This window comes from Streptomyces antarcticus (assembly GCF_026627255.1).
Classification (GTDB): Bacteria; Actinomycetota; Actinomycetes; order Streptomycetales; family Streptomycetaceae; genus Streptomyces; species Streptomyces antarcticus.
The window spans coordinates 1-55,767 of sequence record NZ_JAPNLM010000003.1; the positions used below are offsets into that span (position 1 = coordinate 1).

Annotated in this window: 54 protein-coding genes and 3 pseudogenes (1 of these 57 only partly in view); 22 read left to right on the forward strand and 35 right to left on the reverse strand. The window is 70.7% G+C overall.

Annotated elements, in window-relative coordinates; genetic code table 11:
• Window positions 1-116 precede the first annotated feature (116 nt).
• Together OTB16_RS05970 and OTB16_RS05975 are read right to left on the reverse strand one after the other, a co-directional pair.
• A complete protein-coding gene (locus OTB16_RS05970; protein ID WP_267718830.1) occupies window positions 117-326 on the reverse strand; it encodes a hypothetical protein in 210 nt (69 codons plus the stop codon).
• A 5-nt stretch (window positions 327-331) separates the two neighbouring features.
• Window positions 332-652, reverse strand: coding sequence for a hypothetical protein (locus tag OTB16_RS05975; protein WP_267718831.1), 321 nt, complete (start codon window positions 650-652; stop codon window positions 332-334).
• A gap of 203 nt (window positions 653-855) precedes the next feature.
• On the opposite strand from OTB16_RS05975, the gene OTB16_RS05980 reads away from it, so the two are divergent.
• Together OTB16_RS05980 and OTB16_RS05985 are read left to right on the forward strand one after the other, a co-directional pair.
• Window positions 856-2,106, forward strand: coding sequence for a cation:proton antiporter (locus tag OTB16_RS05980; RefSeq protein WP_267718832.1), 1,251 nt, complete (start codon window positions 856-858; stop codon window positions 2,104-2,106).
• Window positions 2,093-2,833, forward strand: a complete 741-nt coding sequence (locus OTB16_RS05985; protein WP_267718833.1) for a hypothetical protein — start codon at window positions 2,093-2,095, stop codon at window positions 2,831-2,833. Before OTB16_RS05980 ends, OTB16_RS05985 begins: the two co-directional genes overlap by 14 nt.
• A 528-nt stretch (window positions 2,834-3,361) precedes the next feature.
• Here OTB16_RS05985 and OTB16_RS05990 read toward each other — a convergent pair.
• From OTB16_RS05990 to OTB16_RS06005, 4 genes are all read right to left on the reverse strand, one after another.
• Window positions 3,362-4,402, reverse strand: a complete 1,041-nt coding sequence (locus OTB16_RS05990; RefSeq protein ID WP_267718834.1) for an SPFH domain-containing protein — start codon at window positions 4,400-4,402, stop codon at window positions 3,362-3,364.
• A 2-nt stretch (window positions 4,403-4,404) separates the two neighbouring features.
• A complete protein-coding gene (locus tag OTB16_RS05995) occupies window positions 4,405-4,836 on the reverse strand; it encodes an NfeD family protein (RefSeq protein ID WP_267718835.1) in 432 nt (143 codons plus the stop codon).
• A gap of 180 nt (window positions 4,837-5,016) precedes the next feature.
• Window positions 5,017-6,540, reverse strand: a complete 1,524-nt coding sequence (locus tag OTB16_RS06000; protein WP_267718836.1) for an ABC transporter permease — start codon at window positions 6,538-6,540, stop codon at window positions 5,017-5,019.
• Window positions 6,541-6,641: 101 nt separating this feature from the next.
• A complete protein-coding gene (locus OTB16_RS06005; RefSeq protein WP_267718837.1) occupies window positions 6,642-7,532 on the reverse strand; it encodes an ABC transporter ATP-binding protein in 891 nt (296 codons plus the stop codon).
• Window positions 7,533-8,884: 1,352 nt separating this feature from the next.
• Here OTB16_RS06005 and OTB16_RS06010 point away from each other — a divergent pair.
• Window positions 8,885-10,021 carry a hypothetical protein gene (locus tag OTB16_RS06010; protein ID WP_267718838.1) on the forward strand — a complete coding sequence of 379 codons (1,137 nt, stop codon included), beginning with the start codon at window positions 8,885-8,887 and terminating at the stop codon, window positions 10,019-10,021.
• Between the two features lie 36 nt (window positions 10,022-10,057).
• On the opposite strand, the gene OTB16_RS06015 is transcribed toward OTB16_RS06010, so the two are convergent.
• Entirely contained in the window at window positions 10,058-10,192 is a 135-nt protein-coding gene (locus OTB16_RS06015) for a hypothetical protein (RefSeq protein WP_267718839.1), read from the reverse strand.
• Between the two features lie 918 nt (window positions 10,193-11,110).
• On the opposite strand from OTB16_RS06015, the pseudogene OTB16_RS06020 reads away from it, so the two are divergent.
• A pseudogene (locus tag OTB16_RS06020) lies at window positions 11,111-11,233 on the forward strand (tRNA (adenosine(37)-N6)-threonylcarbamoyltransferase complex transferase subunit TsaD); the annotation flags it as partial.
• A gap of 56 nt (window positions 11,234-11,289) precedes the next feature.
• Here the strand turns inward: OTB16_RS06020 and OTB16_RS06025 are convergent.
• A complete protein-coding gene (locus OTB16_RS06025) occupies window positions 11,290-12,450 on the reverse strand; it encodes an ImmA/IrrE family metallo-endopeptidase (protein WP_267718840.1) in 1,161 nt (386 codons plus the stop codon).
• Window positions 12,440-13,231: a hypothetical protein gene (locus OTB16_RS06030; RefSeq protein ID WP_267718841.1), complete on the reverse strand. Its 792-nt coding sequence runs from the start codon at window positions 13,229-13,231 to the stop codon at window positions 12,440-12,442. Before OTB16_RS06030 ends, OTB16_RS06025 begins: the two co-directional genes overlap by 11 nt.
• Before the next feature lie 952 nt (window positions 13,232-14,183).
• Here OTB16_RS06030 and OTB16_RS06035 point away from each other — a divergent pair.
• Window positions 14,184-14,387: a cold-shock protein gene (locus OTB16_RS06035; RefSeq protein ID WP_267718842.1), complete on the forward strand. Its 204-nt coding sequence runs from the start codon at window positions 14,184-14,186 to the stop codon at window positions 14,385-14,387.
• A 217-nt stretch (window positions 14,388-14,604) separates the two neighbouring features.
• Here the strand turns inward: OTB16_RS06035 and OTB16_RS06040 are convergent, their stop codons facing one another.
• The 5 genes and pseudogenes from OTB16_RS06040 to OTB16_RS06060 form a co-directional block, all read right to left on the reverse strand.
• A complete protein-coding gene (locus OTB16_RS06040) occupies window positions 14,605-14,766 on the reverse strand; it encodes a hypothetical protein (RefSeq protein ID WP_267718843.1) in 162 nt (53 codons plus the stop codon).
• Between the two features lie 279 nt (window positions 14,767-15,045).
• Window positions 15,046-15,237, reverse strand: coding sequence for an early set domain-containing protein (locus OTB16_RS06045; protein ID WP_324290774.1), 192 nt, complete (start codon window positions 15,235-15,237; stop codon window positions 15,046-15,048).
• Window positions 15,238-15,324: 87 nt separating this feature from the next.
• Window positions 15,325-15,498, reverse strand: coding sequence for a hypothetical protein (locus OTB16_RS06050; protein WP_267718844.1), 174 nt, complete (start codon window positions 15,496-15,498; stop codon window positions 15,325-15,327).
• A gap of 28 nt (window positions 15,499-15,526) precedes the next feature.
• Window positions 15,527-15,814: pseudogene (locus OTB16_RS06055) on the reverse strand (PRC-barrel domain containing protein); the annotation flags it as partial.
• Window positions 15,815-16,146: 332 nt separating this feature from the next.
• On the reverse strand, window positions 16,147-16,347 hold the full coding sequence (locus OTB16_RS06060) for a hypothetical protein (RefSeq protein WP_267718845.1): 201 nt from the start codon (window positions 16,345-16,347) through the stop codon (window positions 16,147-16,149).
• Window positions 16,348-16,550: 203 nt separating this feature from the next.
• Here OTB16_RS06060 and OTB16_RS06065 point away from each other — a divergent pair, with 203 nt between their 5' ends.
• Window positions 16,551-16,892: an isoamylase early set domain-containing protein gene (locus tag OTB16_RS06065; RefSeq protein WP_324290775.1), complete on the forward strand. Its 342-nt coding sequence runs from the start codon at window positions 16,551-16,553 to the stop codon at window positions 16,890-16,892.
• Between the two features lie 105 nt (window positions 16,893-16,997).
• On the opposite strand, the pseudogene OTB16_RS39455 reads toward OTB16_RS06065, so the two are convergent.
• Window positions 16,998-17,210, reverse strand: a pseudogene (locus OTB16_RS39455) (hypothetical protein); the annotation flags it as partial.
• A gap of 529 nt (window positions 17,211-17,739) precedes the next feature.
• On the opposite strand from OTB16_RS39455, the gene OTB16_RS06070 reads away from it, so the two are divergent.
• Window positions 17,740-18,384 (forward strand): carbonic anhydrase, encoded by a 645-nt coding sequence (locus tag OTB16_RS06070; RefSeq protein WP_267718846.1) that lies wholly within the window; start codon window positions 17,740-17,742, stop codon window positions 18,382-18,384.
• A gap of 9 nt (window positions 18,385-18,393) precedes the next feature.
• Here the strand turns inward: OTB16_RS06070 and OTB16_RS06075 are convergent, their stop codons facing one another.
• Complete coding sequence (locus OTB16_RS06075; RefSeq protein ID WP_267718847.1) at window positions 18,394-19,038, reverse strand: L-threonylcarbamoyladenylate synthase; 645 nt, start codon at window positions 19,036-19,038, stop codon at window positions 18,394-18,396.
• Between the two features lie 452 nt (window positions 19,039-19,490).
• Here OTB16_RS06075 and OTB16_RS06080 point away from each other — a divergent pair, with 452 nt between their 5' ends.
• On the forward strand, window positions 19,491-19,781 hold the full coding sequence (locus OTB16_RS06080) for an STAS domain-containing protein (RefSeq protein WP_267718848.1): 291 nt from the start codon (window positions 19,491-19,493) through the stop codon (window positions 19,779-19,781).
• On the opposite strand, the gene OTB16_RS06085 is transcribed toward OTB16_RS06080, so the two are convergent.
• On the reverse strand, window positions 19,778-20,062 hold the full coding sequence (locus OTB16_RS06085; protein ID WP_267718849.1) for a hypothetical protein: 285 nt from the start codon (window positions 20,060-20,062) through the stop codon (window positions 19,778-19,780). The genes OTB16_RS06080 and OTB16_RS06085 overlap by 4 nt on opposite strands.
• Window positions 20,063-20,353: 291 nt before the next feature.
• The gene (locus OTB16_RS06090) at window positions 20,354-21,778 is read right to left on the reverse strand and encodes a pre-peptidase C-terminal domain-containing protein (protein ID WP_267718850.1); all 1,425 of its coding nucleotides are present in this window, start codon (window positions 21,776-21,778) and stop codon (window positions 20,354-20,356) included.
• Window positions 21,779-22,133: 355 nt separating this feature from the next.
• On the opposite strand from OTB16_RS06090, the gene OTB16_RS06095 reads away from it, so the two are divergent.
• The 6 genes from OTB16_RS06095 (at window position 22,134) to OTB16_RS06120 (ending at window position 28,342) form a co-directional block, all read left to right on the forward strand.
• Complete coding sequence (locus OTB16_RS06095; protein WP_267718851.1) at window positions 22,134-23,081, forward strand: ABC transporter substrate-binding protein; 948 nt, start codon at window positions 22,134-22,136, stop codon at window positions 23,079-23,081.
• Window positions 23,082-23,084: 3 nt separating this feature from the next.
• The gene (locus OTB16_RS06100; protein ID WP_267718852.1) at window positions 23,085-24,047 is read left to right on the forward strand and encodes an amino acid ABC transporter permease; all 963 of its coding nucleotides are present in this window, start codon (window positions 23,085-23,087) and stop codon (window positions 24,045-24,047) included.
• Window positions 24,044-24,808 carry an amino acid ABC transporter ATP-binding protein gene (locus OTB16_RS06105; RefSeq protein WP_420717633.1) on the forward strand — a complete coding sequence of 255 codons (765 nt, stop codon included), beginning with the start codon at window positions 24,044-24,046 and terminating at the stop codon, window positions 24,806-24,808. Before OTB16_RS06100 ends, OTB16_RS06105 begins: the two co-directional genes overlap by 4 nt.
• Complete coding sequence (locus OTB16_RS06110; protein WP_267718854.1) at window positions 24,805-26,046, forward strand: M20 family metallopeptidase; 1,242 nt, start codon at window positions 24,805-24,807, stop codon at window positions 26,044-26,046. Before OTB16_RS06105 ends, OTB16_RS06110 begins: the two co-directional genes overlap by 4 nt.
• A gap of 16 nt (window positions 26,047-26,062) precedes the next feature.
• Window positions 26,063-27,358, forward strand: a complete 1,296-nt coding sequence (locus tag OTB16_RS06115) for a cyanophycinase (RefSeq protein ID WP_267718855.1) — start codon at window positions 26,063-26,065, stop codon at window positions 27,356-27,358.
• Window positions 27,359-27,469: 111 nt separating this feature from the next.
• Complete coding sequence (locus OTB16_RS06120) at window positions 27,470-28,342, forward strand: MurR/RpiR family transcriptional regulator (protein ID WP_267718857.1); 873 nt, start codon at window positions 27,470-27,472, stop codon at window positions 28,340-28,342.
• Between the two features lie 146 nt (window positions 28,343-28,488).
• On the opposite strand, the gene OTB16_RS06125 is transcribed toward OTB16_RS06120, so the two are convergent.
• Together OTB16_RS06125 and OTB16_RS06130 are read right to left on the reverse strand one after the other, a co-directional pair.
• The gene (locus OTB16_RS06125) at window positions 28,489-29,232 is read right to left on the reverse strand and encodes a maleate cis-trans isomerase family protein (RefSeq protein WP_267718859.1); all 744 of its coding nucleotides are present in this window, start codon (window positions 29,230-29,232) and stop codon (window positions 28,489-28,491) included.
• A gap of 404 nt (window positions 29,233-29,636) precedes the next feature.
• Complete coding sequence (locus tag OTB16_RS06130) at window positions 29,637-30,983, reverse strand: NAD(P)-binding domain-containing protein (RefSeq protein WP_267718860.1); 1,347 nt, start codon at window positions 30,981-30,983, stop codon at window positions 29,637-29,639.
• Between the two features lie 260 nt (window positions 30,984-31,243).
• Here OTB16_RS06130 and OTB16_RS06135 point away from each other — a divergent pair, with 260 nt between their 5' ends.
• The 7 genes from OTB16_RS06135 (at window position 31,244) to OTB16_RS06165 (ending at window position 39,060) form a co-directional block, all read left to right on the forward strand.
• Window positions 31,244-33,049 (forward strand): FAD-dependent oxidoreductase, encoded by a 1,806-nt coding sequence (locus tag OTB16_RS06135; protein ID WP_267718861.1) that lies wholly within the window; start codon window positions 31,244-31,246, stop codon window positions 33,047-33,049.
• Window positions 33,030-33,671 (forward strand): acetoacetate decarboxylase family protein, encoded by a 642-nt coding sequence (locus tag OTB16_RS06140; RefSeq protein ID WP_267718863.1) that lies wholly within the window; start codon window positions 33,030-33,032, stop codon window positions 33,669-33,671. The genes OTB16_RS06135 and OTB16_RS06140 overlap by 20 nt, the downstream gene beginning before the upstream one ends.
• Before the next feature lie 63 nt (window positions 33,672-33,734).
• Window positions 33,735-35,528, forward strand: a complete 1,794-nt coding sequence (locus tag OTB16_RS06145; RefSeq protein WP_267718864.1) for an AMP-dependent synthetase/ligase — start codon at window positions 33,735-33,737, stop codon at window positions 35,526-35,528.
• Complete coding sequence (locus tag OTB16_RS06150) at window positions 35,525-36,163, forward strand: hypothetical protein (protein ID WP_267718865.1); 639 nt, start codon at window positions 35,525-35,527, stop codon at window positions 36,161-36,163. The genes OTB16_RS06145 and OTB16_RS06150 overlap by 4 nt, the downstream gene beginning before the upstream one ends.
• A 108-nt stretch (window positions 36,164-36,271) precedes the next feature.
• The gene (locus OTB16_RS06155; RefSeq protein WP_267718866.1) at window positions 36,272-37,201 is read left to right on the forward strand and encodes an alpha/beta hydrolase family protein; all 930 of its coding nucleotides are present in this window, start codon (window positions 36,272-36,274) and stop codon (window positions 37,199-37,201) included.
• 87 nt (window positions 37,202-37,288) lie between these two features.
• Window positions 37,289-38,077: an MFS transporter gene (locus OTB16_RS06160; protein WP_267718867.1), complete on the forward strand. Its 789-nt coding sequence runs from the start codon at window positions 37,289-37,291 to the stop codon at window positions 38,075-38,077.
• Entirely contained in the window at window positions 38,074-39,060 is a 987-nt protein-coding gene (locus OTB16_RS06165) for an alpha/beta hydrolase (protein ID WP_267718868.1), read from the forward strand. The genes OTB16_RS06160 and OTB16_RS06165 overlap by 4 nt, the downstream gene beginning before the upstream one ends.
• Window positions 39,061-39,142: 82 nt before the next feature.
• On the opposite strand, the gene OTB16_RS06170 is transcribed toward OTB16_RS06165, so the two are convergent.
• The 10 genes from OTB16_RS06170 to OTB16_RS06215 form a co-directional block, all read right to left on the reverse strand.
• Window positions 39,143-40,537 carry an aldehyde dehydrogenase family protein gene (locus OTB16_RS06170; RefSeq protein WP_267718869.1) on the reverse strand — a complete coding sequence of 465 codons (1,395 nt, stop codon included), beginning with the start codon at window positions 40,535-40,537 and terminating at the stop codon, window positions 39,143-39,145.
• A gap of 91 nt (window positions 40,538-40,628) precedes the next feature.
• Window positions 40,629-41,375 carry a maleate cis-trans isomerase family protein gene (locus OTB16_RS06175; RefSeq protein WP_267718870.1) on the reverse strand — a complete coding sequence of 249 codons (747 nt, stop codon included), beginning with the start codon at window positions 41,373-41,375 and terminating at the stop codon, window positions 40,629-40,631.
• The gene (locus OTB16_RS06180; protein ID WP_267718871.1) at window positions 41,376-42,074 is read right to left on the reverse strand and encodes a hypothetical protein; all 699 of its coding nucleotides are present in this window, start codon (window positions 42,072-42,074) and stop codon (window positions 41,376-41,378) included.
• Window positions 42,071-42,919, reverse strand: coding sequence for an SDR family NAD(P)-dependent oxidoreductase (locus tag OTB16_RS06185; protein ID WP_267718872.1), 849 nt, complete (start codon window positions 42,917-42,919; stop codon window positions 42,071-42,073). Before OTB16_RS06185 ends, OTB16_RS06180 begins: the two co-directional genes overlap by 4 nt.
• Window positions 42,916-43,890, reverse strand: coding sequence for a hypothetical protein (locus tag OTB16_RS06190; protein WP_267718873.1), 975 nt, complete (start codon window positions 43,888-43,890; stop codon window positions 42,916-42,918). Before OTB16_RS06190 ends, OTB16_RS06185 begins: the two co-directional genes overlap by 4 nt.
• Window positions 43,887-44,678, reverse strand: a complete 792-nt coding sequence (locus tag OTB16_RS06195; protein WP_267718875.1) for a hypothetical protein — start codon at window positions 44,676-44,678, stop codon at window positions 43,887-43,889. The genes OTB16_RS06190 and OTB16_RS06195 overlap by 4 nt, the downstream gene beginning before the upstream one ends.
• 4 nt (window positions 44,679-44,682) lie before the next feature.
• Window positions 44,683-45,873, reverse strand: coding sequence for an aromatic ring-hydroxylating dioxygenase subunit alpha (locus OTB16_RS06200; protein WP_267718876.1), 1,191 nt, complete (start codon window positions 45,871-45,873; stop codon window positions 44,683-44,685).
• 54 nt (window positions 45,874-45,927) lie between these two features.
• Window positions 45,928-46,911, reverse strand: a complete 984-nt coding sequence (locus tag OTB16_RS06205; RefSeq protein ID WP_267718877.1) for an alpha/beta hydrolase family protein — start codon at window positions 46,909-46,911, stop codon at window positions 45,928-45,930.
• Complete coding sequence (locus tag OTB16_RS06210; protein ID WP_267718878.1) at window positions 46,908-47,711, reverse strand: hypothetical protein; 804 nt, start codon at window positions 47,709-47,711, stop codon at window positions 46,908-46,910. Before OTB16_RS06210 ends, OTB16_RS06205 begins: the two co-directional genes overlap by 4 nt.
• A 9-nt stretch (window positions 47,712-47,720) precedes the next feature.
• A complete protein-coding gene (locus tag OTB16_RS06215; protein ID WP_267718879.1) occupies window positions 47,721-49,478 on the reverse strand; it encodes a nitrilase-related carbon-nitrogen hydrolase in 1,758 nt (585 codons plus the stop codon).
• A gap of 110 nt (window positions 49,479-49,588) precedes the next feature.
• Here OTB16_RS06215 and OTB16_RS06220 point away from each other — a divergent pair, with 110 nt between their 5' ends.
• On the forward strand, window positions 49,589-49,900 hold the full coding sequence (locus tag OTB16_RS06220; protein WP_267719225.1) for a Dabb family protein: 312 nt from the start codon (window positions 49,589-49,591) through the stop codon (window positions 49,898-49,900).
• Here the strand turns inward: OTB16_RS06220 and OTB16_RS06225 are convergent.
• The 5 genes in view from OTB16_RS06225 to OTB16_RS06245 are tightly spaced (at most 13 nt apart) and all read right to left on the reverse strand, a layout consistent with a single transcriptional unit that may run on beyond the window.
• Complete coding sequence (locus tag OTB16_RS06225; protein WP_267718880.1) at window positions 49,873-51,360, reverse strand: aldehyde dehydrogenase family protein; 1,488 nt, start codon at window positions 51,358-51,360, stop codon at window positions 49,873-49,875. The genes OTB16_RS06220 and OTB16_RS06225 overlap by 28 nt on opposite strands.
• Window positions 51,357-52,559 (reverse strand): FAD-dependent oxidoreductase, encoded by a 1,203-nt coding sequence (locus OTB16_RS06230; RefSeq protein WP_267718881.1) that lies wholly within the window; start codon window positions 52,557-52,559, stop codon window positions 51,357-51,359. Before OTB16_RS06230 ends, OTB16_RS06225 begins: the two co-directional genes overlap by 4 nt.
• On the reverse strand, window positions 52,556-54,085 hold the full coding sequence (locus OTB16_RS06235; RefSeq protein WP_267718882.1) for an aldehyde dehydrogenase family protein: 1,530 nt from the start codon (window positions 54,083-54,085) through the stop codon (window positions 52,556-52,558). Before OTB16_RS06235 ends, OTB16_RS06230 begins: the two co-directional genes overlap by 4 nt.
• On the reverse strand, window positions 54,082-55,365 hold the full coding sequence (locus OTB16_RS06240) for an acyl-CoA dehydrogenase family protein (RefSeq protein ID WP_267718883.1): 1,284 nt from the start codon (window positions 55,363-55,365) through the stop codon (window positions 54,082-54,084). Before OTB16_RS06240 ends, OTB16_RS06235 begins: the two co-directional genes overlap by 4 nt.
• Window positions 55,366-55,378: 13 nt before the next feature.
• Window positions 55,379-55,767: the end of a flavin reductase gene (locus OTB16_RS06245; RefSeq protein WP_267718884.1), read on the reverse strand. 913 nt of this gene lie beyond the right edge of the window; the window shows 389 of its 1,302 coding nt (coding positions 914-1,302); its start codon lies beyond the right edge, outside the window — the gene reads right to left on this strand; its stop codon occupies window positions 55,379-55,381.

The window sequence follows — 55,767 nt, forward strand, 5'->3', positions numbered from 1 at the left end:
CGTCAGACGCTTTCGGCTGCCGCCCGACCTTGAATGCAGGCATACGGAGCGCGGGCGGGGTGCCGAACGGCCCCAGGGGACTTACGGGAGCACACCGAGGGCCTCGCCCTATCTACTCAGCCGGAGCCGGCCCGTGAGCCGAGCATGACCAGGCCCGTGATGAGCGAGGCAAGGCCGATGACCAGCACCGGAAATCCGGGGCCCGGCAGGACGTACAGCAAGGCGCCGGCCAGCGTTACAGGGGCACCGACGATCACGAGGGCGACCGCGATACGGGGTTCCGTGGAGTTGCGCCACACCCGTCCAAGGAGTCTGCCTTCAAGCATCGCGATCAACCCTTCGCTCGCGAGTTCGCGCAGCGGGAGGCCCGTTCGGCGCGCAGGAAGCACCCTGCGGCCACCACCACGGATCCGAAGCCCAAACCCGTGCAGGCCATCACGACGCCCAAAGGTGCGTCGATCATGCGGGGGACGGCGTTCAGTGGCATCACGGCATAGAGGCAGAGGAAGGCCCATGCGTAGGGGCGGACGGCCAGCCGCCGCCCCCGAAGCCCGCGCGGCGTCCAGCCGTTGAGCACCACCAACGCCAGGGGGAGCACCAGCAGTGTGCCTACCGCCAGCGCGATGCCGTGGTACAGCGAATTTCCGTTCATGGACACCTCTCTGATGCGTACGCCCACGATAGACGGCCGATAAGTGACACGTTCATGCCGGAGTCCGGCAATGTGCGAGCGTCCGGACTGCCGTCAGAGGCCCGTCAAGGCGGCGTAAGGGATACGTAAAGTAGCCGGTGGCGTGCCGGGCAGCCTGGTCGGCGAATACGGAACCATCACTTCTCGAATCGGGGGCTCCCGTCATGGTGCTCGTCGCTGTCTTCGGTGTGGCGCTGTTGATCGCCGTGCTGTTCTCCGGGCTCGCCGCCCGAACCGTGCTCTCGACCTCCTTGCTGTTCCTGGTGGGCGGGGCGCTGGTCAGCGATGGGTTCCTCGGATTGATCCACATCACCGCCGACAGCCCGATCGTGGCGGTCACCGCCGACCTGGCCCTGTTCGCGGTGCTGTTCACCGACGGCATGCACGTCTCCTTCCCGAAGCTGCGGGAGAACTGGAAGAACCCCGCCCGCGCGCTGGGGCTCGGAATGCCGCTGGCCATGGCCGGCATGGCACTGATCACCCACTACCTCGTCGGGCTGGACTGGACTACGTCCTTCCTGGTCGGCGCGGTGCTGGCGCCGACGGACCCGGTGTTCGCCTCGGCCATCGTGGGGCGCAAGGAAGTGCCGGCGAAGCTGCGCCAGCTGCTGAACGTGGAGAGCGGCATCAACGACGGTCTGGCCCTTCCGGTGGTCCTGATCCTCATCGCCGTCGCCGGACCGACCTCCGGCCAGATACAGGCGTCCATTCCCATGATCGGGATGGAGCTCGGCCTCGGCCTCGTCTTCGGAATTGTGCTTCCCCTGGTCGTCGCCGGTCTGGTGCGGCTGCGGCTGCTGGGGGCGGAGCCCAAGCTCCAGCCGCTGTTGCCGCTGGCAACGGGGATCATCCTGTACGGGCTGTGCCACCTCACGCACGCCAACCCCTACCTGGCCGCGTTCTCCGCCGGCGCCGTCCTGGCCGCCGTATCCCCGGAGGCCAAGACCGTCTTCGAGCCGCTCGGCGAGGCGCTGGCGGAACTGGCGAAGTTCGCAGCCCTACTCGTTTTCGGCGCACTGCTCACACCGCAGTTGTTCGGCGACCTGTCGTGTGGCGGCTACGTGGCCGTGGTTCTGGCGATCGTGCTGATCCGCCCGGTCTCGTTGCTGCTGTCGCTGCTGGGGACCCGGCTGGACCGGCGGGAGAAGTTGGTCGCCGCCTGGTTCGGACCCAAGGGCTTTGCGTCCGTCGTCTACGGCCTGCTGGTCCTCCAGGCCGGCATCCCCCAGGGCCAAGAGGCGTACACCCTCATCGCGATCTGCATCGCCTTCTCGATCATCGCCCACAGCAGCACCGACGTCCCCATCGCCCGCCTCTTCCACGTCGACGACCTCGCCGGCATCCCCGCCGGGTCGCCCAAGCCCTCCCACCCGCCGGTCACCACGGCCCGGGAGACGAGCCGTGCCCGCCCGTAGGACGAGTCGCAGCGAGCGGACACGTGCCCGGCGCCGGCGGCGCCCGCACGCCAAGGGCGTGCTGGCGCTCCTCGGTGGCCTGAGCAGCGTCGCGCTGGCCGCCGTCCTGTTCGCTCTGCTGCCCGGAACCGTCGAGGACGAGCGCGCCTACGCATCGGCCCTCCTCTGCACCACGCCCTGGGCGCTCCCTGAAGAGGAATGCGTACGGACCGAGCCGTACACCGTGATGAAGATCTACATCCAAGGCGGGCGCGGGGCCAGCTATTGGGCCAAGGTCGAGGACCAGGCCCATGGCAGAAGGCACGTGGACTTCGACGGCGACGAGCCGCTCCTGCGGCGTCTACGCGTCGGCGACCAGGTCAACGCGCACGTCTGGCGCGGTGACATCACGGCCGTTTCCCGCCGGGAACTGATCCAGGCGACCGGCGGCGATCCCCAAGGGGCGCCGCTGTACGACATCGCCGCCGCCCTGGCGTGCACTGTTCTGGGCGGGCTGGGGCTGACCGCGGCCTGGTGGTGGCTGCGCTGTACGGAGGCCTGTCTGGCAGGCCACCCCCGGGGCCTGCGGATGGCCGGATGGATTGCTATGGGCCTGGTCGCGGACGCGTGCGGCCACCCTGTGGATGCTGCTCTGGCTCGACGGGCCCTACTGGCTGCACCCGATCGTCTGGGCCTCAGCTGCCCTTCCCGTGCTCGCTGCTGCCCTTGCCGTCCAGCGTCCCAGTAGGAAGGAAGGGGAGCGGTGAACCGGCATGACACGCGCATCCAAGTCATCTCACTGGCGGCTTGGTGGGCGGTGGTCACAGCGCTCATCTGGGCTATCAGTTCGATAGCGGACCAACCCGCTTCCCTTGCGGCATGCGCGGGCAGCGCCGCTCTGCTGACCGCTCTCGGTGAGATCGGCGACTGGCTGCGGAGGCGCTGGTCCGCAGCCAGGTCGGCAAGGGGACGCCGCGAACCATGACGGTCGGGCCGAGGCACCGGGCCAGGGGCGTCGTGGCTACTTGCCGGTGCGCGGGGGAGCTGCCGGGTGCGCCCACCGAGCGCTTGTTCGGGCAAGGCCCGTTTTGCCGCTACCTGCCGGAGGAGTAGGCCCGACAGCGGTCGCGTCGGCGAGGCCGCCGACCTGTTGGAGCCGTTGTGCTCGCGCATCTCCCGTGAATGAAGCCGGCGCTGGCACATCTCGTGCTGGCCGCGTCGTGATCGACGTGTAGTGGAGTGGCAGGTCGGGCGGCAGTGCCGCCTCGTCACCGCGTCATCCGGCCTCACACCGTGGTGCGAGCGCGCTGGCAGGCCCGTTGTCGGCCTCCGCCGCGTCGGCGAGGGCTTCGGCCGCGGCCTCCGCCGCTTTCGCCGCGTCGTTCGCGGCCTGGACTGCCAGGTCGTCGGAGGACGCCTCGCGGGTGGCGGCGGACTGGGGGAGTGATTCGGTGAAGGCGCGGGTGACGTTCTGTAGGGCGGAGGTGACCTCTCCGGGTATCACCCAGAAGGTGTTGCCCGGGCCTTGCGCGAGCTGGGGGAGCATCTGGAGGTACTGGTAGGCGAGCAGTTTGGGGTCGGGGTCGTTGCGGTGGACGGCCTGGAACACTTCGTCGATGGCCCGGGACTGGCCCTCTGCTTTGAGGATCTCGGCGGTCCGGTTGCCCTCGGCGCGCAGAACTGCGGACTGCTTGTCGCCTTCCGCGGTGAGGATCTGGGACTGGCGCTGGCCCTCGGCGCCGAGGATGGCGGCGCGCTTGTCGCGCTCGGCGCGCATCTGCTTCTCCATGGCGTCCTTGATGGACTGCGGCGGGTCGATGGCCTTGATCTCCACCCGGTTGACTCGCAGGCCCCACTTGCCAGTGGCTTCGTCGAGGACACCGCGCAGCTGGTTGTTGATGGTGTCCCTGGAGGTCAGGGTCTTCTCCAGGTCCATGGATCCGACGACGTTGCGCAGCGTGGTGACGGTCAGCTGTTCCACCGCCTGAAGGAAGTTCGCGATCTCGTAGGCTGCGGCGCGCGGATCGGTGACCTGGAAGTACAGAACCGTGTCGATCTCGACGACCAGGTTGTCTTCCGTGATGACCGGCTGAGGTTTGAAGGAAACCACCTGCTCGCGCAGGTCGATCACGGGATAGACGCGGTCGATGTAGGGGATGACGACGTTGAGTCCGGGCTTCAGGGTGCGGTGGTAGCGGCCGAGGCGTTCGACGTTGCGTGCGCGGGCCTGGGGGACGATGCGTACCGCCCGCACCACGGTGAACACCGCCAGCACCGCGACGAGCAGGCCGACTAGGAGAAACGCGGAAACTTCCATGGTCACTCCCGGGGGTAGACGAGCGCGGTGGTGCCTTTGATCTCGATGACGTCGACGGTCGTGCCGGGAGGGATCACCAGCGTCTCGTCGTAGGCGCGCGCCGTCCATTCCTCACCGCCGATACGGACTCTGCCGGCCAGCTTCGATACCTCTGCAGTGACGTAGGCGGCCCCGCCGACGAGGGCGTCAACACCGAAGCGCTCTTCCGTCCGCGGGGACAGGCGACCGAGGGCGACAGGGCGTACGAACACCAGACCGACCGTCGCCACGACCGCGAACACCAAGAACTGCCAGGGGAGGGGCAGGCCGACGGCTGCGAATGCGGCGGTGACCAGTGCTGCGCCGCCGAGCAACCCGAGTGCGGCGGTGAGAGTGACGATCTCTGCCGCGCCAAGGACCAGTGCGGTGATCAACCAAACCAGCCAAGGGTCCATCGCTTACGCCTCCTGATGAGCGAAGAGCGAATATATTTGACCGTTTGTGACTTTTACCCCATTATGCAGTGTCGTTCCCCGCCGCTGTACCGATGTCCAAGCCTGATTCGCTGCTCGAGGCTGCGCCGCTGCTCGGCAGCGTGGAGAGGCGCAGCGGCGAGGTCCACACCCGACGTGCGGTCAGGTGCGAAGGTCCCGCCGCCGGTAGCCGACGACGCCAGCGGCTGCGGCGAGCGTGGCGACTAGCGTCATCAGGAAGGCCGCGGGCCAGTTGACGGGGACGTCTGGTACGGCGGCCAGATGGGCGAACGGGGACAGTTGGCCGACCCATACCGGCCATCCGGATGTGTCGGCGATGACCTTCAGCAGGAATCCGCCAGCTGCTGGGAGCGATCCGAGGGTGGTGACCGCGCGCGGGGCCCAGCCCAGCGCGAGTACACCGGCGCCGAGGCAAAGGAGCGCGATCGGTAGCACATTCCACGCCCCGGACAGCGCGTCGGGAAGATCGAGGTCGGCACCGACGGCCTTGGTTCCGGTCCATGTGGCGAGGCCGGCGACGGTGGTGATGAGGATGACGCCGCCGAGTGCGGCGGCGATCTCGCCGATGAGCAGCCTCGCCCGGGTGAGGGGCTGGGCGAACAGAAGGGTCAGCCGCCCGCCGGATTCGTCGGCGGCGAGCGTGGCCAGGCGGACCGCGACGAAAGCTCCTGCCGGGACGGCCAGCAGCGCGAACAGTGTGGCGGCGTATCCTTGAACGGTGCCGAGTCCGGCGAAGCCGGCCTGCGCGGCAAGATCAGCGAACCGCGGATTGTCGGCGAGGAAGTCCGTCATGGACACGGCCAGCACCCCGATGAGCAGGTAGTAGGCGCCTACGCCAGCCGACCAGGCGGCCAGTGGCCGCACCAGCCGGCGCACCGCGAACGCCTGGACGGAACCGAGCAGTCTCATCCGCGGTCCCCGGCCGGAGGGATAGCGCAGGTAACCACCGCGGATGTCACGCCGCCCGGCCGCGGCCGCGGCGCCGGCGGAAAGCGCCAGGCAGACGACCACCAGGATCACCAGTGGCCACAGTCGGTTCCCGTCGTACGGGCGTGCCAGCGCCGTCAGGCCGAACGGCGACAGCCAACGCAGCCACCCCAAAGCGGCGACACCGTCCCCGACCATTTTCAGCAGCATGCTGACGCCGAGGACGGCCACCGCTGCGCCGCTGGCCGAGGATCGCGTCGCGAACACCTGGGCGGTCATCGCGCCCGCCGCAGCGAAGAACACGCCGCACAAGGCCAGGCCGGCACTATGCACCGCGGCGCCGCCCGCGGTCGCACCCGCCGCGACCAGGCCGGCGAACGCGCCTGCACCCGCAAGGAGTGACACCGATACCAGGACGACGATGTGGCGCGCCACCATGGTCGTGACCGGAACCCGCCCCGCGAGCAGGACATCCCACCGCCCGGCATCCTCCTCACCCCGGGTGATCCGCGTTGCGGCGAGCAGCGCCCACACCCCTAGCACGACCGCCAAGGCCGTCCCTGTACGCCACACGGCGAACCCGCCGGCGTCATCCAGCGCCACCGGTTCGCCGAACAGGGTACGGATCGCCGGGTTCCCCGCCAGTGCCTCCAGTGCTGCGGCATCCGCCGGATCCTTGACGGTGCTTCGGTGGGCGGCCACCGCCACCGCCGACATCCCAGCCGCAACAGCGGTCACGATGAGCGCTCCGCGCCTGATCTGGCGCAGAGCCAGAGCCGTCACCGCCAAGCGCGCCCCGCGACCGAAGTCGGTGCGCTCGGCCGCCGGCTTGGGGGCCCTCACCGCTGCGTCCCGCCGTAGTAGCCGAGGAAGATTTCCTCCAGGGAGGATTCCCGCACCGCGAGGCTGACCACGTCCGCCGCCGCCAGTTCCTGGAGCGCAGGCCCTGGGGGGCCTGTGAGGGTGAATCGTAGGGAGGTCGCGCCGGTCATCTCGACTGCCTGCACGCCGGGCACGTGGGCCAGGTCCGGTGGCGTGCCGGTGAAACACACCGTCACCTCGGTGCGGTGCAGCCGTCGCAGGTCCGTCACGGCGGCCACGTCGACGAGTCGCCCGGCACGCAGGATCGCCACCTTGTCGCAGACGGCCTCGACCTCGGCGAGCTGGTGGGAGCTGAGGAAGACGCTCTGGCCGTTGTCCCGGGCCTCGCGGACCGCACGACGGAACTCGAGTTCCATCAGCGGATCGAGGCCGCTGGTCGGCTCGTCCAGCACGAGCAGAGGGGCCCGGGTGGCGAACGCGGCGACCAGCGCCACCTTCTGCCGGTTTCCCGTCGAGTACGTCCGGCCCGGTTTGGACAGGTCGAGGTCGAACCGCTCGACCAGGTCGTCCCGGTAGGACCGGTCGGTGCCGGGGCCCGTGCGCGCCAGCAGCTCAAGGATCTCGGCGCCGGTCAGCTGGGGCCACAACGCCACATCGGCCGGCACGTACGCCAGGCGCCGGTGCGTCACAGCGACGTCAGCCGCGTCGGTGCCGAAGATCGACGCCCGGCCGGCGGTGGGGCGGGCCAGTCCCAGCAACAGCCGGATGGTGGTGGACTTGCCGGCGCCGTTGGGGCCGAGGAAGCCGAACACCTCGCCGGCCGGGACGCTCAGATCCAGGCCGTCCAGAGCAAGGACTCGGCCATAGCGTTTGGTCAGGGATTCGGTACGGAAAGCGGGCGAGACCATGCGGGCCTCCAGAGTCGGCACGGCGGGCACACGGCCCCTAACCGCCGACCAGGCTTCCCGGCACACCGCTGGTCAACATACTCGCGGCGTATCACGCTGGACAAGCAGCAGGCACACATATGGTTCGGTGCTCTCGCCTTGGGCGCGGAGATGTCCGGCGACCCGCGTAGCCCGGTGGGGCGGCTATGTCTCTACTCGGCTGGCCCCACGTGGCCGGCACCGGCCTTGTGTGTTCTGCGCGGACTCGTCGTGATGCGGGATCAGGGTCGTTAGTTTGGTGATCGGGTGCCGGTCCTGCCCCACGGAGCGATCCTGCGGCCGGAGCGTGTTGCGAGCGCGATGACCAACTCGGAGGAACCGGCGAAGGCTTCGGCGGTTTCTTCATCGGATTTCACCGGGTCGTTCGCGGCTTGAACGGCCAGGTCGTCGGAGGAAGCCTCGCGAATGGCGGCGGACCGGGGAAGGACTTCGGTGAAGGCGCGCGTGACGTTCTGTTGGTCGGAGGTGACCTGGATTACAGACCGGGGGCGGCGCAGACAACCCGGCCTCCGGTGCCGCGGGACCGTGCTCGTCCCGCACGAAGCCGGTGGCTCCTGCTGCGGCTTTCCAGGTCGGATATGAGCAGCAAACCAGCGTCACGTTCGCGCACACGGCGCCCGAGACGCACATCACTTAAGGTCGCGAAGCCAGGTTGCAAAGTCCTGACCTGCGGTTATCTTCCACCTCTTTCCGTTGGATCTATTTCTGGCGACCCACCACGTGGCGATCCTGGAGCGGGCGACGAAGGACGCCTGACCTGCTGTTTTGCCAGTGGACACGGCGGCGGCGATGCTGGCGGAGCTCGGCGGGGTGCTGGAGGTCCGGATGACGCTGCTGAGGCAGGCGTACCGCGACGAGATCATTGACGCTCGTTCTGACGGGATCTCAGGCGACCTGTTGAGCAGGCCAGGCCCTGTCGGGGTGGCGTAGATCAATGGAGTGCCGGTGGTGGGCGCCTCTGCGCGGAGCTGCTGGTCTCTGATGGCCAGTTGTCCCGGAAGGGGCCAGCGAGCGCAGTGACCTGCCGTGATGGGGCGTGGTGGTGGCCTCTGAGCAGCGCGAACGGACTGCTCCACGCTCGTGTCGGTTGATGGCGTCGGAAGTCTCAGAGGAGTCTCACGGCTGGCGGGTGCCCTTTCGGAACTGCTCGATTGAGGTAGGGCAGCGCGGCATGGGCGCAGCCTGTGTGCTGGGGGTCACCTGGATCGAACGGCGGCACGGCGTCCCGGGCACCCTGTTGTCGACGAGGGCGCTCGAACCTGATGTCAAGTGGCTGGCGTTCGGCCGACGCGATGCGGGATCGTTGGCTCCTGATGATCGACGACGAATCTACGGTCGCCGATGGCGGTGAGCCAACGGAGCCTGCCAAAACTCGGTCGCCCTATAGCGAGCGGCCCATCGCGCGCGCCCAGCAGGTTAAGGCGCAGGAACTGATCGAGCGGCTCGTCGCGGAGGGGCGCGTCCGGATTGCTGATCTCGATGATGACGAGGTCGCTGAGTGGCGGCGCGTCGTCAATTACGCGAAGCGCCACGGCCTGGAGCCGGCGGGCAAGCGCATCGAGAAGGTCCCTTATGGCGGGCCGGGGTTGGAGCAGTTCCTTGCGGAGGGCCCGCATCCTAACGCGCGGAGCCAGGGGCCGCAGGTGGGCGGGGGGCCCGTTCCTGTCCCCGCTCGGCTGGGTCACCTGCATCCAGTAGTGGCTGCGCTCAAAGACGACGAGCGTCGGTTAATGATGCCGCCTGCGCTGCGCCGTAGGTCGCTTCTGCTGTTGCAGGGCCTGGCGGCTGAGGCGGTACGGCGAGGGTATGAGGTGCGGCGGGCAAGGTCATCCTCCTCCCGGCGCGAGGGCGGAGTGGACGTCACTGTCGATGGCTTTGCGTACACCGTCTCCGCCAGGCAGGAGTTCCCGGAGTCCACGAATCCGGAGCGCTCCGCTCGTCTCGTAGTGGAGCTTGCCCATGGTCTGACCGGTCGGCCTGGTCGCTGGCGGGATCGGAAGACCCGGACACTTGAAGAAGCCCTGGGCCTGATTCTTGAAGAGATCGAGGCGCGAGCTGTCGAGGACACTCGCCGCCGGCAGGATGAGCGGCAGGCCAGGGCAGAACGCGAGGTCCGTTGGCAGGCGGCCATGGACGCGGCGAAGGAACAAGCCCTTCGTGAACAACTTGCCCAGGTGCTGCGTGAAGAGGCCGGGGGGTGGCGAGAAGCGGCTGCTCTCAGTGCGTACTGCATGGCTCTGGAACGTCGTATCGGAGAGTCGGACGGCGCCGGGGACGAGGCGGCACTGGACTCGGCCCGACGCTGGTTGGAGTGGGCAAGGGAGTATGTAAAGTCGATAGACCCCTTGAGCGGGCTTCCAGGCATGCCCCACACACGTGAACCCACGCCGGAGGAGCTTAAGCCTCACCTCAGGGAGTGGAACCCCCACGAACCCGAACCGCGTCGCTGAGGGTGGCGGCGCAGTGGGCCCGGGCCAGGCAGGGTCCTACTTCAGGGCCAGCGTGATGCTGACCGTCCCCTCGTAGGCCCCGGACGCGATGGCCTCCGGAGCGGACGGGCAGATTTCCAGCGGCATGGAGATGGACGCACCGGGCAGGGCTCCGTCGAACAGGTCATCCACGGCGAAGACGGTCTCCTTCTCGGACAGGCAGGACCACGGCTTCGCTCAGCATCAGTCGCGGCGCACCCTGACACCGTTCCACTGCGCAGGACTGCGGAAGCGTGTACGACGCGGGCGTGCTGCTGCGGCAAGGATCGCCGGCGTGAAAAATTGTCCTCCAATTTTTTCGGGGTGATCTTAGGTGAGCGGCGGATCAGGGGGCGCCATGCGTTAGCGTGGCAAGCGTTGATGGCGAGCCCCCGTGCTGGTTCGTGCTGACTTTTGAGGCGCAGTAGGGGTAAACGTGCAGGTCAGGGCGATTTCATGAGATTCCTGCACACCTTTTTGACGCATTCCTTATCATGAATGCTCATTCGAGCGCAAACATGCAGGTCAAGCGCTTGGGCCTCGCCTCTCGGTGGGGCCCTCCTGCATCCCCGTGCTGATCTGGTGCTGACCTCTCATCACCCGTCATCACCCCTGGGAACCTCAACCGTGCTGGGTCGGTGCTGACTTAGACAAGCCCGGCCTCGATGCCTTCGGTGGTTACCGGCAAGCTGAGCGACCAAGATCCGACCGGCGAACTCGCGAGATCGGTCTGAGTGGTGACAGTGCATGGACGGTAGATGTAAGTCAGCCACCGCAGACCGATGCGGTTCGATCCCTGCGGGAGCGGAATACCTGGGTGGCACGATTCCGCCCGGCTTCAGGTCGCACATCTTCCGGACTGGAATTGTGTAGTCGGTGAACATGCCCGGGGTGCCGAGGAGCCCGTGTGCGATTGAATCTCGGGCGGCGTAGGGGAGAATTGGTCGTCCCACGCCTTCGGCTCTTCGCATGCCAGTGAGCGGATCTCACGGGGCCTTGCGGCGGGTCAGGTGCAGGTTCGCCGATGCAGTTGGCTGTTGTGGGCGGGCCCTGTCTTGCAAAGCGTAAGCACGCGATCCGATCCTGCACCTCGGGGACACCGTGGACGATGCGGCCGGGGAGTGCTTCGACAAGGTCGCGCGGGTTTTCGGCCTGCCCTATCCGGGCGGACCGGCGATCGACAGGGCGGCGCAAGGCCTGCTGCCGCCTTGCCGCGCGGTGGATTCAGAGGTGTCTCCGACTGGTGGGTGTCAAACGATGCGCAGAACCGGCCTGCTGTCGGGTGAGCCCAGGAGCCGGCGGACATGAGCGGGGTGCCACCCCAACTCATCGGCCAGGCGAGGGATGGTGAGGCCCTTCTCGCGTTCAGCGAGTTCGTATGCCTGTGTCAGCAGAGCGGGCTGTTCACCGGGGAAGCCATCGACCGGCTCCGCGGTGAAGCCGGGCTGGCCGTCGAGCGCGCGCAGCCGCTGATACCCGCGGCTCGCGGTGGCGTCGGAGATCATGCCCAGCTCGCGGCAGCGGTAGATGAGCGAGTCGACGCTGACCCCCCAGACCCGGCGGATCTCGGTGAGCTGAGTCAGGTCGAGGCGCCGGGGGAGTAGCGGTGCGATGCCGGCCGCCGGGGTCAGGAACTCCGCGGCGAAGGCATCGGCCTCGCGTTCCTGCCTGCTGTCGCCCGTGGCGTCACTGTGCAGGACGAGGTGACCCAGCTCGTGTGCTGCGGTGAAGCGGTGGCGGTACACATCGTCGGTGCGGTTGTGCGTGAGGATCGCCACCGGGCGGGCCGAGCGGGAGGAGAAGGCGTCGACGGTGCGAGCCGCCTCGTCCGCGGCCGGCAGGACCACCACGATGCCGTGGGCTTCCATGCGTCTGACCAAATGGGTCACCGGTCCGTCTCCGAGGTTCCAGCGCTTCCGCAACTCGCGCGCGGCCGCTGCCGGATCGCGAGGCAGATCGATCCCGGGGTGGACCTCCCCGCCTGCGAAGCCCGGGAGGTCGACGGGCGGGAGCTGGACCCTCTTCTCCAGTGCGTACGTCAGCTCCCACACCTGCTCGGCGAACGCGAGGGCGCGTTCACGCTGCGCCTTGGGCGTGCTCCGCAAGGACCGGAAGTACGCCATGGAGGCATCGAGCCGGTTGCTGGGCCGGCCGGCGATGAAGAAGGGCAGCGGCACGTCGAGCGTGGCGGCGAGCCGTGGGAGGAGATCCGGGCGGGGCTTGGCCACGCCCGTCTCGTACTGACCCACTGCCGCGGGCGTCACGCCGAGGTGCTCTGCCACGTCCTTCTTCGTCATTCCCGCGAGGCGCCTGGCCTGAGTCAGGCGTACCGGGTCGAAGGCGTCGTAGACGGCGCGCGGACTCACACCGCACTCTGCAATGCCGGGCAGCAGGGGCTGGTCAGTCTTCATCGTCCTCGTGGGCAAGTGGTTCGATCGGGTCCGGCTCGGTCATGGGCGGGACATCCCGCTTTTCCTCCACGTCCGGCCGCGCGAACAGGATCGGCACGGGCTGGTCGCCCGCGTCGAAGCTGACGTGCTCCGGCGCCGCGACCTGCTGTGGAACAGCGCTGAGCCTACGCCGGGTCGGCGTGGCAGGCAGGAGCAGGGGTTCGGGTGCGACGACCCAGTCGAGGCTGCCCTGATCGTCGAGGAGGGAGGCCACGCCCCAGTACGGCTTGAGCAGGCCATGGGGGTTACAGGCGTACGGGACCAGCACCAGACGGGTGCCTTCGGGGAGGGCCGCCAGTTTGGGTCGCACCTCGACAGGGCCGTGGCCGAGATCCGCGTCGTCGAAGAGCGCGGCCTGGCGGGGCTCGGGGGCGAAGGTGAACAGCTCGCGGACGAACGGGCCAACGGAGGGCAGTTTCGCCTGGTGGACGCTGATGTCCTCGGTCGCGAAGCGGAACGGGTAGAGCAGCCCGCGCTCGAGGTGGACGAGGTTGAAGGGGAAGCCGTTCGGCTTGAAGACTGTCGCCCCTTCGACGTCCTCGAACTGACGGGCCACCTGGCGGTACGAACCGGGCCAACGGGTCCAGCCGTAGGGGTGGTTGCTCTCGACATCGCCCTCGTGTTGAGCGGCGCGAGCGTTCTCCTGCATGTCGACGAGCGCTTGGCCGAGACGGTCGCGTACGAGGTCGACCCGGTCCTTGCCGAACAGGTCTACAGCCCAAGGAGGTTGTGCGTGGTTCACGTTCACCGGTCCTTCCCGATGAGGCACTTCCGAATGAAGCGCAAGAACACGCTCGCTACTTTAGTTTGTCTCCACTATTTTGCACAACAACTTCATTCGGGGCTCGCCGTGCTATCGGGCCGGCGGCCGAGCCCGCGTCTGGTGCGGCCTGTCTGAGTGAGTGGTGCCGGATGGCTGGGGCCGCTGCTGCTCGCCCCGGACCTTGTCGCGGACTTTGGGACCTCGCTGGGCATACCTTCGGCCTGGCTGCTCTGACCGGCATCGCACTGTCCGAGGAACCCTGGAATCCGGGGTCGGAGGCGGCCGACGGAATCGAGTTGATCTGGGACCTGCGGCGCCTGTCCGTCGATCAGGTGCGGCACGTCACCGATGCGGCAGCAGCCATGCAGCCGAGGCCGAACAGGCCCTGGGCCTGGGGGCTCCACAACGTGATCCGCCCCTGCGGTGTCCAGGACCACCGCGGCCACGCTCAGAACTCAGCAGACCGCGTTGCTCGGAGGGAACCACTCTCACTGGGCCGGGCTGGGCCCGGAACGCCTCGGACGCGACCATGACCGGACCTCCTTCACCCACTGAGGCGGGACTCCGACCCGGCGCTCCAGCCCCTCACTCGCCCGTGTCGGCGCTCCTCCCATCCTTCTCTCGCCCCGCCCGGGCGGTACCTCCGACAGCGGCTGCCTGGCGGGAAGGCCCCCAGGGCTGCGGCGTGTGGGCCGCCGCCCGGCGGAGGCGGCACGTCGAGAGCGGCTGGGTTCACGGCGCGGGCTGATCTCGTGGTGCGAACAGGACCGTCCGTGTAGCGTCAGCGCTAGCTGTCATGGTTCCGAAGTACCGGTCGCCCGTGAGCGCACGTTCACGGGCGACTTTGCTGTTCACAGTCTCTGAGGACCAGGGCGATCACCTCCGGCTCCCGCACGGTGCGGGACCGATTTCGAGTCCCCTCGGAGGACACATGGCCACCGGAACCGTGAAGTGGTTCAACTCGGAAAAGGGCTTCGGCTTCATCGAGCAGGACGGCGGCGGCCCGGACGCCTTCGCCCACTACTCAAACATCGCCAGCTCCGGCTTCCGCGAACTTCAGGAAGGCCAGAAGGTGAACTTCGACGTCACCCAGGGCCAGAAGGGCCCGCAGGCGGAGAACATCACCCCCGCCTGAGCCTTCGCCTCCTTCACGGAGGCCGCTGTATTTGCGGCGTTCGCCGTGTGAAAGCCCGGCCGGGTCGTAACTGCCGGCCGGGCTCTCTTAAAGACCCCCGGTGCGGCCCCTTCCAGCCGCCCGGAGGAGCCCTCGGGTCAGCGGCGCCCGCGCCCGGGCTGCCGGAGCGGCATCCCGTGGTTGGTTCCGCGCCGTACGGGCAGCCGCGAAAGGCCGGTCAGTCCTCCCGGCCCTCCAGGAGCCGCTTGCGCAGGTACAACAGCGCCGCGGTGTCCGCGACCTCGGCCAGCTCCGTCAGCAGGGCCCGGATCCGGCGGTCATCACCCGCTTCGACCGCTTCAACGATCCGTTCGACCGTCTGCCTGGCCTGCGGGGGCACCGCCCGCCGGATCGCTCCACTCGTGCGTCATCTGCTCCCCCTTTACCCCCGCCACAGGTCACCGCCCCGAGCAGAACACAACCCAGCATCCCGGGCCGAAACCGGTGCCTGCCGACGTCAGCCGCCCCAAGGGCCGTCGGGTAGATACAACAGGGCCCCCTGACGCCGGGTGCGGAATCAGGGGGCCGTCCGCGCCGCCTGCCCGGGGGGTGTGGGCCGTCGGCGCGTGTTGTCGGGTTCAACGACACAGGCGGCGGCCGGTCACGCCGGTCGGGCTGATCAAGTGTGCTGGCGGCTGTTGGGGCCTTCCTGGTCACCGGCGCTCTCGTCGTTGAACCAGTAGTCACCGGCGGCCAGATACCGGAAGGAGTGCGTGCTCTTGCTCGCCAGCGCGACCGTGACGGCCCGTTTTCCGTCCTTGCGCGTGCGCAGGGTGTGGACGCCGGGCTGCCAGTGGTTGAAGTCGCCCACGACGCTGACCGGGCCGGGCGGGCGCTCAGCGGGGAGTCTTCGGCCGCCTGCAGCCGCTGTGACCGACGAGCTTCTCCAACGAGAGAGTCAGCGCAGCGTGCGGTGATGCCGGCCGGAGCGCCGGATGTGCAGGACCGGGTACACCAGGGCGGCGACGAACACCACGATGCCGATGACCAGGAGATAGACCAGCCCTTCGGCGACAGCGCCGATGATGCCCAGCACCATTGCCACGATGATCAGGATCAGGAAGAGCGCCATGGCTCAAGGCACCTCCTTGACGGTCTGGTCAGCGGCGGGCGAGCTGCCGCTCACCGTTCGCGCCGGGTTGGTAGGACAGGCCGTAGTGCGAGAAGACCGCGGCCTCGTCCTCGGCGGGCAGGACGTCGTCCGTGCCGATCGGCGGGGAGTTCTTCACCAGCGACCGGTCGTAGTCGACCTTGAGGTAGCCGGGCCCGACGATCGCAGCGTTCAGCGGGACGAAGACCAGGTGACGCCGGGTGGGCAGCCCAACCTGGACGGTGGCCATGGCCGGCTCATCGGTGCTGGTATCCACGTAGACGGCTTCCCGGTTCCCTTCGCACTGCGGTGTGACCGAGCCGGTGCACTTCTCAGCCTGCCCCGCAATGCCCGCCCACACCAGCCTGGACGCCCCTCCCGCGCCACTTTCGGGCGGTCGGTCCTGAGGGTTCTCCCCGGGTGGGTGACGCGCGACCGGCCGGCACCCTTCTCCAGAGCGAGCTTGATCTCATCATCCGGTAGCAGTTACAGGGCGTGACAATCGAAGACAATGGCCGTTGACAAGCAGGCGGGCCTGCCTGCCGGTCAACGGCGGGCGGGACGTGACAGAGCCCGGCCCGGGTGACTGTGAACCGGCCGGGCTCTGCGTGCGTGGGGTACTGCTCTGCTTTACAGCTCTTCGTCGCGCAGGTCTCGCTCTTCGTGGAGCGAGTATTCCTCGTGGCGCCGCTTGGTCTCCTCGGGGCTCTTGCCGCGGGACGGCTGGCCCGGCTGCTGGGGGTGGACCGGGTCCTGGCCGGGCCGCTGCGGGCGCTCCTGCTCCTCGCGGCCCTTGCCCGGCTCCTGGCGCTTGTCCTGCGTACCGCCCATGACGGCGACTCCTCTGATGCGGGGGTAAAGCCTCATTTCTCACGCTCACACGGACAGTTACCCTTCGCACCATTTCAGCTATGGATCGTGGCGCAGGGGTGATGTCGCGAGACCGGGGCGGCTGCGTCGGAATGCGGACCGTGTCTCCGGTGCCGAGGATGAGCGGGATCCCCCGCCCGCCCTGCTGTCAGGAGTGCACCGCCATGCTGGAGCGCAAACCGCGCAAGGACCGCACCGAGGTCACCTTCGTCCTGCCCGCCGACACCCCGCCCGGCCCGGTCAGCGTGGTGGGCGACTTCAACGACTGGCAGCCCGGCACCCACACGCTCACCCCGCGCAGCAACGGCACCCGGGCGGTCACCATCGCCCTGCCCGGCAAGAGCGAGCACTCCTTCCGCTACCTCGCGGCCGGCGATTACTGGTTCGACGAGGAGAGCGCCGACAGCCACGACGGCCTCAACAGCCGCCTGCCACCTGAAATGGCCCAACCGGCAGGGGCCGTCGTCGTTCCCGGGCCTGCCGCTCTCACGGCATCGGTTCAATGACGGAACGGTCACGCGCCGCCACATCGGCGGTCCCAGTTCGTTGGACCTGGGCATGGAGCAGAAAACCGTTTCGCCTCCGGTGCGAGCCGGCAGCAGGCCGGTGGAATCCATGAACGCGACACCGTGAAGGTCGATCATGAGGACCCGTTCGTGCACGGTGATCTGGTCCAGTGCCCGGGCAAGGATCGCCGCGGCGCCCGCGTCGAGATCCCCGCTGACGCCGATCAAGAGCGTGCTTCCACAGCTCTCGACCTCCGTGGTGATCAACGGGCCTCCCCTTCCTCCGCCCCCCGGACACCGGGTCCGAGAGGCCCTCATACTGACCCCTGTCTCCCGGTAGCTGGTATGAGGCGCGCCAGGCGAAAACGCGGTTCCCCAAGACCACGGTCAGGCTCGCGCCCGAGCCTCGTTCTCCGGCGCGTCGCACAGGTATGTCAGCTCCCACACCTGCTTCTGGTGCACCTCGGAAATCTTCGCCAGCCGAGGCCAGCGAGGTGCCTGGCGCACAGGCAGCGGACGAGGCCGCCACAATGCCGTGACGGCCCAGGCATGCCCGTTCCCCCGTCTGGTGTACGGCGTGTACGAGGCTCGCTTCGTTGTGCGTGGCATGACGGCGGATGGTGAGCAGCGGGTTCGTGATCGTGGTGGCCCTGGGGCCGTGCCGGTCCAGAGTGTGGGCTGGCCGTACGGGGTCGACAAGGTGCGTTGCGCGCTGAGGGCCCAGGCTGAAGAGGCCATCGGCCGGCGGCTGGGGGTGCCGTCTGCTGGTTCCTGACCGCGTGCGACGCCTCGGCAGCGGCCGGCCCTGGCAGCGCCGCGCCCGGAGCAGGGTCGTATTCTGCTCGCCATGGCCAACACCCAGACCCTGACGCCCCGTGAAGCCTTCGAGATGTTGATGGCTGGCAACCAGCGGTTCGTCGCCGGCGCGCCGGAGCACCCGAACCAGGACGCCGCCCGCCGTACCGAGGTCGTCCCGGCCCAGAACCCGTTCGCCGTGGTCTTCGGCTGCTCCGACTCCCGCTTGGCCGCCGAGATCATCTTCGATCGAGGGCTGGGCGATCTGTTCGTGGTCCGCACGGCCGGTCACGTCGCGGGCCCGGAGGTGCTGGGCAGCATCGAATACGGCGTGAGCATGCTCGCCTCCCCGCTGGTCGTGGTGCTCGGCCACGACGCGTGCGGCGCCGTCGCGGCCGCCCGCGCGACCGTCGAGGACGGCACGGCGGCAGGCGGCTACGTGCGGGACGTGATCGAGCGGGTCACCCCCAGCGTGCTGGCTGCCCGCGTCGCCGGTCTTACCGACGACGCGGACTTCATCGCCGGGCACATACGGCACACCGTCGACCTGCTGCTGGATCGCTCCCGCGTCCTCGGGGATGCGGTCGACGCCGGGCGGGTGGCGGTGGTGGGGCTGTCGTACCGGCTGGCGGACGGCACCGCCCGCCTGGTCACCGTCCGCGGCCTTGAGGACGTGCTGGTCGGCTCGGCGCCCTGACGCCGGGTCTCAGCGTTGCTGAAGTCCGGGCGCGACCTTGCGGAGTTCGTCGGCGCTGATCGCCCTGGCGCGCAGTAGGACGGGGGAGGTGGCGGTGATGTCCACGATCGAGGACGGCACGTCGGCGGGTGTCGGGCCGCCGTCCAGGTACACGGCCGCCGTATCACCGAGCATCCTGTGGGCGGCGTCGCAGTCCTGCGGGGAGGGCTGGCCGGTCAGGTTGGCGCTGGAGACGGCGAGCGGCCCGGTCTGGTTGAGCAGGTCCAGGGCGACCGGGTGCGCGGGCATGCGCAGGGCTACCGTGCCGCCGGTTTCGCCCAGGTCCCACTCGAGCGACGGCTTGTGGTGGGCGACCAGCGTCAGCCCGCCAGGCCAGAGCGCGTCCACAAGCCGGTGTGCCTGCTCGGGCAGATTCTCGACCAGGCCGTCCAAGTCGTCGGGGCCACCGACCAGTACGGGCGAGGGCATGTTCCGCCCCCGGCCCTTGGCGTCCAGCAGCCGGCAGACCGCCGCGGGGCTGAAGGCGTCCGCGCCCACCCCGTACACGGTGTCGGTGGGCAGCACGACCAGCTCACCACGCCGCAGCGCCGCGGCAGCCTCACCCAGCCCAACGGCACGCTCGGAAGCGAAGCAGCAGTCGTAACGCTGAGACACGGTCGTCCTCCATCCGATGGCGCTGTTGTCCCGCCAGACAAAAGCGCCTCTCCCTGTGCCCAACGACTCGGACGTCCCCGAGGTTCTCCCCAGCCAGACCCACCGGGCGGGGCCCGGCCGTTCAAGATCATCGCATCGCCCCGGCGGCCTGCCGGCCGCCGACGGCATCCTGCGCCCCCGTCCGGCCCGCACCGCCATCTCCGGCGCCGGGTAACCGCCCCTGCGAGGCCGCGGCGGAGCCACCCGCGTCCGCCTGCCGCACTGACTCACCGTGGCGAACCGGCCGCACGCCGCATCCCGGCCCCGGCCGAGGGCGGACAGGGCCCTGGCAGGGAGTCTGCTTGAAGCACGGCCCACCCACGGACGCGGCATCGCAGTCGAAAGGGGGCGCCGGTGCACGACACGATCCACGTGAGCGTCCAGGCCACCGGTCCCGGCAGCTGCCGGGACCGGTGGCCGGAGAACTCGACGGGTGCAGCGCCCGCGCCGTCCGGGACACCCTCTGCGATGCCCTGAGCCGTCATGAGCGTGTCGATGTGGACTGCTCCCGCCTGTCGTTCTGCGACTGCACCAGGCTCGGCGCGTTGCTGGACGCCGCCCGCGCGGCCAAGACCGCCGGCCCTGAGTTGCGGTTGTGTGCGGTCCCGCACGCGCTGGCCCGGCTGCTGCGGCTCTTCTACCACACCGACGGCGCCTTCACCATCGAGCCCGAACTGGCGGACCGGACACCCCACCGTCGCTAGTCGCGCAGGTTCGCCGTGGAATCGGCTTTGATCTGCTTCGAGGTCCGCGCGGCGCCGAGCACCGCGGCGGGGAGCTCGTCCGGCCACTCCTCGGGCTCGACCATGGTCTGGCGGCCGACGGTGAGCACGGACATCAGCAGCCCCTTGGCGACCTGCTGCTGGAGCGCCGCACGTATCCCGCCCTCGCGCGCGTTGATGCCGGCTGCCTCCCGTACGGCCCGCTCGCAGTCCCTGGCCAGGTACGGGTGGGCGGGAGCGGACAGCGCCGTCATCAGGTTCATCGCCTCGTGTGCGAGCCCGTCGCAGATCCGGTTCCACGTCTGGCGGTCGTAGCCGCCCTCCTTTTAGTAGTCGATCGCGAGGGTGCCCCCCCATCAGCTCCTTCACTTCGGGGCGACCTCGCCCGGGGAACGTCAGGTTGGGCCATGGCACGCGCGGGCGGGTGCCATGGGTTGTGGCAGCAGCGATGATCGACAGCGCCGAGAGCAGTGCGAACAGGGCGGGGTAGCTGCCGATCGGCTCGGCCATGTGAGTGCGGTTGTGCCGGTCGGTTGTCCGGCACCGGCTGATGGTCAGGCGGTGCTCACGACGCAGTTGTAGGTCGAGGTGCCCGAGCCGTTGTAGGCCTCGACGTCGAGGTAGTAGGTGCCGCTGGCGGTTGTGATGAAGGTGAGGGCTTCGTCGGTGCCGGCGCCGTCGTGGACCGACCGTACGAGGGTGCTGCCGGTGGAGCCGAGCAGGTAGAGGTCGGCGTCGTAAGCGTCGGGGACCGCGCATTGGACGCTGAGCTTCTGGTTCGAGGCGAGAGAGATCCGGAAGTAGTCCCGGTCGGTGGTGGACTGCATGCTGCCGGTGAGGGTGGCGGGGGGAGTGAGAGCGGTGGCGTCATTGGCGGTGGTGCGGGTGTCGTTCGCTTCGGTTTCGGCGAAGGTGGTGCCGCTGGGCGGTGTGCCGCAGTCGGTTTGCGCCGTTCCGTTGTAGAGGTTGGTGTCGGCGACGCCGTTGGTGACGCTGCGGAGGTAGTAGCCGCAGGTGGGGCGGTTCTTGAAGTCGTATGTCTGGCCGGTGTTCAGGTGCCAGATCTTGTAGTTCGAGAAGGTCAGCGGCTTGCCCGGCGTGGCTTGTTCGGGCTGGTGGTCGCCGAGGACGATGTAGGCGGCCTTGCCGTAGAGCGTGGCCAGTCCGGAGCTGTCGAGGTACAGGGAGCTGCCTTCGTCCACTCCTACGCCCCAGGCCTTGCCGGCGGTGGTCCGGCCGTCCTTGATGGCCCGGGCGACGAACGCCATGGTGCGGCCCATTCGGTCGCGGGTGACGAAGTGCGAGTCGTTGATGACGTTGCCGTAGTCGGCCCATTCGAACATGCCGGTGGTGAACGAGATATGGCTGTCGTAGGGGTCGGCGAGCGCTTCCGGGGTGGTGACGCTGCCGTTGCAGGCGTCGTAGACGACCGGGCTGTTGATGTGGTGACCGGCGCTGCCTCCGCCTGAGCCGCCACCCTTGGCGACGACCGATTCCACCGACGCCTCCAGTGCGGTGCCCTTCCACGCGGCGTAGCGGCACTGGTCGCCGCCGGCGAAGAAGACAAACTCCGCGTTGCGGATGTCGGTGTTGACCTGGCTGCTGTCGCCGTCTCTTGCGGCAGTGAGGGTCCAGGTCGTACAGGAGTTGACACCCGTCAGGGGCATCACGGTGTCGCACTCGGGGGTCTTGCTCCCTGAGGTGGGCGCCGAGCCGCTGAGGACGACGACGTCCAGGCTGCCGGTGCCCCCGCGGATGGCATCGATGGCGCGTGCCATCGGGGCGGCGAGGATCTTGCCGTCACCGTTCATGGTGAAGGCGGGGCCCTGCCAGGAGGTGCGGCTCACGTCAGAGGCGCTGCCCAGGCGGATGCGCGTGGCGGCTGCCTCGGCGGGGCCGGCCGTGGCGAGGGTGGCGGTGAGGGTGAGCAGCGCGAGGGCGGCGGGGGCCAGGCTTGGGCGCAGACTTCTGGTTCTCATGGGAGGTCTCCGGGGTTCGGGGATAGGTCCCGCTGGCAGGCAGGACCCGACAGCGCCGCGTGAGAAGCGGGCCATGGGCGGCGGGCTTCTAGGCCGGACGGCGATGTGGTACCGGAACTTACAAGCCAAGCAATCTGAGCGATAGATGTATGACGGGAATCGCTAAATCAAGCCGCCCCCTCCTGGACAACCTGGTCTTAGGGCAGCTGCTAGCCGTTGGCCACATGACTTGTTCCGCTCGTTACATGAACGTAATGAGCGATACATCTAGCCAAGATTTCGAAGCATCTGTAACTTCCCTGTCTGTAGTCGACGGCGAGCACTCCCGTCGGCCCGACTGGAGAGGTTCGACCTGATGAACGCTCATTTCGCTCGCCCCCTAGCGGTGGTCCTCGGTACGGCGACGGCGCTGGCCGCACTGACCGCCTGTTCGGACTCGAACCCCGGCTCAGCTGTCGGCGGAAGCGACACGAAGGTCGCCGGCGTGGCGATCACCAAGGACCAGGCGCTCCACGACGCGCTTCCAGCCGCGATCAAGGAGTCGGGAACGGTGCGGGTGGCGACCGATGTGCCGTACGCGCCCTTCGAGATGTTCGTCAAGGAAGGCGAGAGCGCGCTCACCGGCGTTGACTACGATCTCGGCCAAGCACTGGGGGTCAAGCTGGGGGTGAAGTTCGCCTTCACCCCGCAGAAGTTCGACGGCATTGTGCCCGCCATCCAGGCCGGCAAGTTCGATGTGGCGATGTCCGCCATCACCGACAACGCGGAGCGGCAGAAGGTCGTCGATTTCGTCGACTACTCGCAGTCCGGTTCCGGCATCATGGTCGCCGAAGGCAACCCCGCGAAGATCGCCACACTGGACGACCTGTGCGGCAAGCCGGTGGGTGTCCAGGCCGCCACCAACCAGCTCGACCTCCTCAAGGCGCACCAGAGCCGGTGCAAGGCCATCGACAAGGGCGAGATCGGCATCCAGACCTTCCCCAAGGACTCCGACGCCCAGCTCGCCCTGCGCGCCGGGAAGGTCGTCGCGGACGTCCTGACCAAGCCCGCAGCCGGATGGACGGCCAAGACCGCCGAGGACGGCAAGGCGTTCGACCTGGTGGATGACCCGGCGGCTCTCGGTGGTTACAACGCCTCCCCGAACGGCATCGCCGTTTCCAAGAAGTTGCCGGAGCTGACCGACGCCATCCAGAAGGCACTGCAGCAGCTCATCGACGACGGAACCCTCAACAGGATCTGCGACAAGTACGGCGTCGCTTCCATCGCGGTGACGGAAGCCACCAGGAATGCGTCGGTGAACTGATCCATGGCGACCCTCTCCCACGCGGACATGAAACCGGACCTGCACGGCTCGGACGAGAACCTCAACGTCGTACCGCTACGCCACTACGGCCGCTGGATCGCCGCAGCGGCCGCGATCGCAGCCCTGGTCGGGCTGGTCGGATCCCTGGCCAAGAACGACAACCTGCACTGGAACGTGGTCGGGGACTATCTCTTCGCCGGTCTCATCTTCGACGGCCTGGCAACCACCCTGTGGCTGACCGCCGCAGCCATGGCCCTGGGCCTGGGGCTGGGCACCGTCATCGCCGTCATGCGACTCTCCAGCAGCCCCATCCTCTACGGGATGTCCTCCCTGTTCGTCTGGGCCTTCCGCGGAACCCCGCTCCTGGTCCAGATCATCTTCTGGGGCTACGCCGCCGCCCTCTACTCACAGATCAAGATCGGTGTGCCGTTCACCGGCATCACCTTTATCTCGTGGGACACCAACAGCGTCCTGACCCCCGCTGTAGCCGCCCTCCTCGCCCTCGGCCTCAACGAAGCCGCCTACACGTCGGAAATCGTCCGCGCCGGCATCCAGTCCGTCGACCCGGGCCAGGCAGAGGCAGCCCACTCGCTCGGAATGCGTCCGGCCCTGACCGCAAGGCGGATCGTCCTTCCCCAGGCCATGCGCGTCATCATCCCGCCCATGGGCAACGAGACCATCAACATGCTCAAGATGACCGCCCTGGTCTCCGTCATCGGCGCCCACGACCTCATGTCCAACATCCAAGAGGTCTACGCCCAGAACTACCAGGTCATCCCCATGCTCGTCGTCGCCAGCCTCTGGTACCTGGCCCTCGTCTCCCTGCTCAGCATCCCGCAGGCATGGCTCGAGCGCCGCTACGGCCGCGGCTCCGCACGCAGCCAGAACATCCCCGTCATACAGCGCATGCTCGGCACCACGAGCACCACGCTGGCACGCCGCACCAAGAAGGAGGCCGGCCGATGACCACACCCATGGTGCAGGCCAAGGGCGTCACCAAGAACTACGGCAAGCTCGAAGTACTCAAAGGTATCGACCTCACCGTCGAGCGCGGACAGGTCTGCTGCCTGCTGGGCCCCTCCGGCTCGGGCAAATCCACCTTTCTGCGCTGCATCAACCACCTAGAAGGCATCGACGGGGGAACACTGACCGTTGACGGCGACCTCGTCGGCTACCGCCGACACGGCCAAAAGCTCCACGAGCTGCGCGAGCCCGAGATCGCCCAGCGGCGCCGCGACATCGGCATGGTTTTCCAGCGCTTCAACCTCTTCCCCCACATGACCGCGTTGCAGAACGTCATCGAAGCCCCCGTCAACGTCGCCGGCATCCCACGGGTGCAAGCCACGCAGGAAGCACACCGCCTCCTCGAGCAGGTCGGTCTCGCCGATCGCGCCGACCACTATCCCGCGCAGCTCTCCGGCGGACAGCAGCAGCGCGTCGCCATCGCCCGCGCCCTGGCCATGAAACCCAAACTGATGCTGTTCGACGAGCCCACCTCCGCGCTCGACCCCGAACTGGTCGGCGACGTCCTCGACGTCATGCGCAACCTGGCAGCCGAGGGCATGACGATGGTCGTCGTCACCCACGAAATCGGGTTCGCCCGCGAAGTCGCCGACACCGCCGTCTTCATGGACGAAGGCGTTGTCGTCGAAGCCGGCGACCCCCGCCACGTCCTCGTCGAGCCCGAGCAGGACCGTACCCGCGCCTTCCTCTCCGCGGTCCTGTGACCGCCACCCTCGGCCGGCAGCTTCACGCGCGGGCCTTGCAGAGCAGGGCCGACGCCCGCCACAGCGAGTACCTGGCAGACCTCAGCGCCCTCGTCGCCATCGACTCCGGGTCCTACAGCCCCGACGGCGTCAACCGTGTCGCCGCATGGTTCGACGCTCGCCTGCAGCGCATCGGATTCACCACCGAGCGCACTGAAGTGCCCCGACACCGTGGCCGTTCCCTGGGCGACGTACTCGTCGCCCGCAAACAGGGAAGCCTGTCCGCCTCCGCTGATGGGCGACGTATCCTCCTCGCCGGCCACATGGACACCGTCTTCGACGACGGCACCGCCGCAGCCCGGCCCTTCATCCTGGCCGGATCCCTGGCCCACGGACCAGGCGTCAGCGACGACAAGGGCGGCCTCCTCGCCGGCCTCACCGCCCTGGAAATCCTCCAAGAAGCCGGTTTTCACCAGTACGCGGAACTGGTATTCCTCGCCACCCCCGACGAGGAAATCGGCTCCCCCGGCAGCAGCGAAGTCACCCGGCAGACCGCCCGCGACATGCACTACGCCCTCGCCCTGGAATGTGCCCGGGAGAACGGCGACATCGTCATCGCCCGCAAAGGCGTCGCCGACTTCCTCATCACCGTCACCGGACGCGCCGCGCACGCCGGCATCGAACCCGAACGGGGTGCCCACGCGGCCCTGGCCGCAGCCCACCTCACCCTTGGCCTCCAAGCACTCAACGGGCAGTGGGACGACGCCACCGTCAACGTCGGCATCGTCCGCGCCGGCACCCGGGCCAACATCGTGCCCTCGCAGGCCGAACTCCACGTCGAGGTCCGCGGCGCCACCGCCGCCACACTCCAGCGCATCCGCTCGTCCATCCACGAGCTGGCGAGCCGTACCGAAGTGTCCGGCACCACAGCCCATGTCCAGCAACTCGACCTGTGCCCACCCATGGAAGACACCCCCGCGAGCCACCGCATGTTCGAACTCGCCCGCGCCGAAGGTCGCAAGCTCGGCCTGGAATTCGGGGCCGCAGCCACCGGCGGCGTCGGCGACGCCAACACCATCGCCGGCACGGGCGTACCCGTGCTCGACGGGCTCGGCCCCGTCGGGGGAGCCGACCACACCCCCGAGGAATGGCTGGACACCGACTCCATCGCCCCGCGCATCGCACTGCTCGCCTCGCTGATCGTCGTCCTCGCCGACAACCGCAACGACCGCAACCCCGTCCCCACCTCCCAGCCCTGACACGCAGGAGGACCTCATGCGCAATCCCTCCACCCCACACCGACGCGCCCTTCTCACGGCCGGCGCCGCCGGCCTCGTCCTGGCCCTGACCACGACCCCCGTCACCTACGCCGCCCCCCACCCCAAACCCCCCACCAGCGGCTCTCTGGTACTGATCGGCGGCGGGCTCAAGGCGGACAACACCGCCGTGTACGGCGAGATCATCAAGCGCGCGGGAGGCGCCGGCGCACGCATCGGCATCATCACGGCCGCCTCCGTCCCGGCCAGCCAGGACGCCCACGCAGACGATCCCCAGCGGTGCGGCAACTCCGCCTGCAACGGCGCCTACTACGCCGACCTTTTCAAGCGGCACGGCGCCGCCGACGCCCAATGGGTCCCCGTCGACTTGGACCACATCGACGCCGCCGACTCCGAGGAGGTCGTGGCCCAGATCAACGCCATGACGGGCTTCTTCTTCGGCGGCGGCGACCAGTACCGCTACGTCACCACCCTCCTGCACGGCGAGGAGCACACCGACTCCAAGGTCCTCGCAGCGATACGCGCCAAGCTCGCCTCCGGCGCCGTCGTCGCCGGCTCCTCCGCCGGGGCCCAGATCGCCGCCGGCCGAGACATGGTCACCGGAGGGGACTCCTACCAAGGACTCCGCGACGGAAGCGCACCCGGCTATTTCGACGACCCCACCCGCCTGGGCTACCTGCCCGCCGGCGGCTTCGGTTTCCTGACCTCCGGGCTCATCGACACCCACACCGGAGCCTACGGACGCGAAGGTCGGGCCCTGCGCCTCGCCGCGGACACCGGACACGACCGCGTGTACGGCCTGGAGGAGAACACGGCCCTCATCGTCGACCGCCCCGGCACCGCAACCGAACACATCACGGTCCGCGGCACCAACGGCGTCACCATCCTCGACCTGCGCCGAGCCGAAACCAAAAGAACGCCCCAGGGCTGGTCATTGCACGGCGCCCGCTACAACCACCTCACCGACGGCGACCGCTACACCGCCCACACCTGGACCACCCACCCCGCCGCCACCAAGCGCCGCCTTCACGCACTCAGTCAAACCCCCGTACCCATGAACACGGACGTCTTCTACGCAACCGACAACCCCGACGGCCACCCCTACTCCCTGCTCGGCACCGCCCGCGCCCTCGCAGCAACCCGCGCCCAGCGCACCGCGACCGCCACCACCTACGAGACCGCACCGCGCTTCACCGTCACCCTCACCAAGAGCGGCCGGTACGCGACCTGGACCTCGGACGGCTCCACCCCGGCCACCATGACCGGACTCGATCTCTCCATCACCGCGCGGTAACACCCCCTCACGGCTCCCGGTCGGCGGTGACCCGCCGGGACACCGCATCCGCCGGGCCGGGCACTAAGCTCGGCGGATGCGGCCCGCACCCCCAGAGAGGACTCCCATCCGATGAGCAGCACCCTCGCCGACGACATCCGCAACAAACTCGGCGCCCTCAGCCCCGCCGAGCGCAAGGTCGCCCGCGTGCTCCTCGCCGGATACCCCTCCGCCGTATTCGAGACCATCGCCACCATCGCCGAACGCGCCGCCGTCTCCGCCCCCACCGTCCTGCGTTTCGCCGCCCGCCTCGGCTACCGGGGCTTCCCCGAACTGCAAGCCGCCCTGCGGACCGAACTCGACGCCCGCAACGCCTCACCCCTCACCCTGTACGAGACCACCGACTTCGCCCGCGACGACGACTCGCCCAGCGGGACCCAGCCCCGCGTCCTGGCACGAGCAAGTGCGGTACTTCCCCCCGCCCTCGTCCAGACCTGCGCCGAGATACCGCCCCACGACTTCGAGCGTGCCGTGACACTCCTCTCGGACCGCAAGCGGCACATCACCCTCGCCGGCGGCCGCTTCACCCACCTCTTGGCGCAATACCTGGGCCTACACCTGATGCAGCTGCGCCAGGACGTTCGCCTCCTGCCCGACCGTCCGGTCGAACGCACCGCCGCCCTGGCGCAACTCACCAAGCGCGATGTGGTGGTCCTCTTCGACTACCGCCGCTACGAGGACGACAAGACGGCCATCGCCCAACTCGTCCGCGAGACCGCCGGCAAAGTGATCGTCTTCACCGACCCCTGGCTCTCACCCGCCGCGACCCACGCCGACGTCGTCCTGCCCAGCCAAGTCGGCACCCTCTCGCCCTACGACAGCCTCGTCCCCACCCTCGCCGTCGTCGAAGCACTGGTAGCCGGCGTGATCAACGCTCTGGGATCGGGAGCCCACCAGCGGATGAAGAGCTACGAGGAGGTCGCCCGCCGGTCGGGACTCGTCTGACCACTCCCCGGCACGCTATGCCGGGCAGGTCAGACAGTCACTCACAGCTTCCACGCGCGTCGACAAACCGCACTGGGACCTGAATGTGGCTGTGATCATTTTCCATGGCGTGCCCGCTCTCGAACGGTGCCCCCGCGGTGGCTCCCTCAGTATTCCCTGAGTAGGCGGCCGACGCCTGTGATGCGGTCGTCGAGGCCGTGCTCGCGCAGGGCGTGCCACAGCGTGGCCGTGTTGATGGCGACGACCGGTTTGCCGAGTTCGGATTCGAGGGCGTCGGCTTGGGAGACGAAGGAGAGGTTCGTTCCGACCTGGACGATCGCCTCGACGGAAGGGTCGTCGAGTTCGAGGACCATCTCCCGGATGCGGGGCGGCCCGACGCGGGCAATGTCCAGGGCGCTCGGGCAGCGCAGCCCGGAGACGGCCGATACGTCGAATCCGGCTTCGGCGAAGAATCGCTTCACTTCGCGGTCGGCGACGGGCTGGTAGGGAGAGAAGACGGCGATGCGTCGGCATCCGAGCGCATGCAGTGCTGCGCGGCAGGAGCTAGCACCGGTGGTGACCGGCAGCCCCGTCCGTTCGCGGAGTCGCTGTTCGAAGGCGGCGTTTCCTGCGACACCGCCCCAGAAGGTCTCCGCTGACATCCCCATCACCATTCGGTCCGGCTCGGCTGTCAGGACATCACGGACCGCCGTGTCGAGCGAGGTTCTGATCTGGGCCAGCAGGGCTTGGAAGTCGTGGTCGCTGTCCATCGAGGGGTGCGCGATGTGCATCGACCCGGCGCGATAGGTGACACCGGGGATTCGCGCTGCCCAATAGTCATGCTCGACGACGGTGTTGGTGCTCGGCACGATGACACCGAAGACGGCTCGGGGACCGACGGCATTGGTCATTTCGGGCTCTCCAGTCCGGGGCGGGGGGATGTGGTCAAGGCGTCCGGTGCTGTCGGTGCCGATCGTGGCGCCCGACCCCGATGGACTGCCCGCGCTGCGGCGGGCGGGTCGTTGCCGACGGTGAGGCCGCCCGCCGGGTATCCCCGGCAGGGCCGTCGCCGAACTGCTGCTCGGTGCGACGGGCGCGTAGCTGGGGAAACCCGCCCCCTTCGGCCTGGGTGGCGCCGCCGACGCGGTGTTGTGCCGGGAGGAATATGAGGCAGCATGTCCGCGCTTGCTGGGCAGCCGCAGGTCCGAGGAGCGGAACGACAGGGTGGCACTCCTGACGTGGCGGCAATCGGGTTCACGCATGTTTCGGTCTGTGAAACTATGTTTCGCAAACCTAGAAGAAGGTCGTCGGGCCGTCAACTGACACCCGGCGTCGGCGCCATCAGGGGCCGGGAGACGGCCGTGCGGACCCGCTCGCGCCGAAGCTCTTTGAGGTAGCTCAGGGCGTCGACCTGGATGGTGTGGCGGGTAGAGGCGACGTAGCGCCGTGCCGTCTGCCTGCGGTACGTGGCGATCTCGCGGTGCATGGCGCCCTGCGGGGGCAGGGCGCAGCGTCCTTGGAGGAGGTCGGCGACCCAGTGGGACTGTGCCTCCGCCAGCGGCATGATCGCGCCGAGCGGCTGGACCAGGCCGATGAAGTACAGGCCCTGGTGATCGGGTGCGGCGACGCGGCGGTAGAGGCTCACCGCGTTGCCGGCGGGGTCGATCAGGTCCTTCGGGAGGAAGGGGAAGGCGATGTCGTACCCCGTGCAGTAGATCACCGCGTCGATCTCCTCCCTGTGGCCGTCCTCGAAGAGGGCGCTTCCCCCGTCGAGTGCGCTGATCATCGGCGTCACGGTGATGTCGCCGTGCCCGAGGCGTGAGAGCAGGTCGTCGGAGATGGTGGGGTGGGCTCCGAGCACGCCGTGGCGCGGTTCGGGCAGGCCGTAGGCGGAGAGTCTGCCGCGGCTGAGCCGCAGGAGGGCGGCCAGGCCGCGGGCCTGCACGGGCAGGGGTGCCCGGGCGAGCCAGGAACCGGTGAGGTGGTCGGTGGGGGAGCCGAACAGGTACTTGGGCAGGATGTGCGCGCCACGGCGCATAGTGAGAAGGGTGCGGGCGGAGACGCGAGAGGTTTCCACGGCGATGTCGCACGCCGAGTTGCCGATGCCGAGGACGAGAACGCGCGCTCCCGTGAAGGGCTCTGGAGTGCGGTAGTGGTGGGAGTGCGTCTGGATGCCCGTGAAGGAGTCCGCTCCGGGCAGCGCCGGGCACGGCATCCGTGGTTTCCAGTGGTGTCCGTTGGCGACGAGGACCGCGTCGTAGATCCCGGTGGTCACGGCTCCGTCGTCCCGCCGGCGGGCGGTGACCTCCCAGCTGCCGCCGGAGGACTTTGCCACACCGGTCACATCGGTGCGGAAGGCGATCGAGGGGCGCAGGTCGAAGTGGTCGACGAAAGCGTCGAAGTAGCGGGCGATGTCGAAATGGCTCGGGTAGACCGGGTAAGTCTTCGACATGGGGAAGCACGCGTACTCCATCACCTGGCGGGAGGTGTTGATGTGGAGCGAGCGGTAGGCGGAGGACATGCCGTTGTCGTTCAGGTAGCGCCAGTTGCCGCCGACCTGCGACCCGCTCTCGTAGCAGTCGTAGGCGATGCCGCGTTCGGCGAGCACCTGGCAGGCGGCGATGCCGGAGGAGCCGGCTCCGATGACGCAGACACGTTCCATGCGGACCTCCCTTGTGACCACCCGGTCACGTGACCGGGTGGTCACAAGGTTCGTCCGGTGGTGAGGCGTTGTCAACGAGTCTGACTGTGCACCGAGTTGGCGCCAGCTGCCCCGCTGCACGGGCGCCGTCGGACTCATTGACAGGGATTCTCCGGTCGCACACTATGACCGGGCGGTCACGTGACCGCCCGGTCATAGTGTGGACGCGCGCCCTCGGCCGCAATGTGACCGCCCCGGGTCGGTCGTATGCGGGAGCCGTGATGCCCACCTCTTCACCACCGAAAGCCGCTTCACCCAGGAATGGCCCGCCGCCCGCCGCCCCGCCCGACGACGTCGACGTGCTCGTCATCGGCTCCGGATTCGGCGGGAGCGTCACAGCCCTGCGCCTGGCCGAGAAGGGCTACCGCGTCGCCGTCCTGGAGGCCGGCCGCCGCTTCGCGGACGACGACTTCCCTCGTACCTCGTGGCGCGTGCGCGACTACCTCTTCGCCCCACGCCTCGGCTGTCGAGGCATCCTCCGTATGACCTTGCTGGGCAGGGTCCTGGTGCTCACCGGAGCGGGTGTCGGAGGCGGCTCCCTCGGCTACGCCAACACCCTCTACGACCCGCCGCCGCCGTTCTACGAGGGAACCCGCTGGGCGTCCATCACCGACTGGCGCACCGAACTCGCCCCGTACTACGACCAGGCCCGCCGCATGCTCGGTGTCACCCCGAACCCCCGCGTCACCCCCTCCGACCGCGTACTGAAGGACGCTGCGCGGGCTATGGGACGCGAAGACACCTTTCGCCCCACCCCCGTGGGCGTTCACTTCGGGCCGCCCGGCGCCGCACCCGGAACGACCGTCCCCGACCCGTACTTCGGCGGCGCCGGGCCTGACCGCAGTGCCTGCCTGCACTGCGGGGCCTGCATGACGGGCTGCCGCCACAACGCCAAGAACACCCTGCCCAAGAACTACCTCGGCCTTGCCGAAGCCGCCGGCGCGACCGTCATCCCCGAACGCACCGTCACCGACTGCCGCCCGAACGGCGCCGGAACCGGCGCGCACCCCGGCTGGACAGTCACCTCCGTACGCACCGGACGCGCCCTGCGCCGCGACCCCCGCACCACCACCGCACAACACGTCGTCTTCGCCGCCGGAGCCCTCGGCACCCAGCGCCTGCTGCACCGGCTACGCGCCGACGGCGTGCTGCCCCGCCTCTCCCCGCGCCTGGGCCACCTGACCCGGACGAACTCCGAGGCCATCTTGGCCGTGCGCTCCAAGGACCCTGACGCAGATTTCACCCACGGCGTGGCCATCACCTCCTCCGTGCAGCTGGACGACGACACCCACGTGGAGCCCGTCCGCTACGGCCCCGGCAGCAACCTCCTCGCTCTGCTGGGCGCGACGCTGACCGACCCGGTCCCGGGCCGCCCCCGGCTCATGGCCGGTCTCGCCGCGATGGCCGCGAACGCCCGCAGTCTGCCCGCCCTGCACCGCCCCCGCCGCTGGGCCACCCAGTCGGTGGTCCTGCTGGTCATGCAATCCGTGGACAACTCCCTCACCACCCATCTCCGCCGCGGCCTGCTCGGACCCCGCCTGACCAGCCGGCCCGGCGAAGGCGCGCCCAACCCCACCTGGATCCCGGCCGGCCACCGCCTGGCCCGTACCGCCGCCCGGCAGAACGACGCACTGGCCTGCGGCACCTGGGGCGACCTGCTCGACATACCCGCCACCGGCCACCTCATCGGCGGCTGCACCATCGCCGCCGACGCCGAGCACGGGGTCGTCGACCCTTACCACCGCGTCCACGGACACCCCGGGCTGCACATCATCGACGGCTCCACCATCTCGGCCAACCTCGGTGTGAACCCCTCCCTCACCATCACCGCCCTCGCCGAACGGGCCACAGCCCTGTGGCCCAACCACGGCGCCACCGACCCCCGCCCCCGGCCCGGCGCACCCTACTGCCGGGTGGACCCCGTCCCGCCGCGCCACCCCGCCGTCCCCGCGCACGCTCCCGCCGCACTGCGCCTGGGTCCCCGACCACCCGAAGGGCAGGACACCGATGCCGACGTACCCGCCTGAACCCTGGCACCTCGCCGGGCAGATGTACCTCTCCCTATGGCCCGTACCGCGCCGCGCCCTGCCGCCCCTGCCGCCGGGAGTGCGGCCCCTCACCCTCGCCGGCCGGGCCCTGATGGGCGCCGCCTGGGTCCTCTACGAGAACGACAGCGTCCTGCGCTACAACGAGGTCCTCTCGGCGGTCCTGGTCCGCGACGGCCTGCGGCCGCGGGTCACCATCACCGACATCTGGGTGGACAGCCCCCCGTCGATGGCCGGAGGACGCGAACTGTGGGGGATCCCGAAAGAGCTGGCCGCATTCGACGTCAGCCGGGACAAGGGCTTTGACGCCTCTGCCCGCACCGGATCCACGGCGCTGTGCACCGCGTCCTTCCGCCCCCTGACCAGCCTCCCGGGGCGGTGGCCGGTGGCCTACCGCGTCACTCAGCTCCTGGACGGACACCTCAAGACCAGCCCCGTGCGCAGCCGCAGCACCGTGGGCCTGGCCCGCGCGACCTGGCAGATCCCGCCAGGCAGCCCCCTGCGGCTCCCGGCAGACCGCCCACCGCTGCTCAGCCTCACCCTGCACGACTTCACCCTCAGCTTCGGCAGCCCTGCCCCGACCCCGTCCGCCCGCACCGTCTGAGCCGCCTCCCCGCCGGGCCGCCGCAGCCGCGCGGCGGCCCGGCGCCCTTCCCGAGGAGCCTGTATGACACCCACGCCCGATCCGCCAGCCACCCTCTGCGAGGCCTTCCAGCGGACCGTTGCCGCCCGGCCACAGGAACCCGCCCTCCTCACCCTCGCGGGCACCGCGCTGACCTGGGCCCAGTACGCAGAACGCGTGGCCTCCGTCGCCGCAGCGCTGCGCCACCTCGGTGTCCGCCGGGGCGAGCCGGTTGCCCTGATGCTCACCAACCGGCCCGAGTTCCACGTCGCCGACTGCGCCGCCCTGCACCTGGGTGCTGTCCCGTTCTCCCTCTACAACAGCCTGCCCGCCGATCAGATACACGACCTGCTCGCCAACACCGCGGCCCGGCTGGTCGTCACCGAACGCCGCTTCCTGCCGGTACTCCATGCCGCCGCAGCCGGAACCTCAGTCCGGTACCTCGTGACCGTGGACCACGCTGATCAAACACCGGAGGAGGGCGTCCTCACCCTTGAGGAAGCCGAGGCGAGGGCCCCCCGCCCCTTCGAACTCGCTGCCGCCTTGGACTGCGTGGGGCCCGACGATCTCGTGACCCTGATCCACACCTCGGGCACCACAGGCCGCCCCAAGGCCGTCGAGATCACCCACCGCGCCATGCTGAGCCAACTCTCGGGCAGCCAGCAGGTGCTGAAGGTCACCGACCAGGACAGCCACATCTCCTTCCTGCCCGCGGCCCACATCGCCGACCGGTGGGGCTCCCATTACACCAACCTCCTCTGCGGAACCCGACTGACCTGCCTGGACGACATCACCCGGCTGCCCGAGGCGCTCGCCCTCGTGCGGCCGACGCTCTTCGGAGCCGTCCCCTCCGTCTGGCAGCGCATGCGCACCACGCTGGAAGGGGCCCTCGCCGAAGCCGACCCCGGGCTCCGCGCCCTCGCCGAGGAGGCCCTTGCCACCGGACGGCGCCACGCCCCCCGCCGGTGGAACGGCGTCCTCACCCAGGCCGAGCGCAAGGAACTCGACGGGGCCGACGCCGTCCTCGCCGAACTGCGTCGCCGCGTCGGTCTTGACCGAGCCCGGGTCTGTATCACGGGGGCCGCGCCCGCACCTCAAGGTCTCCAGGAGTTCTTTCACGCCCTCGGGCTGCCGCTCACCGACGCCTGGGGAATGTCCGAGCTCAGCGGTATCGCCCTGATCGCCCCGCCCGGAATGCCGCGGCCCGGCACTGTGGGCCGGCCGGTCCCCGGCGCGGAGATCAGGATCGCCGACGACGGCGAACTCCTCGTACGGGCGCCCTTCCTGATGCGCGGCTACCGCGGTGAGCCGGAGCTCACCGCGCGGACCATCGACGCGGCAGGCTGGCTGCACACCGGTGACCTCGCCGCCGTCGACGCCCAAGGAGACGTCCGGATCATCGACCGGAAGAAGGACCTCATCATCAATACCGGAGGCCAGAACATGGCCCCCGCCCGCATCGAAGGGGTCCTGAGGGAATCCACGCCCCTGATCGCCCACGCCGTCGTCATCGGCGACGGCCGACCCTACAACGTCGCCCTCCTGGTCCCTGACCGGGAGGCAGTCACCGCTTGGGCCAGGCGAACGGGCATCGCAACGGCGGCGCCCTGGGACACCCACGGCGCCGAACTCGCCGCCGCGTTCGCCGGGGCTGTCGCCGACGCCAACACCCGCCTTTCGCGAGCCGAGCGGATCCGCGTCCACGAGGTGATCACCGACGAGTGGGCGCCCGGTGGACCGGAGCTCACCGTGACGCTGAAGGTCCGGCGGGCCGCCGTCACCGGCCGGTACGCCGACCTGGTCGAGACCTTGTACCGGCGCGGGGCGCCGGACCGGTGATCTCGGCCGGTCTCGCGCTGCTCGCAGCGTTCCAGATATGCCTCGCCGCGGCTGCCTGGCGCACTGGTGCGGCCGGCCGGCTCACCGGTGTCCTCGGCTACGCCTTGGCCTACGATTCCGCCGTCGTGGCCGCCGGCGCCCTGCTGGGCGAGGGTCGGCTGCTGGAGAGTTTGAGTGCCGGCCGCTTCATCATCCACGTGTTGGGCACACCCCTCGTGCTGCCCTGCGCCGCCCTCGCCCTGCGGTCCGGACGCGCCGCCCTCGGCGTGGCTTGGGCCACCGCCGGCGCTCTGGCCGTGCTCGGCGCGGTCACTACCCTGCCGGGCCTGGATCTGCGGCCCCGCAGCTTTGCCGACACCCTGCGCTATGCGGACGCCGGTCCCGACGGATTCCCTGTTGCGGCCGTCCTCGCCATCGTGTTGCTCCTGCTGATCGGCATCGCCGCGTGGGTGAGCCGGGGAACACCTTGGATAGCGCTTGGCGCTCTCGCCGTGTTCGCTGCCTCGGCCGCCGCCTTCGCGGCGCCGCCGCTGGGAAACCTTGGCGAAGCGCTCATGCTGGCCGGACTGCTCGTGGGTCTGAGGCGGCCGATGGCGCAGCCCGGCGACAGCTGGCGAGTTGTTCCGCCAGAGTGAACGACGTTTCACTGAAAGAAACGTCTCGGCTATTGGCGTGTACGTGTCAGCATGCTGAACTGTCGTACAGCGTTTCCCTCTCCGATACCCCCATAGGAGGGCACTTCCGTGTTGCGCAGTCTCATGCGCGCCGTCCCAGCCATCATGCTGGCCGTCGCCGCCACCCTGATCGCCCCCACCGCCCTGGCGGCCCCCGCCGCCCCCGCCATCGCGGCCGACCCCGCCGCGCCGGGGGCTTACCCCGTCGCCTACGCCGACCTCACCGTCTCCGCCTCCGGCCGTTCCTACAGCGCCCGCGTCTGGTATCCGGGCACGACCGCCGGCGCCAACGCCCCCGTCGCCCAAGGCCTCCACCCCGGCCTCGCCTTCGGACACGGCTTCTTCCAGGACATCTCCAAGTACGAGAGCACCCTGCGCCACTACGCCTCGTGGGGCCTCATCACGGTCACCCCCAAGTCCCAGGGCGGCATCTCACCCAGCCACAGCGGATTTGCCGACGACCTCAACGCCGGCCTGACCTGGCTGACCACCCAGAACTCCACCACCGGATCCCGCTTCGCGGGCGCCGTCGACACCAGCCGCTACGCCCTGTCCGGCCACTCCATGGGCGGCGGCGCGGCCCTGCTCGCCGCATCCCGCAACCCGGCCGTCAAATCCGTCAGCACGCTCGCCGCCGCCGAGACCAACCCCTCCGCGGTCACGGCCTCCGCCACCCTCACCATCCCGGCCCAGTACGTCGGCGGCAGCAAGGACACCGTCGCAGGAGTCGACGGCCACCAGCGCAAGATGTACAACGCGAAGCCCGCCCCGACGCAGTTGCGCGTCATCACCGGCGGATTCCACTGCGGCTTCACAGACAGCGGCGGCTTCGGCTGCGACAGCGGCTCGGTCACCCGCGCCGAACAGCAACGCCTCACCCGCGCGGTGACCACCACGTACCTGCTCTACACGCTCGGCCTCGACACCTCCCTCCGGGACCAGGTGTGGGGCGCCGCCGCGCAGAACCTGCCCGGAGTCGTGTACACCGCAAGGCCCTGACCCCCCGCTGATCCGCCCGCCCGGAGGAGCATCGTGAGCGAAACCGCCCCTCATCTCGACCCTGATCACCGGCGACCGTCTCACCCTGTGGTACCAGCGGGATGGCGGGGCCCCGGCCCCTCCGGCCGGTACGGACCGCCGTGCCGGCCCCCGCCGCCGCCACCCCTGCGCACCCAGCTGCGGATCCGCACCCTGCGCACGGTCGTCACCGGCCTGAGCATCCTCTTCTTCGGCCTGGGTGGTCTTTTCTACTGGATGCCCTCCTACTACAACCGCTTCTTCGGCCTGGGTGAGGCCGAGGCCGCCGCAGTGGCGGGCGGCAGCGGGCTGTTCGGCATCGTCGCGGGGATTGTGACGGGCAGCTGGCTCGGCGACCGCGAACGGGGCCCGCGCAAAGGCCGCCGCATCGCCATCGGCGGCGCCGGTCTGCTGTTCGGCACCTTCGCCCTGGCCGGAGCCGTCACACTGCCGGTCCTCGTGCCGCAGGCCCTGTGCTTCACCCTCGCCAACTTCGGTTTCGCCGCCGCGCTGGCCAACCTCACCGCCGCGAACGCCGACGTCGTCGCGGCCGAGCGCCGGGGCCTCGGCTTCGCAGTCCTGCAACTCCTCGTCACCCTCGGCGGATCGCTCGGTCCCTGGCTCATAGGCCTGGCCTCCGACGCCACGGATCGCTGCGCACGGCCTTCCTGGCGGTGCTGCTGCCCCTGCTCGTCGGATCCGTGGTCGTCCTGCGCGGCCGGGGCTCCTACGACGCGGACGCGGCTGAGGCGGCCCGCCGCTCGGCCTGAACCGGAACCACCTTCACGTGCGGAGGTCTCGCTCAGCTATTTACAGGAAACAATGTTCCGTCTAGAGAAACAAAACTCACGCCAATGACAGCGAAGAAGATCGGATCACTGATGGCACACACCCCGCACCGCGCGCCGCGCAGCGTCAGCCACGCCATCGCGGCAGGCCTGCTCGGATTCGCCCTGCTGACCGCCTCGGGCACCGCGGCCGCCGCCGAGACCCCCGAGAACCCCACCCCCGTCCCCACGCTCGCCTACACGGCCTCGGTCGGAGCGGACGTGGCCGACGTCTACTACCCCGAGACCGGCAGCCTGCTTCCGGTCGTGCTGCTCCAGCAGGGCGCCAACGTCGACAAGAGTCACTACGAGGGATACGCCCGCACCGTCGCGGCGTTCGGCTTCGTCGTGGTGGTGCCCAATCACCTCCGGTCCGTGTTCGGCGTCCCCGGCCTGTGGGCCTCAGCCGACCAGGGCCTGACCACCGTCGCCTGGTCGAAGGCCGAGAACGCCCGGGCCGGCAGCCCCCTCGCCGGCCGAATGGAGCCGACGGCCTTCGCACTCCTCGGCCACTCCTTCGGCGGCGCCGCGGGTGTCGCCACCGTCCAGGGCCAGTGCGCGCCGCCGTTCTGCTTCGGCCTCCCGCCGGGCGCGGTCAAGCCCGCCGAACTCAAGGCGGCCGCCTTCTTCGGCACCAACAACGCCCCGCCCGGCGGCGGTCCGGTCGCCCCGGTCAACAACACCGTACCGGTGGCGCTGATCCAGGGCTCCGCCGACGGCGTGGCCGCCCCCGCGGCCGCGCAGGCCACGTACGAGGCCCTCCTGGGCAAGCCGAAGGCGCTCGTCACCGTGGCCGGCGTCAACCACTACGGCATCACCAACGTGCAGAACCCGCCCGGCGCCGCCCCCGATCCCTCGGCCCAGTCCATCGACCAGATCGACGGTATCCGTACGTCGGCCCGCTGGGCGGCGCTGTTCCTGAAGGCCTCGCTGGGCGACGCCTTCGCCCGCTCCTACGTCCGCTACTGGGGGGACGCCGCGGACCTCGCGGTCACCGTCCAGCAGGCCTACTGAGCCCCACCGCACGCCAAGAGGCGGCGTCCGCCCGGCCCACGGCCGGCGGGCGCCGCCTCTTGGCGCGGGGCTGCGGCGCGGCTCAGCCGTGCCGCAGCCGGATCAGCGCGCGCAGGACGGGGCGCTTCCACCACGGCGAGCGCAGCCGGGTCAGGCCGGACCCGGTCAGGTGCGCGCGGCGTACGGTCACGGCCTGGGCCGAGGTGAACTCCATCAGCCCCTCCCGCCCGTGCACCCGGCCGAAGCCGCTCGCGCCGTTGCCGCCGAACGGCAGGCCGGGAATGCCGCCGAAGGTCAGGACGCCGTTCACCGACACCATGCCCGCCCGCAGGCGCGCGGCGACCGACTCGTCCGCCGAGCGGGAGAAGACGGCGGCGCCCAGCGCCTGCGGGACGGCGTTGGCGAGCGTGAGGCCCTCGTCCAGATCCCGTACCAGCCGTACCACCGCCACCGGCCCGAAGGTCTCCTCCTGTACCGCGGGCCGGCCCTCGGGGACATCGGTCAGCACCACGGGATCGACAACCCCGGACGTGCGGAACGACTCGGGGCCGCCGAAGAGGAAACGGCCGCCGTGGGCCGTCGCGTCCTCGACGTGGACGCGCACCACCTTCTCCTGCTCTCCGGTCGTCAGACGGCCGTAGTGGAGTCCGGCGCGCACCGGCGCCAGTTCCGCCGTCAGCGCCGCGATGAACTCCTCGCCGACCGCCCGGGCCACGTAGATCCGCTCCACCCCGGCGCAGGTCTGCCCGGCGTTGGAAAAGGCGCCCCACACGGCGGCCCGGGCCGCCGCCCGTACGTCCGCGTCCTCGCCCACGATCAGCGCGTCGTTGCCGCCGCACTCCAGCACCACCGGCGTGAGGGAGTCGGCGCAGGCGGCCATCACGGCCCGGCCGGTTCGCGTCGAACCGATGAAGGCGACCTTGTCCACGCCCGCCCGGCACAGTGCCTCCCCGGCCCGCGCCCCTCCGGTCAGCAGCCGCAGGGTGCCCGCCGACCCCGGGTTGGCCCGTTCGAAGGCGTCGACCAGCGCCCGCCCGGTCTCCGTCGTGTGCTCGCTCGGTTTGAACACCGCGGCGTTCCCCGCCGCCAGTACGCCGGCCAGCACGCCCAGCGGTGTCAGGGCCGGGTAGTTCCACGGGCCGATCACGCCGACGACCCCCAGCGGCCGGCGCTCCACCCGCGCCCGGTGCTCCGCGGCAAGCAGCCCCGGCGACACCCTGCGCGGGCGCAGGGTCCGGCGCGCGCGGCGGGCGGTCCAGGCCAGGTGTTCCAGGCCGACCAGCAGTTCGAGTTCCGCGTCGGCCGCCGGTTTGCCGGTCTCCTCCCGGATGGTGGCGACGAGAGCGGCCCGCGAGCGCGCCAGCTCGGCGGCCCACCGCCGCAGCCGGCGCTCCCGCTCGCCGAAGGTGACCGCGCTCCAGTCGGCCGCGGCCTCGCGGGACCGCGCCGTCATCCGGGCGACCTGTGGTGCGTTCATGGTGATTTCAGCTCCCTGGCCGGGCGGCGGGCATGGGTGACCCCCGGGCGCCGCGCCGCGGCCGGCCCCCGGGGGCTGTGCGGACGCGCCGTCAGTGCTCGCGCAGCAGCGTGCCGAAACCGTGCAGCGTGTCACGGCAGCCGTTGTCCCGCAGCGCCATCCACCACGTGGCGGCGTTGATGGCGATCACGGGCAGGCCGAGCCAGCGCTCCGCCTCGTCCGCGAGTGAGACCATCGACAGGTTCGTCCCGCACTGCACGATCGCCTCGACGCCCGGCAGTGCCGCCAACTGCACGAGGGCGGTGCGTAGTTCTGCCTCCGGTACATGGGCGATGGACACGGCCGTCGGGCAGCGCAGGCCCTTGATGCCCGCCACCTCGAAGCCCAGCTCGGTGAAGAACCGGTCGACGTTGGCGTCGCCGACCGGCTGGTACGGGGTCACCACGGCGATGCGCCGTGCCCCGAAGAGGCGCAGGGCCCGCTCGCAGGCCTCGGCGCCGGTGGCCACCTGGAGGCCGGTGATGTCGTGGATCTGCTGGACGAAGGCCCGGTTGCCCTCGACGCCGCCCCAGAAGGTCTCCGCGCTCATGCCCATGACCATGTACTCCGGCTCGCAGGTCAGCACCCGCTCGCAGGCTGCGCCGATTTCGTCGCGGATCTGCTCCAGCAGCCGTTCCATGCCGGAGTCCTCGGCCATGTTCTGATCGCGGATGTGGATGCGCGAGAAGTGCGCCGTTACACCCGGTACGGACATGCGGGAGAAGTCGGGTTCGACGATGGTGTTGGTGCTGGGGGCGATCACGCCGAACTTGCGCCGCCAGCCGAGACTGTCCGTCATTCACGCCGCCGATCGGGTCGGGGTGGTGGGGGATGGGGGGAGAGCGCGGCGGTGGCGTTTCGCCAGCCGCCACGCGAGCAGGGCGAAGGCCCCCTGGGTAAGGGTGTTCGCCGACTGCTCCACCCACTGCAGCGCCACGCTCTGGTCGGGACGGGCCGCCAGCGGCCCCAGTACGTACATGCCGGTGAGCCAGAGTCCGCCCGCCGTCGCCGCCGCGGTATCCCCGTGGGAGCGGGCGAGCAGGATGAGCCGGACGCCGCAGACGGTGACGGCCACGATGGTCAGCACCATCAGCGGCGCCGTCGACCCGAGGAGCAGCCCCGCCGCGCCGGCGGCCAGCCAGACCGCGGCGAACCCCCACAGCGGCGGAGGCGTCCGGCCGGCCGCCGGCTCGCGTCCGTTCGCGGGCAGCGTGAGCAGCGCGTGGGCGAGCAGCAGGAACCCGGCCGACAGGCACGGGAACAGCGCCTTGTTCATGACCTGGACGTTGGGACCGTCCAAGGCCACCACGAGCTTCCAGGTGGCCTTCGAGAGTCCGCCGAGGAGGACCAGCGCCGTCCCCGCCGCGGCGATCCGGCCGGTGCGCACGGCGTGGCCGCGCAGCGGCCTGACCAGCAGGGCGGCCCCGACACCCGTCAGGAGGACCGGGACGAAGTCCTCCACCGCGAGCGACAGTGGATAGTCCAGGGCCGCGTTCACGAAGTCCCCTCCTGCTCCTGCGCGGCCGACGATGCCTCGGGCAGCGCCTCCGGCAGGACCGACCGCTTGCGCAGCGCGGCCGCGGCGAAGCGCCCGGCCGCCTTGCGGCGCGTCAGCCACGCCACCCGGCCGCCGTTGGCCGTACGGTCGGCCAGCACCCGCTCCGCCAGCCACGGGGTGACCGTCTCCACCCGGTCTGCCAGGATGTTGAGCACGGCCCGCGCCTTCGCGTACTCGTCCGGGGTGTAGTCGTGCAGCAGCAGGTCGGTGACCACGATCCCGGGCGACAGCAGCAGCGCCCGGACGTCGTGGGGGCGGGCGTCAGCCTCCTTGCGGAGGTCGGCCGCCAGGGCGCCGGTGAGGTAGCTGACGGCGCGCTTGCTCGCCCCGTACACGCTGAGCCCGGGCATGATCCGCCCGTCGGAACCGAAGCCCTCCATGTTCCATACGCGGCCGCTGCCCTGGCGCAGGAAGCGCTCCGCCGCTACGGCGCTGCCGTTGACTACGCCGCGCAGATTGACCGCCGTCACGCCGTCGGCCTCGTGCGGGCCGAGGCTCCACAGCGGTCTGCGCGCCGTGGTCGCCCCGGCGTTGTTGATCCACACGTCGACCCGGCCGAAGGCCTCCTCGGCCGCCGTCCACAGGCCGGCCACCTGATCCCGGTCGGTCACGTCCGCCACATGGCCGACTGCGTGCGCCCCGCCCCCGAGGCTCTTGAGTGCGGCCTCCACGCCCGCCGCGTCCCGCCCGCAGACGGCGACCCGGCAGCCGCGGTCGAGGAACGCCCGGGCCAGCCCGTGCCCGATGCCGCGGGTACCGCCGGTGATCACCACGGTCGAGGTCATGACGCGGGCTCCCAGTCCAGTACCCCGTGGAGGACCGCGGACAGCGCGTTCCCGCCGAACAGCTCGTACGTCACGGCCATCCGCCCGCCCGCCGCCATCGCGGGGCGCGCGTCGAGAACGAACTCTCGCCCGCGCACGCGGTGCACGTCCCCGCCGGTGAAGTGCCACAGCGGGAAGTTGGCCCGGCCGAAGGCCTGCGCGTTGCCCCAGGCGTCCGGGCCCTCCCAGAACTCGCGGGTGCCGTCGCGGCGGCGCTCCACCGTGAAGGACCGGTCCAGGCCGGCCCCGCGCCAGGTGACGTGGTGCCGCGCGCGCAGCAGGTCCACGGGCCGTACGGCGATCTCCACCTCCACGTCCCCCAGGTGCTTCTGCTCCGCGCTCCACAGCTCGCACGAGCCCGTGAAGCTGCCGGGCCGCTTCGTGGGCAGGATCCACGGCACCGGCCCCGCGCCCGTCTCGGCCGCCACGTGTCGCGCGACGTGTGCGCGGGTGGCCTCGTTGTCCGCGTGGTCGGTGGTGCGGACGTACACGCCGTTGAAGCAGCCGATCACGGTCCAGCCCTGGTGCAGCACCGAGGAGTAGACCTGGGTCAGCCCGTCCGGCAGGACGTGGTTCCAGGTGTTGAGGGCCACCTGCCAGCCGGGCCCGTAGTAGTGGGCGTCGACGAAGGAGCCGTAGGGCTGCCCGCTGCCGTGGAAGTCGGGCCCGGTGTAGAGGCGGTTGTCGTCGGCGTCGCTCACCGCGAAGGCGAACGGCGCGGCGAGCTGGAACCGGCCGGCGAGCGGGCCGCCCTGCAGGAGGCCGCCGTCCATCCGGTAGATGGTCTCCCCGTCGGTGAACTCGGAGGAACGGCGGATGTCCTCGTACCCGCACCAGGTGCCCTGTGCGTCGAACAGCGAGGGCCGGCCGTGCCATTCCCCCGCGATGCGCTGCTGCCACTCGCTCGGCACGCGCCCGGAGCCGCCGCTCATGCCCCGGCCTCCTCGGCCGGCAGTCTGCCGGTGGTCAGCAGCCCGCGCAGGCCGTCGGTGGCGGCCGTCCCCAGCAGCCGGTCCACCTGGGCCCAGACGGGGTCGATCTCCCGGCTGAACAGGGCCTGGCGCAGCCGCCGGTCGCGTACCGCCGCGTCGCCCTCCTTGGCCTCGCCGGCGGCGCCGGCCGGGAAGGCGCGGGTGAGTTCCAGCCAGTGCCGCAGGTACGCCTCGGCGACAGGGGTGATGGCCCGCAGCGCGGCCTCGTCGGCGCGGTGGACGAGCATCCACGGCGACATCAGGGAGCGCTGGCGGGGGCTGATCGCCGCCGGGGCGAGTCCCGGTATCTCCGAGGCCCGGGCGAACGGCGCCGTGAGCGGCCCGTACACGAGGTCCGCGTACGCGGGGCTCATGGCGAGGTCGACGCGCTGGACCAGGTCCAGGTGGAAGGCGTACCCGCCGCCCGCCTGGACGGAGTCGAGGGTGAAGTGCGGCAGCGGGGAGTCCGCGGCGCCGAAGGCGAACACCATGTGGCTGTCGAGGCCGAAGGCGGGCACGACCAGGGAGACGGTGACGACCGCGTCGACCCCGCCCTGGCCCCCGCCGCGGAAGTACCGTACGGAGCCCACCGGATCGGGGGTCGCCGGGTTGGTCAGCGCGGCCCAGGGCGTGGGCCGCTCTTCGAGCGCCGTCCCGGCCAACAGCGCGTCCAGGACGGTTCGGGACAGCCGGGCGGCGGGGGTCGCGCCGTCCGGGGCGGCGTCGGGTGCGGGTGCTGAGGACGTCATGCGACTACTCCTTCTCACTGGCCGGTGCCGGGGACTGGGCCCCTTCGACCGTCGGGTGGAATCCCTGGGCCTTCTGCTCCCAGGCGCGGGCCAGCTCGGGGACCGCGCGCCGGCCGGGGGAGGCGATCACGGTGGCGCTGCGCGCCGGGACGTCGCCGATGATGCGGTCGGCGTCGCTCACCGCCCAGCCCTTGGCGGCGAGCTCCTGGCGACGCCTGCGGTAGGCGACGGAGATCATGTCTGAGCGCAGGTGCAGCTCGGCTCCGAGGTCGGCGGGCAGCAGCTCGGGGCGGGTCCCGTCCACGACCGGGGCGTCCTGGTCGAAGATCCCCAGGACCCGCTTGCGGGCGTTGTTGTCCGCCCAGCCACCGGTGAAGAAGTCCCGCAGCGCCACCCACTTCACCAGGGTGGTGGTCTCGTCCACGGGGATGTTGGTGTCGTAGATGATCATGTTGCCGAGCGGTAGCCGGACATGCAGTTTGATCATGTTGGGCAGCATCCAGCCCGCCGTGGTCACTACCGGCGGCCGGTCCTTGCCCCGGGACCTGTGGTCCGTGTACAGCTTGGCCCACAGCCCCTTGGCGGCGGGCGGGTTCAGGGCCACGGTGGCGAAGGCCGACCACTCGTCGGGCTGCTCGACCGTGTACTCCTCGACCTCCGGCCGGTCCGGGTTGCCGAAGGCGCCCGCGTGCACGAAGGGGGTGTGCGCGATGTCGCAGCCGTTCTCCAGGATCCGCTCGTAGTTGGAGTGCCACAGGTATTCGCCGGTCACCGCCTTGAACCGGCCGCCGTCCTGGACCAGGTCGTCGAACTCGGGCCAGTGCGGGATCGGCGGGCGCTCCTCCTCGGGCAGATCGCCCAGGAACACCCAGACGAATCCGTACCTCTCCTGCACGGGGTACGAGTCGACCCGTGCCTTCTTCGGGATGCCACGGCCCGGCTGGTTGGCGGGAATCGTGGTGCAGGCGCCGGCGGGGTCGAAACGCCAGCCGTGGTAAGGGCACACCACGCAGTCGTCCTTGAGAGTGCCCGCCGACAGCGCGGCCCCGCGGTGCGCGCAGAGGTCCGACAGCGCGACCGGGTTCCCGGCCGCGGTGCGGTACAGCACGAGGGACTGGCCGAGGCAGACGACCTTCAGCGGCTTGCGGACGACACGGTCGCAGAACTCGACCGCGTACCAGAAATTCTTGAGCATCGGATGGGCACCTCGCGCTCCGCTAGCGTTTCGACAAGGAAAGAGGAGTGGACATCAGCGGCGCAGCACGGAGACCAGTCCCGGATGCGGCGGCGCCAGCAGCGCGCCGTAGGCCCTGGTGTCCGCGGGGGACGGCCGCTCAGGGAGGGATGCCGCGCAGAACGCGGCCGCGAGGCGGCCGAGGAGGGCGCGCGCCTGGTCCCCGCCCGCCTGCGGCGCCTCCAGGAAGCTCCGGGCGCTGGTCGCGTCCACGGGATCGCAGATCGTGAAGTGGCCCGCCCCGGCGATCTTGACCCAGGCGTGCGCGCCGCCGGCGTCGGTCAGGGCGTCGTGGAAGGTGCGGGCGACGGGGTCGGCGATGGCGGCCGGGGCCGCTCCGTAACGGTCAGTGCTCGCGGCGACCACCCCGTCGTGCTCGCCGGACATCAGCAGGACCGGAACGTCCGCGCCCACCGGCAGGACCGTCCCCGGCGGATGGCCGAGGGCCGCCGCCACCAGCGTGTGGGCGCCGTACGTGAACACCCCGCGCAGCCCCGGTACGTGGGCGGCAGACTGCAGCGCCACTGTGCCGCCGGCCGAGTGGCCGCCCACCACCACCCGCTCCGCGTCCAGCAGACCCGCCAGCGGGGAGGCGGGGGCCCGTTCGGCCAGGGCGGCGAGCACCGCGCCGATCAACGGCGTCGTCGCCCGGCTGCCGTACGCGCCGGGGCCGCAGGCCTCCAGGTCGATGCCCGGCGTCACTCCGTGGCTCCCGCCGAACAACTCCCCGACCAGCTCGGGCGTCACCACGACGAAGCCCCGGCCGGCCAGCAGTACGGCGAGCCACCGGTAGGAGTCGGCGGGCACGTTGATGCCGGGCAGCAGCACGACGACCGGGAACGGGCCGCTCCCGGCGTCGGCCGCGACCACCCCGGTCAGCCGCTCGGCGTCGGACCCGGTGGCGCGGGCGGGGTAGAAGACCCGCAGGTGCGCGGTGTCGAAAGGCTCCTTGAGACCGGGCACCCGGCAGGCCCACCAGAGGGAACGGACCTCGTTCACGAGGGCCTCGGCAGGCCGCGGTCGCCGCCCCACAGGGCCCGTACCAGCCGGTCGGTCATCCGCTCGCCGAAGTACCGCACGGCCATCACGTTCGCCGGGTCACGCTCCACGATGTTGCGGCGGACCGCCAGGTCGGCGCCGGCCAGCTCCTCGCGCTCCCCGGCCGGCACCGCCTCCGCCTCCTCCACCCAGGCGAGCCAGCGGTCGACGTGCTCGTGCAGCAGGCGGCGGACCAGCTCGATGTGCCGCGCGTCGCGGGGCATGGAGTAGCAGTAGGCGGTAGGGGAGAGGCTGCCGCGGATGAACCCGGAGCGGCTGGTGAACCACGACAGGTCCTTGTACTCCTCGCGTACCGCGAGCCACTCCTCCTCGGCGGGGGCGTAGTAGCGGTCGTAGTAGTCGCCGTCGGCCACCAGGCTGGCACGCGGCACAGAGTCGAGGTAGAACCAGCCACCGGGCCAGCACAGCAGGGCGATCCCCAGGTGCGGGACACGGACCTGCGGGCCCAGCCAGACGGTGAGGTGGAGGTTGACGAAACCGTGCTCGGGGTCGCCGACCCAGGAGTGGATCATCCAGTCCACCTCCGGGCCGCTGAAGCCGGCCAGCGAGCCCCGCGGGCCGCCGGTCTCACCGAAGGACTCCAGTTCCTCGGTGGAGGGGTCCCGGTGCAGTTCGAAACGGGCCGCGATCTTCTTCTTGAGCTCGCCCAGCAGCTCCTGCCACTGCACGAAGGTCTCGGTCACATCGGTGGCCGGGGCCTCGTCCGTCATGTCCTGTACAGCCTTGAGTGTCTCTGACACGTCGCTCCTTCACTGACCGGGTAGGGGGTGGGGAACGGGGCTCGGGGCCGGAGCGGGAGGCCGCGGAGACACCAGGGCCTCCGCCAGCTTCCAGGGGCGACCGTCGACCAGGTCCGTACCGCGCGACACCAGCCGCCTCTCGGCCTGGCGGGGGCGGACCGGGGCGAGGGTGAGGCCGGGGCCGGCCGCCGTGGTGGCGGGCGTGCTGATGGTGCCGTCGAAGGGGCTCTCCCGGGAGCGCCACAGGCCGAACTCCACGGGCAGGGCGTGAACGGCGCCGGCGCCGTGGCCTGCGGTGACGAGGTTGATCCGGTTCTCTGCCGCCCGCTCGGGCAGACCGAGGGCAGTCTCCCAGGGCTCGGCCGTGCCGAGGCAGACCGCCGCGGTGTCCACTCCCATAAGCGCTGCGAGGCGGAGCGTCTCCGGCTGGGCGGCGTCATCGCCCAGGACGACCGCGACCCGGCCCCAGGGCGTGTCGTGGGTGAGCAGCGCCTCCGCTTCACCCGCGCGGGCCCAGCCGTCGTGCCGCCTGCTCTCGTGCAGCTGGCGCTGGGTCAGCACCGGCCCATCGCGGTCGAGCAGCACGGCGCCATGACCGTCTGGCAGCGGGATCGTACAGGCGAGGTACGCCGGACTGCCCTCCAGCGCGGCGCGCAGGGCCAGCAGGACGGCCTGGCCCTCCTCGGTATCCGGCCGCCGCGGGCTGGTGCGAACGCCGCTGGGGTGCCAGAACAGTTCGGGCAGCACGATCAGCGCCGCGCCGCGTCCCGCGGCCTGGCGGGCCAGTCGCGCGGCGTCCGCGACGGCTGCGGGGCCGTGGCCGGACGGCCGCACGACCGCGGCTCCGATCTGCTCGGCACGGGTCCCGGTGAAGGTGGGGGCGGTGGCGGGCGGGGAGGCGATCGGCAGGTAGAGGTCGGGCCGCCGCACCGCGAACACGTCCGTGCCGTCCGTCCGGCGCTTGTCGGCGGCCGCGGCCGGCCGGATGTCGGCGACCACAACAGCCTCCCCGCGCCGGGGACCCTTGGCGACGACCGTGCCGTCGGGAGCGACGATCTGGCTCTCGCCTGCCCCGTCCAGGGCCTCGGGCGGCACCCCCATAGCGGCGCTTATCGCGCCGATCCGGTCGGTCGGGAGCAGCGGTCCGACCTTGTTGGCCGCGATCACCCACACCCGGTTCTCCGCGGCGCGTACCGGGATGTGCAGCGCCGCCTCGTCCAGGGCAAAGGAGTTGAGGCTGTTGAGCAGCAGGTGCGCCCCGCGCAGGGCGAGCCCCCGGCACACCTCGTGGATCACTCCTTCCATGCACGAGTACAGCCCGACGGGCCCCAGGGTGGTGGCGATGACCGGTCCGGCCTCGATGGCGGGGTCCAGATGGTCGTTCTCGCTGCCCATCAGGACCTGTTTCTCCGCCGTTCCGGTCAGAGCGCCGTCCGGCCCGTAGAGCATGCTGGCCGCCGTGATGCGCTCCGCGCCAGGGCTCCCGGAGGTCAGCGTGACGTGGATCTTGACGTAGACGCCGCGGCGGGCGGCGCGTTCGGCCACCGGCGCCAGGAAGTCGTCCCCCGGCCGGCAGGCCGCGGCCAAGGCCTGCTGCCGGTCGTCGTACCAGGACAGGTGATTGCAGAACTCCGGCAGGACCACGAGAATCGCGCCTTGCTCCGCCGCGGCGTCGATCATCCTGAGACAGGCGGCCAGATTGGCCCTCCGGTCCCGGCCCACGGCGAACTGGGCGGCCGCGACGCGGAACGTGCGCGCTTCGTCCATGGTGAACTCCATTGGTTCCTCTAGCGGAACAGCGTTTCCCGAACATACACTCGGTGGCCCCATCGCGACAGGGGAAGCGACATCGAGCAGAAGGAGCAAGTGCCTTGCTGGTGCACGTCGTTCTGATGCGATTCACTGATCCCGCCCACGCCCCGGAGGCCGCTGAAAGGCTGCGTAGCCTCGACGGCGCCGTACCCCAGATCCGGTCCCTGAGCGTCGGCCTCGACGTCACCGGCTCCGACGTCTCCTACGACCTCGTCCTCACCACCCGCCACGCGGACGCCGGCCAGCTCGCCGCCTACCAGCGGCACCCCGAACACCAGGCGCTGGCAGCATGGCTGACCCCGCTGCTCGCCCACCGTGCCGTCGTCGACCACCTGGAACCGACACGTCGTCAAGTTCCGGGACCGCCGACCGGATAGGCCCCCGGCGCCATGCCCCCGCCCCCTGTCCGGAAGGCGGCCGGTGCGTGCGTGAGCACCGGCTGTACGTACTCCATCAGCCCCTCGGCACCGTACTCGCGGCCGTGTCCGCTGCCCTTGACCCCGCCGAAGGCGGCGCGCAGCGCCATCCCCGTCCGGTTGTGGGTGTTCACGAAGCGGAAGCCCGCGTCGAGCCGGGCCGCCAGTGCGAAGGCCCGTGGCTCGTCGGCGCTCCACACGGATGCCGCCAGGCCGTACGGTCCGGCGTTGACCCGGTCGACGAGCTCGTCCTCGTCCTCGTAGGCCAGAACGGGGAGAGCCGGGCCGAACTGCTCCTCGTACACCAGCGGCGCGTCCTCCCTGAGCCCCAGCAGCAGCGTGGGACGCACGAAGTGTCCGCCGGAGAGGTCCGTACCCGGCTGTACGGTCCCCAGCTCGACGGCGCTGCCGCCGCGCGCCCGGGCGTCGGCGATCAGCCCGCGGACCCGGTCCGCGGACGCCGCGGAGATCACCGGCCCCACGGTGGTGCGGGCGGCCAGCGGGTCCCCCAGCCGCAGTACGCGTCCGGCCGCCGCCACGTACCGCTCCACGAAGGAGTCCAGCCCTGCTCGCGGCGCGTAGATCCGCTTGGCGGCCATGCACACCTGACCGGCCGTCGCGAAACTCGCCAGCACCAGCCGGTCCATGTCCGTGTCCGTCAGCGTGGCGTCGTCCAGCAGCACAGCGGCGTCGTTTCCGCCGAGCTCCATCGTGGCCGGTGTCAGCGCCCGCGCGGCGGCCGCGCCGACCGCCCGGCCGGCCACCGCCCCGCCGGTGAAGGACAGCTTGCCCACATCCGGATGGCCGGCGAGCCGCAGCGCGGCCTCCGCGTGTCCGTGGCATACCCGCACCGCGTCCGGCGGAAGTTCGCGGGCGGCGCCCTCCAGGAACGCCGAGACGGCCAGCGGGGCCAGCGGCGACGGCTTGACGACCACCGTGTTGCCCGCGGCGAGCGCGGGGGCGAGCTTGACGGCGGTCAGGATCACCGGGGCGTTCCACGGGGTGAGCGCGGCGACCACCCCGTACGGCCGGAAGTCGCGCTCCAGCCGGCCCTGGGCGTCGTCGACCGTGCGCCGCGCCAGCAGCGGCGGGGCGTGCTCGGCATACCAGCGCAGCACGGCGCAGGCATAGCCCACCTCGCCCCGGCAGTCGGCGAGCGGCTTGCCGGACTCCCGCGCCAGCAAAGCCGCGAGGTCCCCGGTGGAGGCCTCCAGTCCGGCGGCTATCCGGGTCAGCGCCGCCGCCCGGTCCGAGCCGGCCGTACGGGCCCAGCCGGGCGCCGCGGCGGCCGCGGCCTCAACGGCGGCGTCCACCTCCGCTCCGGTGTGGAGCCGCACGCTCCCCACGGGGCGCGCCGTGCACGCCGGATTCTCCACCGTGATGGCCGCCCCGATCCCGCCCGCCTCCCCCGGCAGTGTCACCGCGACCACCGCACGCCGCGCAGCGAGTCGATCATCGAACTGCGCAGCAGCGACCGCCGTGCCGCCACCGGGTCCGCGGCCGTCGCCCGCAACTCAGCCGCGAGCGCCGCCCGTTCTCCCGGATCCCGGATGCGCAGCCGCTCCCAGTTCCCGTGCGTCTCGGCCCCGACGTAGCGCAGCGCGCAGGCGCGGCGTTCCTCGGCGCAGTCCGACAGCTCCTCGTCGGACCCCGCGCCCGTCACGAGGTCCGCAAGCGCGCGGCCCATCAGTACGGCGTCGTGGATCCCGCTGTTCATGCCCATGCCGCCCAGCGGGTTGTTCACGTGCGCGGCGTCCCCGCACAGCAGCACCCGGCCGCTGCGAAAGGTCCCGGCCACCCGCTGGTGGACGCGGTAGAGACTGGCGTGGGCGAGGGCGGGGCCGCCCGGATGCGCGGTGATGTCCAGCAGTCGGCCGGGCAGGCACGCCAACTCGCTCCGGTCGGACGTGCCGGCCGGCGTGGGCAGCAGGACCCGCCAGTGGTCGGGGGTCCGCAACAGCACCATCCACTCGTCGGGATCCAGCACGTAGGCGATGGGTGCCAGGTCGGGCAGGACGGCGCCGGGATCCTCGTCCAGCGAGGCGACAAGGAACCGCTCCGGGTAGGTGATGCCGTGGAACTCGGCCCCCACCGAGCGGCGTACGGCGGAGTGCGCCCCGTCCGCGCCCACCAGCCAGCTGCCGAGCACCCTGCTCCCGTCGGAGAGGACCGCGCAGACGCCCCGCGAGGTCCGCTCCACTTCGGCCACCCGCGCCCCGAAGCGCACCTCGCTGTCGGGAAAGCGGCCCAGCGCGTCCACGAGCAGCGGCGTCAGCTTGTTCTGCTCGCACTGGAGCCGAAAGGGGTACGGGGTGTCCTCGGACAGCAGCGACAGGTCGAGGGTCGCGACGGGCCCGGTCCGCCGGTCGCGGAACTGGAAGGAGCCGGCGATCAGCCCGCGCGCCAGGAGCGCGTCCACGACGCCCAGTTCGGCCAGCATCTCCAGCGTGGGCGGATGGAAGGTGGAGGCCCGGGACTCCGTCGCCAGCTCTGCCCCCGCCTCCAGCACGGTCACGGGCACGCCCCGGCGGGCCAGGACCAGCGCGGCCGTCAGGCCCACCGGGCCGGCTCCCGCCACGAGGACCCGGTCGGCGGCGGGCGTCTGCCGGGTGGCGGTCACCGGTTCTCTTCCCGCCCGTGCGCCGTGCGCGGGGTGAAGTCCGCTTCCACGCCCGTCACCCGGGTGCCGGTGAAATGCAGCAGGGTCTCAGCGCTGCCCTCGTCGACCAGGCCGGACGCCCCCCAGGCAGGGCGGGGCGTGTCCAGGTGGAGGCTCATCACCGAGGACCCGTTCACCTTTACCTCCCCGGCGGTGATGCGGGCAGCCACGCGCAGCCCGTCGTCGGGGTCCGCGGCGCACACGTACCCCTCCAGGCCGTAACCGGTGGAGTTGGCGAGGTGTAGGGCCTCCTCCTCCCGCTCGTAGGTGTGCACGGCGGCCACCGGGCCGAACAGTTCCCGGCGGGTCGCCTCCTCGGGCGCTCCGGTGATCAGCAGCGGGGCGAAGTGGCTGCCGCGTTCCGGCACCTCGGTCCACGTGTGGGCCTTGGCGCCGGCGGCGGTCAGGGCGTGCACGCCTGCCGTCATGGTGGCGTGGTGGCGGGAGTGGGCGAGCGGTCCGTAGCCGGTGCCCAGGGCCAGGGGGCCGCCCGCCCGCAGTGCGGCGAGCTCGCGGCCGGTGGCGTCCAGCACCTGCGGTGCCAGGTCGGCGGGCAGGATCAGCCGGCCCAGCGCCCGGCACCACTGGCCGTTGAGTGCCGTCAGCAGTTCGGCGGCCATCCGGCCTGCTACCGCCGGGTCGGATCCCGGCAGGACGAGCAGCGGGTTGTTGCCGCCCAGTTCGAGCTGCACGGGCTTGAGGGACTGACCGCAGACGGCGCCGATCTTCCGGCCCGCCTCGGTCCCCCCGGTGAAGGAGACGACGCGGATCCGCTCGTCGGCCACCAGCCGGGATCCGGTCGCGGCGTCCCCGTGCAGCAGTTGCAGGACGGCCGTCGGCGCCCCGGCCGCCGCCAGCCCCAGGGCGGCGGCCTCCACCAGCAACTGGGTTCCGTACGGGCTGATTTCCGGAGCCTTGATGACCACCGGGCAGCCCGCGGCGAGCGCACTGGCCGCCTTGTGGGCTGCCATCGGCGCGGGGGCGTTGTAGGGGAGCACGCACAGGGCGGGACCGAGCGCGGCGCGCCGCACCAGCACCGGGTGGCCGCCGTGACCCGTGACCGTGCGCCGCAGCAGTCCGGCGCGCAGCTGGGCCGCCGCGATGTGGAAGGCCCCCGAGAGGATGACCCCCAGGCGGGTCGTCTGGGCGAGCGGTACACCGGTGGCGAAGGCCTCCGCCGCCACGATGCGCTCCACCGATCCTTCGACCGCGGCGGCCGCGCTTTCCAGCGCCCGGGCGCGGTCCTCGTCCGGCAGACCGCACCAGGCCCCGGAGCGGTGGAGCGCGGCGGCCGCCGCCAGTGCGGTTTCGACCCGCTCGGCGGAGCTGGCGAAGGCCGGCCGGATCCGGTCGCCGGTGTCCGGGTCCTCCAAGTCGAAGTCGAGGCGCAGCTCGCAGGGCTGCCATGTCCCCTCAACGAAGTCGCTCGTGGCAGGCAGGGTGACGGGCGCGCCGGCGGAATCGGGGAGACGGGGTACGAGGGTCACTGGCTCTCTCCGAGCGTAGCGAACAGCGCGTTCTCCTGCGCATCGGTGGCGATCTTCGCCGCCTCCAGGCGGCCACGCTCGGCGGGGAAGGTCATCACGAGGCCCATGGCCAGGTCGCGCAGGGTGCGGCCGATGACGCCGTCCAACCGTGCCTCTGAGGTGCCAGACGCCTTCAGGGCGCCCAGGGCGACGCCGAAGCAGGCCTCGGTGACCGCGCCCTTGCCCAGCCGCCACTGGCTGAACACCTCTGACTTGGGCCTGATCGGGGGCTCGGAGGTCTCCAGTTCGAGCTGGCGCCGCAGCCACTGGTAGGCGGTCTCCAGGTTTTGGGTCATGTCCCCGATGAGGACCTGGTGCATGGGGGAAGAGGCGATGGGCCGGCCGGTGTCGGCGAAGGTCTTCCTGGTCAGCAGGTCCAGCGTGTAGTCGTAGACGGCCTGTGCGGCGCCGGTGTAGACGGCTGCGATGGCGAGCTGATTGCCCACGAAGCTGCCGCGGCTTACCTGGAGCATGCGCGTGAAGGCCCCCGGCACGGTCAGGGCGTCGCGGTCGGCGACGAAGACCTCGTCGAGCCGGATGCCGTGGTTGGCGCTGCCGCGCATGCCGAGGCCGTTCCAGTGCGGGCGGGAGGACACCCCGGCGGCGTCGCGCGGCACGAGGAACATGGCCAGGCCGTCCGCGGTCTGCGTCTTCTCCAGCCGGGCGGTGACCAGGTAGATGTCGGCGACTCCGGTCGCGCAGCCGAAGGACTTCTCACCGGTGAGGACCCAGCCGCCCTCGGTACGGGCGGCTGTGGTCGCAATGGATATGTTCGCGGCGGCGCTCTTGGCTGACTCGCTGGCGAAGTTGGCGAGCCAGGAGCCTGCCGCCATCGTGGTCAGGACCCGCTCGGCGAAGGCGGTGACGGCGGGCGTCTCCTCCTGGGTGAACAGGCCCGCGCGGATGGCCTCCAGGGGCAGCAGACCGCGCGAGGCACTGGTGTTGTGGAAGAAGAAGGCGAGCGCCGTGGAGGGGCAGGCAGTGCCCATGGCGTAGGTGGCTGCCGCGAGGTCGCGCAGACCGCCCCCGATCCCGCCGTACTTCTCGGGCACGACGAGCCCGAGCAGGCCGGCCTCTCGCAGCAGCCCGGTGTGACCCGCCGGGAAGGCGGCCTGCGCATCGGCGTCGGCGGCCGCCGCCCGCAGGGCAGGCAGTACGGATTCGACGCGCTCGGCGCGGGCCCGCTCGGCCGGCGTCATGCGGTCGACGAGGTGCGCGCCCGTGAGTTGCTGCGTGGTCATCGGCGTGGACTCCTTACTGGGATTCCGGGCCGCGGGAGGCGGCTGCCCGGGCGGGGGAGCAGGGGGCGGGCGCGGCGGGCGGTTGCCTTCGCAGCACACCCAGTTCGGCGCGCAGGGCCCGTACCGCGGCGATGTCCAGGGGGGCCGCGACGCCCATGCGGGAGCAAAGCAGTACGAGCCGCTCGGTGGCCAGCAGGCCGCCGTGGCCGCCGAGGGTGGTGTCGAAGCACCTGACCCCGCTTTTCATCCCGGTCAGGGCGTTGACCAGGCCGAGGCCGTGGTCGTCGCGCAGCGCGAGGCGCAGGGGGACGGGCCCGGCCGCGGGGATCGCGTCCTGGAGCAGTCGGCGCAGTGCCAAAGGTGATGCTCCGTCCGCATCGTCGTGGCCCTCTGCGGGTTCCT

Bases quoted from the DNA above. Each gene is read 5' to 3' on its own strand.
- OTB16_RS05970 (WP_267718830.1), bottom strand. From the start codon at position 326: ATGCTTGAAGGCAGACTCCTTGGACGGGTGTGGCGCAACTCCACGGAA.
- OTB16_RS05975 (WP_267718831.1), bottom strand. From the start codon at position 652: ATGAACGGAAATTCGCTGTACCACGGCATCGCGCTGGCGGTAGGCACA.
- OTB16_RS05980 (WP_267718832.1), top strand. From the start codon at position 856: ATGGTGCTCGTCGCTGTCTTCGGTGTGGCGCTGTTGATCGCCGTGCTG.
- OTB16_RS05990 (WP_267718834.1), bottom strand. From the start codon at position 4,402: ATGGAAGTTTCCGCGTTTCTCCTAGTCGGCCTGCTCGTCGCGGTGCTG.
- OTB16_RS05995 (WP_267718835.1), bottom strand. From the start codon at position 4,836: ATGGACCCTTGGCTGGTTTGGTTGATCACCGCACTGGTCCTTGGCGCG.
- OTB16_RS06005 (WP_267718837.1), bottom strand. From the start codon at position 7,532: ATGGTCTCGCCCGCTTTCCGTACCGAATCCCTGACCAAACGCTATGGC.
- OTB16_RS06010 (WP_267718838.1), top strand. From the start codon at position 8,885: ATGATCGACGACGAATCTACGGTCGCCGATGGCGGTGAGCCAACGGAG.
- OTB16_RS06025 (WP_267718840.1), bottom strand. From the start codon at position 12,450: ATGAAGACTGACCAGCCCCTGCTGCCCGGCATTGCAGAGTGCGGTGTG.
- OTB16_RS06035 (WP_267718842.1), top strand. From the start codon at position 14,184: ATGGCCACCGGAACCGTGAAGTGGTTCAACTCGGAAAAGGGCTTCGGC.
- OTB16_RS06050 (WP_267718844.1), bottom strand. From the start codon at position 15,498: ATGGCGCTCTTCCTGATCCTGATCATCGTGGCAATGGTGCTGGGCATC.
- OTB16_RS06060 (WP_267718845.1), bottom strand. From the start codon at position 16,347: ATGGGCGGTACGCAGGACAAGCGCCAGGAGCCGGGCAAGGGCCGCGAG.
- OTB16_RS06065 (WP_324290775.1), top strand. From the start codon at position 16,551: ATGCTGGAGCGCAAACCGCGCAAGGACCGCACCGAGGTCACCTTCGTC.
- OTB16_RS06070 (WP_267718846.1), top strand. From the start codon at position 17,740: ATGGCCAACACCCAGACCCTGACGCCCCGTGAAGCCTTCGAGATGTTG.
- OTB16_RS06085 (WP_267718849.1), bottom strand. From the start codon at position 20,062: ATGAACCTGATGACGGCGCTGTCCGCTCCCGCCCACCCGTACCTGGCC.
- OTB16_RS06090 (WP_267718850.1), bottom strand. From the start codon at position 21,778: ATGAGAACCAGAAGTCTGCGCCCAAGCCTGGCCCCCGCCGCCCTCGCG.
- OTB16_RS06095 (WP_267718851.1), top strand. From the start codon at position 22,134: ATGAACGCTCATTTCGCTCGCCCCCTAGCGGTGGTCCTCGGTACGGCG.
- OTB16_RS06100 (WP_267718852.1), top strand. From the start codon at position 23,085: ATGGCGACCCTCTCCCACGCGGACATGAAACCGGACCTGCACGGCTCG.
- OTB16_RS06105 (WP_420717633.1), top strand. From the start codon at position 24,044: ATGACCACACCCATGGTGCAGGCCAAGGGCGTCACCAAGAACTACGGC.
- OTB16_RS06115 (WP_267718855.1), top strand. From the start codon at position 26,063: ATGCGCAATCCCTCCACCCCACACCGACGCGCCCTTCTCACGGCCGGC.
- OTB16_RS06120 (WP_267718857.1), top strand. From the start codon at position 27,470: ATGAGCAGCACCCTCGCCGACGACATCCGCAACAAACTCGGCGCCCTC.
- OTB16_RS06125 (WP_267718859.1), bottom strand. From the start codon at position 29,232: ATGACCAATGCCGTCGGTCCCCGAGCCGTCTTCGGTGTCATCGTGCCG.
- OTB16_RS06130 (WP_267718860.1), bottom strand. From the start codon at position 30,983: ATGGAACGTGTCTGCGTCATCGGAGCCGGCTCCTCCGGCATCGCCGCC.
- OTB16_RS06135 (WP_267718861.1), top strand. From the start codon at position 31,244: ATGCCCACCTCTTCACCACCGAAAGCCGCTTCACCCAGGAATGGCCCG.
- OTB16_RS06140 (WP_267718863.1), top strand. From the start codon at position 33,030: ATGCCGACGTACCCGCCTGAACCCTGGCACCTCGCCGGGCAGATGTAC.
- OTB16_RS06145 (WP_267718864.1), top strand. From the start codon at position 33,735: ATGACACCCACGCCCGATCCGCCAGCCACCCTCTGCGAGGCCTTCCAG.
- OTB16_RS06165 (WP_267718868.1), top strand. From the start codon at position 38,074: ATGACAGCGAAGAAGATCGGATCACTGATGGCACACACCCCGCACCGC.
- OTB16_RS06170 (WP_267718869.1), bottom strand. From the start codon at position 40,537: ATGAACGCACCACAGGTCGCCCGGATGACGGCGCGGTCCCGCGAGGCC.
- OTB16_RS06175 (WP_267718870.1), bottom strand. From the start codon at position 41,375: ATGACGGACAGTCTCGGCTGGCGGCGCAAGTTCGGCGTGATCGCCCCC.
- OTB16_RS06185 (WP_267718872.1), bottom strand. From the start codon at position 42,919: ATGACCTCGACCGTGGTGATCACCGGCGGTACCCGCGGCATCGGGCAC.
- OTB16_RS06190 (WP_267718873.1), bottom strand. From the start codon at position 43,890: ATGAGCGGCGGCTCCGGGCGCGTGCCGAGCGAGTGGCAGCAGCGCATC.
- OTB16_RS06195 (WP_267718875.1), bottom strand. From the start codon at position 44,678: ATGACGTCCTCAGCACCCGCACCCGACGCCGCCCCGGACGGCGCGACC.
- OTB16_RS06200 (WP_267718876.1), bottom strand. From the start codon at position 45,873: ATGCTCAAGAATTTCTGGTACGCGGTCGAGTTCTGCGACCGTGTCGTC.
- OTB16_RS06215 (WP_267718879.1), bottom strand. From the start codon at position 49,478: ATGGACGAAGCGCGCACGTTCCGCGTCGCGGCCGCCCAGTTCGCCGTG.
- OTB16_RS06240 (WP_267718883.1), bottom strand. From the start codon at position 55,365: ATGACCACGCAGCAACTCACGGGCGCGCACCTCGTCGACCGCATGACG.